Genomic DNA, 57,671 nt, shown 5'->3' on the forward strand with positions numbered 1-57,671 from the left:
AACCGGGAAAGCCGCTCTTCAACATCAAAAAAACCAGGCTGCTTCATATCGCCATTCCCTCAATCAACGCAGAAGAAATAGAATCATACAGAAGACCTCAAAACCAGGGGGTTTTTAGAACCCTCCACCTGTTTCATGTCAGGAAGAATTCCAGTTCCGGAAAATCATATATCGCGAAAAATTTTAGTAATTTGGAAGGGATTTTTCAATCCGTCGCATTATGCAATCATGCTCCGTATCGTGCCAGTCCATGGACGGAAGAATTCCTGCCCACAGGTCCGGGGACTGCCGGGAAATGCGTGGAGTGTTTCCCTGCTTTCGCAATTCCCGTGCGGATGCCCCTTGCTTTGAGGGCGTTGTTCCGATCCATGCTGGTGATAACAGATGCTAGGTAATCTCCATGACCAAGGTTCCCGCACGCCAATCCGAAACGCCCGTAGACCGCCTGATCCTTGATCGCTGGTCGCCTTACGCCTTCACCCCCGCCCCGATCGGGGAGGCGGAACTCCTGTCCTTCCTCGATGCCGGGCGCTGGGCGCCTTCGGCCTATAATTCGCAGCCGTGGCGCTTCATCTATGCCCGGCGCGACACTGCGGAGTGGGAACGCTTCCTGTCATGGCTGATCCCGTTCAACCATTCATGGGCACATAATGCCTCTGCCGTGGTCTATGTCGCCTCCCATACGGTCATGGATATCGGTCAGGCGGAACCTGTCCCCGCCCCCACGCACTCCTTCGATGCTGGTGCCGCAGCCGTGCTGGTGCAGTTGCAGTTGAACCGGGCCGGGTGGGCCGCCCATCCCATCAGCGGCTTTGACCGCGACGTGGCGCGTGCCGGACTTGAACTGCCCGACGATTACGCCCTTGAGGCCGCCATCGTCATCGGACGCCCCGGCGATGTGGATGCCCTGCCTGAAAAACTGCGGGCGCGCAATGTGCCCTCAACGCGCCGTCCCCTGGCCGAAGTGGCGTTTGAGGGGCGGTTTCCGGTTCAGGACGGCGACTGATCGCCGCGAACAGGCATCGCTATGTTTCGCGGCGCTGGTCCCACCATGCCATCCGTTTGAGGATATCACGTTCATATCCCCGTTCGTTGGGGCGGTAGAGTTCTGGCCTGTCGGGGCCGCTCAGCGCATCGGGGAAGAACTGCTGGCCACTGAATGCGTGCGGGAAATCATGGTCGTAGCGGTATCCGTCCTTGAAGCCCTGCGCCTTCATCAGTGCCGTTGGCGCGTTGATGACGTGCTTGGGCGGCATGATCGACCCCTGCGTCTCCGCAAGGTCCATGGCGGCATAAAATGCCTTGTAGATCGCATTCGACTTGATGGCCGTGGCGAGGTAGCCCACGCACTGCGCCAGCGCGGGCAGCCCCTCGGGCTCCCCGATCCGTTCAAAGACCGCGGCGCAGGCGGCGGCCTGTTCGATGGCGCGCGGATCGGCAAGGCCGACTTCCTCCGTCGCCATGACCATCAGGCGGCGCAGGATCGCGCGCGGCGGTTCCCCGCTTTTGAGCAGGCGCGCCAGCCAGTAGAGCGCGGCCTGCACATCCGACCCGCGGATTGATTTCTGGAATGCGGACAGCAGCGCATGGTGGATGTCCGATCCCTTGTCCCCCGCATGCGCCTTGCGCTGCACAAGGGTATGGAGTTGCGCCGACGTGACGGGCGTATCGGTGCCAAGGTCCGACAGCGCCTCCACCATCACCAGCAGGTAGCGCCCGTCCCCGTCCGCCATGTTCAGCAGTTCGGCGCGCGCCTGCGCATCGAGCGGAAGCTGACGGCCCAGATGTGCCTCCGCCCGTTCCAGCAGCACCGACAGGTCGTGCGTGTCAAGCCGTTCCAGCACCATGACCTGCGCCCTGCTGGCAAGGGCGCGGTTCAGTTCAAAGGAAGGATTTTCGGTGGTCGCGCCGATCAGGACGACGGTCCCGTCATCCACATAGGGCAGGAGCGCATCCTGCTGTGCCCTGTTCCAGCGATGGATTTCATCGACGAACAGGACCATCCCCTTCGCCTGCCCCTGCTGCCGGTTTGCCTGCGCCTTGACCAGCGCCTTCTTCAGTTCGGGCAGGCCGGACATGACGGCGGAAATCTGTTCGAATGCCATGCCCGAACTGGCGGCGAGGATCCGCGCCAGCGTGGTTTTCCCGGTGCCCGGCGGCCCCCAGAAAATCATGGAGGACAGGCGTCCCGACGCCACCATGCGGCCAATCGGCCGGTCGGGGGCCAGCAGGTGCTTCTGGCCGATCACATCCTCGATCCGTTCCGGACGCAGGGCTTCGGCAAGCGGGCGGGGCGCCAGGGTCTCGAACAGGGATGTCACGTTTGCTCCATGGTGTTCATGTCTGCGGCAGAGTATGCATTTTCCGGGTGCCTTGCAGAAGGCCACGCCCCTACATTTGTTTCTCCCTCCCGATCCCCTCATGCAAGGACCCGATCATGTCATTTCGCATCCTGGCCCGTACTGGCGCAGCGCTCGCCCTGCTCATGGGGGCGTCATGCTGGTCCATGGCCGCGCAGGCCGCACCGCAACCCGCCTCCCTGCAGGTGCCCGCCGGGTTCCATATCGCAACCTATGCCGATCATGTCCCCGGCGCGCGTGAAATCGCCCTTGGCGACAGGGGGACGGTTTTTGTCGGCTCCATGGGGGCAGGCAGGGTCTATGCGCTCAGTGGCGGGCAGGACGGGCACGCGCCACAGGTGCATGTGGTGGCGCACGGCTTGAACCTGCCTGTCGGCGTGGCCTTTTACCGGGGCGATCTGTATATTTCCGACACGCGGCGGATTGTCGTGCTGCGCGGGATCGAGGACCGTCTGGACCACCCGCCCGCGCTGGAAACGGTTGCGGACAACCTGCCCTATCGCGCGGGGGACCATTCATGGAAATTCATCGCGTTCGGACCGGACGGGAAGCTGTATGTCCCGATCGGCGCGCCCTGTAACATCTGCGATGTCGGGCATGAGTTCGGCCGGCTGATCCGGATGAACCCTGACGGCACGGGGCGCGAGGACGTGGCGTACGGCATCCGCAACACCGTGGGCTTCACATGGCAGCCCGGCACGGGGACGTTGTGGTTTACCGATAATGGCCGTGACCTGATGGGGGATGACATTCCTTCGGATGAACTGAACCGCCTCGACCGGGTCGGGCAGTCGTTCGGCTACCCCTACTGCCATCAGGGGGACATTGCTGATCCCGTCTATGGCAAGGGGCATCCATGCAGCGGGTTCACGCCGCCGGTCGTGAAACTTGGCGCGCATGTCGCTGCCCTCGGGCTGCGGTTCTATGAAGGGACGATGTTCCCCGCGACATATCGTGGCGACCTGCTGGTTGCGGAACACGGGTCATGGAACCGCTCCCGCCTGTCCGGCTACAGGGTGGTCGCGGTCCATATGGGAGCGGATGGCGGTGCAGGCCCGGTATCCACGCTGGTGGACGGGTTCCGGCATGACCAGACCCCGTGGGGGCGTCCGGCCGATGTACAGCCCCTGCCCGATGGCAGCTTGCTGATCAGTGATGACCTTGCCGGGGCGGTTTACCGCCTGACCTATGACGGGCATGCGGGCTGAACGGGAGCGACCACAGGAACAGTAATGGAATAAGGTGCCATAATATCCTGCATCACTGATGCACAGGACTGGCCCCCTGTCCATTCATCAGCGCCAGCCCTTCCGCGACCGAGACGAACTCCCCGCCCATATCGACCCGTTCCGCGCCAAAGCGGCGGGTGAACAGGTCGCGCACCGCAGGCACGAAGGAGGTGCCCCCCGTCAGGAAGACACGGTCGATGGTGCCTGCGGGCAGGTTGGCGCGGTCAAGGGCAACCTGCACCGCGTCATCAAAGCGCTGCAGGTCCGGGGCGATCCAGCCCTCGAATTCAGCGCGCGTGATTTCGCGGCGGATATGCAGATCGCGGTGATCGTACTGCAGGACCGTGCGCTCGGCCCGCGACAGGTCGCGCTTTGCCGCGCCCACGGCGCGATAAAGGGCCTGTCCCTGCTGGTCGTCGATCAGGTTCTTCAGGGCGTGCAGTTTTTCAGGTTCGGAGGCCGTGCGCGCCACGTCCGCGATATCGCGCAGGGTCTGGGGCGTGCGCATCAGGGCCAGCCGGTGCCAGCGGCCAAGGCTTGCATACCATTCCGCCGGCACGGGCAATGGCGCGCCCCCCATGACGCGATAGGTGGCGTGGCGGCCAAGTTCGGGGGCCACGACATTGTCGATGATGCGGTAATCGAACTGGTCACCCGCGATGCCGACACCCGCATATCCCAGGGGCGTCGCCCGCTGCGCGCCATCGGGGTCGAAGCGCAGGATGGAAAAGTCACTGGTGCCGCCGCCGAAATCCCCCACCAGCACGGTGGCCGGCGTGTTCAGGCGGTGGGCGAAGCGCCAGCCTGCGGCTTCGGGTTCCAGGGCGACATCGACATGGTGGAACCCCGCGGCGCGGAAACTGTCGCGCAGGCGCTGTTCGCCAAAGGCGTCGTCTACCCCCTCCCCCGCGAAATGCACGGGACGGCCCACGGTGGCGGTGACATGGGCGGGATCAATTCCGATCGTGCGCATCAGGCAGGACAGGAAACGCGCGATCAGCATCTCCAGCGTCATGACATGGCCCAGCAGGCGCGTCTGGCGGAAGGACGCCTGCGCCAGATAGGATTTCATGGACATGATCAGGCGGCTTTCCGCCGGATCCTCCAGATACGCATCAATGGCCGCAGCTCCGATGGCTTCGTGCAGGCTGGCGCGCCCTGCCCGCATTTCCTCATGCCACAGGCACAGCAGGGAACGGCAGGTTTCCGTGGCTTCGTGATGGGCAAAGGAAAAGCGCGCCGGATGGGGCTGCCCGTTTTCGTCAAGCAGGACCACAACGGTGTTGGTCGTGCCGAAATCTATGCCGAGCCTCACGCTCTGGGGGGATCCGATGGAAGACATGGCGCCTCAATAGGCGTCCGGCCGCCGCATGTCCATCCATCACGACAGGTTCCCATTTGCGACGACGAATACAACAAACAGTTCGTGAAACGCCCCTTGAATCATCAGGATGCTGCAAAGAAACGTCACCTTTTTGAAAAAAGGCGGCACCCGGAAACATTTGTGAATTGGTTTGTTTTCCGGCGTTTTGTCACGCCGGATCGTCACCATTCAGCAACGCCCGCGCCAGATGGTTGTGCCGTTCGGCAAGCTGTCCTGTATCGCAGGTCAGCAGGTGTCCGTCACGCACCACCACCTGTCCGTTGATGATGGACAGTGCGGCAGCGCGCGGGGTGCAGAAAACAAGGGCGGCGACAGGGTCCACCTGCGCCCCGGCATGGTCGATGCCGCGCAGGTCGAAGGCGACGACATCCGCCGCCATGCCCGGTGACAGGTGGCCGATGTCATCGCGTCCCAGCACGGCCGCCCCGCCCCGCGTCGCCAGTTCCAGCGCGGTGCGCGCGCCCATCATGGCCGTATCATCACCGTCGTCGCGCAGGCGCGAGACCAGCATCGCCTGGCGTGCCTCGGCCAGCATATGGCTGCTGTCGTTGGAGGCCGAGCCATCGACCCCCAGCCCGACATTGACGCCGTGCGCCATCATGCGGCGCACAGGTGCGATGCCGGACCCCAGCCGCATGTTGGAGCAGGGGCAATGGGCAATGCCGGTGCCGGTTCGCCCGAAGCGTTCGATACCGGCATGGTCCAGCCGGACACAGTGCGCATGCCATACGTCCGGCCCGAGCCAGCCGGTATCTTCGGCATATTCCGCGGGCGTCATGCCGAAGGCGTCGCGGCTGTATGCGATGTCGCTCGCATTTTCCGCAAGGTGGGTGTGAAGCCGCGTGCCGGTTGCGCGTGCAAGATGCGCCGTTTCACGCATCAGGTCGCGGCTGACGGAAAATGGCGAACAGGGGGCAAGGACAATGCGCTGCATCGCAAGGCGCGAGGGATCATGATACGCCTCCACCACGCGCTGCATGTCATGCAGGATGGCATCCTCGTCTTCAACCAGGCTGTCGGGTGGCAGCCCTCCCTTGCTTTCACCGACGCTCATTGCGCCACGGGCGGCGTGAAAGCGCATGCCCATCGTCGCGGCGGCCTCGATCTGGTCATCAAGGCGGCTGCCGTTGGGGAACAGGTAAAGATGGTCGCTGCTGGTGGTGCAGCCCGAAAGGAGCAGTTCGGCCATGGCGGTGCGCGTGGAGACGCGGATCATTTCCGGCGTCAGCCGCGCCCAGATGGGGTAGAGCGTGCGCAGCCAGCCGAACAGGGAGACATCCTGCGCTGCCGGCACGACACGGGTCAGGGTCTGGTACATATGGTGATGCGTATTGACCAGCCCCGGCATGACCACATGGCCCGACATGTCCATGATTTCGTCCGCCGCGGGCAACGGGTCATCGGGATTGCCGACCTGCTGGACCTGCTGGCCGCGTATCAGGACCCAACCCCCGGCGATCTCGCGTCGTGACGCATCCATCGTAACGAGCATGAGGGCATTCTTGAGCAGTATGGAACGGGACATGATTTCTTCGCTGACGGGGGCAGGACGGGATGGGCCGTGGGCTTGTTGCAGGATACAGCATTGATGCGGGCAATGAAATTTCCGTATGCCGCCTTTCTCCAGAAGCGTCACCGCCCCCATGCGCCAGCGTGTCAGCGCTCCCGCACGGCTTCGGGCATGCCCCGTGGTCCGGTGGCTGGCGACGGCGCGACCGCGTCCTGCCCGGCAGGTGGATGGCCATGCCGGGTCGCCATGGAGGACGTGGCGGCATGACGGGGGGCTGGGGACATGGCGTGATGAGGCCGCATGGATGGCATGTTTTCCATGTCGTCCATGTTTTCCATCCCCTGCATGTCGTGCATCTCCATCGCCGGGTCGGGGGCGGCCCGTGCTCCGGGTGCCAGCATGAGGCAGGCGGCAAGGAAGGCGGGCATGGTGAAGGACCAAAAACCGGTATGGGTCATTTTCTGTTCCTGCAATGGGCAAGGGTTTTCGTGAATGGGGGAGCGGCGCTCAGAACCATGTCCGCAGGCCGAAGGTGAAATTGAGGTCATGCAGGTCGTGTTCGCCCCGTGCCCGCGCCAGTGTCGTGGCCTGGTCGAACGTGCCGCTGTAGGTCACGCCGATATAGGGGGCGAATTTGCGGTGCCATTCATAACGCAGCCGCAATCCCGTATCGATGTTGGACAGGCCGCGTCCATTCGCCCGTGCCGGGTCCGCCTGGGAGTAGAAATTAAGTTCGACCTGCGGCTGAAGGATGAGGCGGTTGGTCAGCAGCAGGTCATAGGACCCCTGCAGGCGACCTGCGGCCCCCCGGTCACTGAAATAGGCCGTTGCCTCCACATCGAAGAAATAGAGGGCCAGTCCCTGTATGCCCACGGCGCCCCATGCGCGGGTCGGGCCATTGTCGATATCCATGCGGACCCCGGTCTGGACATCGAAATAGCGCGAGATCGCGCGGTCATACAGCACCTCATGGTCGCCATCGCCAAACCTGCCGTTCGTGCCGAGCGTGCCTTCGGACTTCAGCCACAGCTTGTTGTAATCGGTCCCGACCCACGCCTGCCCGTCATAGCGGAACTGTCCCCCGTTTGCGTTGTAGCGGGCCTCGAATTCATCCAGCAGCACATGCGCATAGATATTGTGATCCATGACCGGGGGCATGCCGTTGACATAGGTGACCGGGGCGGAAGCCGTTCCACCGCCCGATACGGTGGCGCTCCCCCTGGTCATGGAGGCAGCCATCGGGGCGGCGCCCTGCGCATGGGCGGATGGGAGCGGAACGGCAGGCAGAAGCGCGGCGAGGATGAGCATGCGCCTCATGACACGATGACCGTGCGGAACATGCCCAGTTCCATGTGATAGAGCAGATGGCAGTGATAGGCCCACATCCCCGGTTCATCCACGGTGACAAGGTAGCTCAGCCGCTCCCCCGGCTTGACGATGATCGTGTGCTTGTAGGGCCGGTAATCCCCCTGCCCGTTTTCCAGTTCGCTCCAGAACCCATGCAGGTGGACGGGGTGTTCCATCATCGTGTCGTTGGTCACGATAAAGCGGACCCGCTCGCCAAGCGCGAGGCGGATTGGCTCCGCTTCGGAGAATTTCCTGCCGTCAAACCCCCATATGAAGCGCTCCATGTTGCCCGTCAGGTGCAGCGTGATCTCGCGCGAGGGGGAGCGCGGATCGGCCCCTGCGACAGTCGCGCGCAGGTCGGCATAGGTCAGGACCCGCCGGCCGTTATGTTCCAGCCCGTCGCCGGGTTCGGCCAGGCGGTTGATGGGCATCATGGCGACACTCTGCACCTCCACGCCGGGACGCAGGTGGGTGTGGGCGGCGGGGGATCCATGCCGGTGCGGGGGGGGCATGTGCATATGGGCCATATGCCCCATGTCCATCCCATCCATCCCTGCCATCTTCCCCATCCCCACAGGGTGTGACGGGGTGGGCGCACGCATGTCCATATGGCCCATCCCCATGTCCGTCATGGTGCGCAGCGGGCGCGGGTCCATGGGGGGGACCGGCCCCGAAACCCCGGCCTGTGTTGCCAGCGTCCCGCGGGCATATCCGGTCCGATCCTCCGCCTGTGCGAAAACGGTATAGGGACCAGGGCCTTGGGGCGTGACCAGCACGTCATAGGTTTCCGCCGTGCCGATGCGGAATTCATCGACCCCTACAGGCTCCACGTCATTGCCATCGGCCTGTATGACCGTCATTTCCAGCCCCGGGATGCGGACATCGAACAGCGTCATGGACGAGGCATTGATGAAGCGCAGCCGGATGCGCTCCCCCGGTTGGAACAGGCCCGTCCAGTTGGCCTGTGGTGACTGCCCGTTGAGGAGATAGGTATAGATGATGCCCGACACGTCGAGGATGTCGGTCGGGGCCATGTTCATCGCCCCCCATTGCAGGCGGTCATGCAAGGCCGCGCCCATGCCCTGGCGGCGCATGTCATGGAACAGCGTCCCCACGGTACGTTGCCGGAAATTGTAATAGTCACTGTCGAATTTGAGGTTGGAGACGATGTCCGCCGGGTCCACGTCGGTCCAGTCGGACAGGAGCATGACATATTCCCGGTCGAACGGGTGAGGCTCCCCATGCTTCGGGTCGATGATGATCGCCCCGTACAGCCCCTTCTGTTCCTGAAAGCCGGAGTGGCTGTGATACCAGTACGTGCCGCTCTGGTGCAGGCGGAAGCGGTAGGTGAAGGTCGTTCCCGGGGCAATGCCCGCGAAGCTCAGTCCCGGCACGCCATCCATGGGGGCCGGCAGGCGGATGCCGTGCCAGTGGATGGAACTCTCCTCATGCAGGTGGTTTGTGACATTGAGTTCAACGGTGTCCCCCTGACGCCAGCGCAGGATCGGGGCCGGTGTCGTGCCATTGATGCCCACCGCGCGGACGCGATGTCCGGTGATGTTCGCATGCAGGCGCTCAATGCCAAGGTCAAAGCGGGTGGATGGCGTGGCCGCGGGCTGGCCCGTTGGCCCCGTCATGGGGGACTGCGCACGCGAACTGCGGCCGGGTGCGGTCAGCAGCGCGCCCCACGCGCCGATGCCGGTTACGAAACGCCGGCGCGTCAGCACGCCGCCTTTCGCAGGGTACAAGGATGTCATGGAAGGATATCCGCCAGAAAACAGGGACAGGCACGGCAGCCCGCAGGGCAGCCGGTCCCGCAACGGTCAGGAGAGGATCAGGCCGTTGTTCTGGGCGGTGGAAGTGCCGGGGCAGACGCCACGCCACCATTGGCAAGGGCATAGCGCGTGCCGAATGCAACCGTGACGAAACGCACATGGATCAGGGATGACGCCCCTGATGCCATGGCCCAGCCAGTCATGCAGGCCGCGCCCGACAGGCAGCAGCTTTCACTGCCATGTTCGCAGTCCTGATGGGGGTCGCAAGGTTGCCTGTGATGGCACTGGTGGGCGTGACCATGCACATCCGCCATGGACGCCATGACCGCCATCCCATGCGAAACAGCAGGCGGTGCGGCAAGGGCCTGTATGGGCATGACAGACAGCAGCAGCCCCACCTGGAACACCAGGCAGGCCAGCACATGTCGCCACTTCCTTATGCCGATCCTGTTCACACCCGTTCCCTGTCATCCACAGGAATGCTTCGCCATGCTCCCTCAGGGGCACAGCCTCATAGCATGCCTGCCCCTTCCATTGCCATAGCGCTGATGCATGCGACCTCACCACATGCGCCATGGCGCATTGCGCGTTTCCCACAGATGTTCAAGATGGCGCTTGTCACGCAGGGTATCCATGGAATGCCAGAACCCGTCATGCTTCAGGGCCATCAGTTGCCCGTCATTGGCCAGTCGTTCCAGTGGGCCTCGTTCGAAGACGGTTTCATCATCCTCCAGATACCCGAAGACGGAAGGCGACAGCACGAAGAACCCACCATTGACGTAACCCGGCTCGACCGGTTTTTCGCGGAAGGCGTCCACGCACCCATTGACGATTTCCAGCGTCCCGAAACGCGCCGGGGGCTTGACCGCCGTAACCGTGGCGATACGCCCGTGGCTGTGGTGGTAATCGATGGTCGTGCGGACATCTATTTCCGCGACCCCATCGCCATATGTCATGCAGAACGCCTCGTCCTGCAGGTAGGGCTGCAGGCGGCGCAGGCGTCCGCCCGTCATGGTGTCCAGCCCGGTATCCACCAGCGTCACGCGCCACGGTTCGGCGCTACGCTTCAGGGTGACGATACTGTCACTGCACATGTCCACCGTAATGTCCGAGGACAGGAGATGGTAGTTGGCAAAATACTGCTTGATCATCTCCGCCTTGTAGCCAAGCGGGATCACGAAATCGTTGATCCCCGCGTGGGAATAGATCTTCATGATGTGCCACAGGATCGGTCGTCCCCCGATTTCGACCATCGGCTTTGGCCTGCTGTCGGTTTCCTCCATCAGGCGTGTTCCGTAACCACCGGACAGGATAACGGCTTTCATGACCTCTGTTCTCCATTCAGGATTGTGGCAGGGCTGGATGATCCGTGACGTCGCGCACCCTTCATGGCGGGCGCGGTCATGTCGGCAGGTTCAGCCTGCGGCGCATGGTGACCCCGACACTCGGCAAGGCCCGGCGCAGCCACTGCCCCATGCCGATCTCCCCTCCCTCGCAGCGGAATCTCCAGTTGGAGACCATGTTTTCCATGACCTGCAGGGGGTAGTAATCCTCAAAGAACCGCAATCCATCCGTTGCGGCGAAACATTCGGCAAGGAAGGACCCGCGCGGCGGGGCAAAGCGTTTCCATATGCCGATACGCACCATCTGGTCGTTCCACAGATGCAGCGTATAGGCAGAGGCGCAGAGCCGTTCACATTCCTGCCGGTATTGCGGCAGCAGGAACTTCCACGCCTCGCGCAGGTGGATCGGGAAGAAATACTGCGGTGCGTAGGATTCCTGCATGACCACCTGCTTTCCGAACAGGGACGTCAGCAGGCGTGGGCCGGTCGCCCCCCACACCAGGTCGCGGTCCCGCATGGCCAGCGTTTCCTGGACAAGGGTGTCGAGTTTCGGATTGTCGCGTTCCAGCCGCATGATCGCACCACAGACCGAAACGGGATCTTCCTTGGCCAGCAGCAGATCCCACCGTGGCAGGTTCAGCGGCCGTAGCAGAAGCATGTCCGCGTCAACCCATATGTGGTCCGTCCGGCGGGAAAGTTCGTAACGGAACAGGTCCGAAAAATGGCTGAGGTTCGGTTTCCCCCGGATCAGGAAACGTGCCATGTTGGTGGGATCGGTAATTTCGCGCGCATCACCGTTCACGACACCCGCCGGAAGGTTTTCGATGGCGTCGTAACTGTAGACGGTAAAGATGTATCCCTGCGCCACATACGAATTGATGCAGGCGGCTTCGTATGCCGAAAGTGCGGTTCCCCCCCAGAAAGTGGCGAATGTCGGTTGAAAAGGCGTCATGAATTCCATCCTGCTGCTCTGTGGGAATGAAGAAGGTCAGGGATTTCTGACCCATCGCAGGTCCTGCCCCAGATATCCGGCATCAAGCATGTGTCTGAGTGCATGCAGGCGGATCAGGGAGGAATGGCGAAAATCCGTATCCGAAAAGCCGAGATCACGCAGGCCCGCAATCAGTTCGGCAATGGTTTCGGACAGGCTGACCCGGGGCACGAAATCTGGCGCAAGTGACCGGAACAGCGAGAAATCGACCCTGTAGGACCTGCGGTCCGGCGGGGCGTCCGTATTGATGCTGACGGTGGTGCCGGGAAGATGTTGGGCCACCGCCTCGGCAAGGTCGCGGACGGTGTAGTTCCATGCGTCACTGCCCGCATTGACCACCAGGCGGCGTTCGCCCGCGCGGGTGATGGCCCATTCGATGGCACGCGCCATGTCGCGGACATGAATCAGGGGCCGCCATGGCGTTCCATCGCTCAGGACTGTTATTTTCCCGGACGTCAGGGCGCCTGCGACAAAATCGTTGATGACCAGATCCAGCCTCAGGCGGTCCGAAAATCCACATGCCGTTGCGAAACGCAGGCATGTGACGGTCATTTCACCAAGGTCCATCTGCATCAGGGCACGTTCGGTGTCGATCTTGGACCGTGCATAGGCGGTCAGCGGCTCGACCGGATCGCCTTCCCTGCGCGGCAGGCCGTCGGAGGCACCATATACGCTGCAACTGGATGCGAATGCGAAATGCCTGACACCGGCATCGGCCGCCATCCGCGCCAGGCGCAGGCTGCCGCCACGGTTGATCTGGTCGGTTACTTCCTCAAAGCGCGATCCCATGGGATCATTGGAAATGGCAGCCAGCTGAACGATTGCATCGGTATCGTTCATGACATGGGGCGCAATATCACGCACGTCCCCGAAATACTGTGCGTCCAGCGCAATCTCTGGCAGAGGTCCGGCGGTGGTCAGGCATTGCCCGAACAGGCCGCTGTCATATCCCACCAGCACCGCCGTGGGAAAACGCTTCCGCAGGTGGCGCACGACCACGGGGCCAAGATAGCCCATATTTCCAACGACGAGGATGCGCATATTTCTCTTCTTGGATATCAGGGGTGAAGTTCTAATAAAAATTCATCATATCAGTCGTGTAACCATGAATATTTCATGATCGGAAGGAAATGTCCGGTTTGGTGCTGCGCCATCATCCGATGACGGCCTGACGCGGCTTTCCTTTTCCCGCTTTGCTTTGCTGGGATCAGGAACGTCATTTTTCCTGTCGGGTTTTGTATCGAAGAAAAGAAAATACAAATAATTTACGACAATGTTTCATACTTCCGGAATTTCATGAAATCCGGATGATGCCTGCAGGATTAACGAAACCCTGTCATTTCGGACACGTTTCAGAAGACGGTTGTCCATGCAGTCATGATATCGCGAAGAGAAACCACAGCTCATGATCCAGGAAATGAAGTCCGTGCCCCCTGCCCCCCACCGGCATGGAACGGCGCTGGTAACCGGGGCGGGAAGCGGGATTGGCCGTGCGATTGCCATAGCGCTTTGCAATGCCGGTTATCACGTCATTCTGGCGGGGCGACGGCGTGTTCCCCTGTCTGCTCTGGCATCGCAGTTGGGAGAGGACCGCACGACAGTCTGGCCCGTGGATATTACGCAGCCTGCTGCACTGCCGTCCTTTACGGACGGTCTCTGCTCCCTCGACATCCTCGTTCATTCCGCAGGCATGTTTGACAGCGGAAAACTTGCGGACATCCCGCCAGATAGCAAGGAGTTGCTTTATCGCGTCAATGTCAGCGCGCCGCTTCATCTTTCGGGCCTGCTGTTGCCTGCTCTGCGTAAAGCACGCGGGCAGATCGTATTCATCAATTCGACAGCCTCTCTGGGCGCACGTGTCACGCAGGACGCTTATGCGGCAAGCAAGCATGCACTCCGGCAGGAAGTTGCACATTTCAGGGAACGAAACCGCGGAAGTGGCATCCGTGTGCTGAATGTCTATCCCGGCCGGACAGCAACCCCCATGCAATCCGAGGTCCTGCGGCAGGAAGGACGTCCCGATGCGGATATTTCATTGCTGCAGCCGGAAGATATCGCCACCGTCATCCTGGACAGCATCGCCATGCCACGGCGTGCGGAAGTGACAGATATTGTCATCCGGCCGGCCGAACATGCCGATGATTCCAGGGAAGTGAAGGACCGGCATGAATGGAGGCCGGACGCAGGTTCATGAACAATTTTTCCCCGGACATGAAACCTTCGCCATGGGGCACGCTTAAGCAGGCACCCCGGAGTGTTATCAAGGCCTCCGGTTGATGCCGGAGGTGTGATCGGAGCCAATGCTGTTCAGACAGGCAGAAATATCCGGTGCCCGGACAATTACCCTCCCCCGTCACCATGATGAGCGGGGTTCGTTTGGCCGTATATTTGATCGTGAGCGTTTTGCGGATAATGGAATTTCATGCAATTTCGTGCAGGCAAGTATTTCGCGCACATCATATGCGGGTACGTTGAGGGGACTGCACTTCCAGCGCTTTCCCCACGCTGAAGCCAAGCTTGTCCACTGCCTGCGCGGGGAGATGTACGATGTCATCTGCGACCTGCGTCCTGACTCCCCTACATATCTGAAACATCAGTCTTTTTATCTAAACTGTTCTGACAACGAGATGATTTTCATTCCACCCGGCTGTGCCCACGGTTTCATGACGCTCAGTGATGATGTCGAAGTATTGTATGCGATGTCTGACATATATGCGCCAGACCATGCCATGGGCCTGCGGTTTGACGATCCGGTCCTTGGGATTTCGTGGCCCCGTCCTGTCGCCCACATTTCCACGAGGGATCTGGAATGGCCGAAATACAAAGACAGTAAACATCATGACCGGATAAAATAAATCAACCCCTTCGATACAATGGATCGCCGCCATGGAAAGTCTGACACAGTCTTCGCCGCATGCGCATATGCAGCTACATTCGGCAATACCCTATTCCTCCACGGGATCATGCCGCCTGTGCAATACGCCCCTTCGACGAAGCGTCGTTGACCTGGGGCTTTCCCCACTGGCGAATTCATTTATCAAACCTGAACTGCAAAATGCGATGGAGGCATTCTATCCGCTTCACGCATTCATCTGCGAGAAGTGCTTCCTGGTGCAGTTGTCGGAGTTTGAGTCCCCCCAGTCCATTTTTGGCGATTACATATATTTTTCATCCTATTCCGCCAGTTGGCTCCAGCATGCGAAAACATATGTTTCCAGACAGGTCGAGCGTTTTGCGCTGGATGAAAACTCCCTTGTCGTGGAGGTCGCAAGCAATGACGGATACCTGCTGCAATATGTGCAGGAGGCCGGGATCCGGAGCCTGGGGATAGAGCCGGCCGCGAATGTGGCGGAAATCGCAATCGCAAAGGGGATTCCAACGGAAATCGCCTTCTTCGGCGCGCAGACAGCAACACGCCTGAAAGCGGCCGGATATGCAGCAGACCTGATGGCCGCCAACAATGTGGTTGCACATGTTCCGGATCTGCATGATTTCCTTGAAGGGTTTAAGATCCTCCTTGCCCCCGAAGGGGTCGTGACGTTCGAATTTCCACATCTCCTGCGGCTGATAAAGGAATATCAGTTCGACACCATCTATCATGAACATTTTTCCTATATCTCTTTGCTGGTGATCCGTCGTGCCCTGTCAGACCATGGGTTACGTGTCTTCGATGTCGAGCAGCTTCCCACACATGGCGGTTCCCTGCGGGTCTATGCCACACACACGGAAAATGGCCGGCTGAAGGAAGCCGCCGCTGTCGATGAAATCTGCAGGGAAGAAAGCGACTTCGGCCTTGAAAGGCTCGAAACTTACGAGAAATTTTCAAGGTCTGTCGTCAATATCAAATGCAATCTTCTGCAATTCCTGATCGATGCGCGTCGCAATGGAAAAGTCGTTGCAGGGTACGGCGCCCCCGCCAAGGGAAATACACTCCTGAATTACTGTGGTGTAGGGCCGGAGCTCATCCCCTTCACGGTGGATGCAAGTCCGTACAAGCAGAACATGCTGCTGCCCGGGACGCGGATACCGGTTCTTTCCCCGGAAGCGATCTTTGAAAGAAAGCCGGATTTTGTACTGATACTTCCATGGAACCTGAAAAATGAGATCGTTGGCACCATGGCGGGCATTCGCGAATGGGGGGGACAGTTTGTAGTCCCGATACCCGATATTGAAATATTCTAACCGTCTGAATATCATATTACATATTCAGGCCCTATCAGGAAATCTGACGGTGGTTTGTAAACCTCGATATGCTGTCCTGTTCCGCACCCATGTATGGGACAGTTTTGTTGAACGCCAGTTTTTGAGTCTTCGATCGATGATCGGAAGTGGTGACCTGTTTATTGTTGCAAATAACACGTCCGGGGAATGCCAGATTCCTGCTGGCCTGCCCGGCCTCGTGTTCCATGAGTCGGATTTCCGCAGGCAGGGGCTTGAATTCGGGATCAGCGGGAATCCCATGTGGTATAACGTGGATTACGCATTGTATTTCTTTGCTGATAAATACGATAAATATGATTACTACGTACTGTTCGAATATGATGTATGTGGAAATATTGATTTCGATCGACTGATGGATGATATCCACCGCGATGGGAGTGACCTGGTCGGCCTGACATCAGGCGGCATGTTTGAGAAATGGCATTTCTACCGTTCATGCGTGGATCTTTACAAAGAACCCGACCTGACAAAGACATTCCTGCAGATAGGTATTTTTTCCAGACGGAATGTCTCTCTCCTGCACCGGCGCAGGCTTGCCCTGTCAGAGCAGTTCAGGTCAGGAACACTGAAAAACTGGCCGCATTGCGAGGCATTCATTCCCATAGAAACGAAGCTGGCGGGGCATCGCTTTACCGAACTGTCGAATTACCTGAATGTCCGGCGATACCGTCATGAACCGGCCTATCTTGAAGAAGATATGGAAATTCTGGAGAAAAATGAAGTCGTTCATCCGGTTCTCGACAGGAAACGCTATATCCTGAGCGCAATCCGTTATGAGGGACGACCGGAGAAATTCTTCCTCCCTGGCAGCACCTTTGGAAAACGGCTGCGGCGGTTACCGGCCAGGACCTATATTCTCCCTCTCCTCAAGGCCCTGTGGCGCCGTTCCCAGACGCTGGTGACGGGGCTTCTGGGCAAGGCATCCTTTTTCAGCCTGACAAAAACCAGAGAAGAATTCTGAATATATGTGAAGGATTTTGGAATGCGCCATGCCTTGGGAAATATCATGATGCTGTTCGTGCTCGGAACGTCCGCCATTGCGGAAGGAAGGGCAGCCTCTCCCGCCACGACGGATGTTTCCAGGGACCTGCCCGCTGCACTGAAATCCTGTTACGCCGGACAGGGGACATGTGTTCTGAATCTTGGCGGGCGGACCGTGCACCTTACCCACGGGATCATCATCAACCCCCTGCGCGTAACGCTGCAGGACGGGCGGATAGATGCCTCTGCCCTTCCGGCCGGAGAAGCCGCGATCACGGTCAGCACGGATAGCGAGACGGCACCCGATTATGCAACATTTGTACATTATATCAAAGGGATAAACCTGATCGGGAATGAGAACGCGGATGGTATCGTATTCAACAGTACGCATCATAATAATGTTCTGGCCGCGGCAGTGACATTGGAAAACATGTCGATATCAGGTTTCCGGCGGGGCATTACGTTTTCAAACCATTCCTATGGCTTTGGCCTTTCCCACATACAGATTTTCAACAACAAGGTGGGGATCTATACCACAAGCGGCGCGGAAGATGCTGGCGAACGCATGACGTTTGTCGATGTTGGCGTATTCAACAACCAGCTGGGCATTGATGATGAAGCCGGGTTCGAAATGGACTGGCTGGGTGGCCATTGGGATTATAATGGCAAGACGGCCATCCTGTCCGCACTGGTTGAATTCGATGGGCATATTGAAACAGGCCCCTCTGACCAGCCGATCATCGAATTGCGTGCCCTGCCCAACATGGTGGCGGCCCAACTCTTCATGACACCGGGTTCCTTTGTCATGGTCAATGGATACAATGGAAAACCGACATCCGATGCGTGGATTTCGTCCAACAGTGCGTACAACGTCGTGCAGTTTCCATTCAATACCTGGGGCGTGACGGGAAAAACCGGTGTCATGCAGGGACCGGGCAAGGTGATCGGTCCCGCCAGTGGGGCTTTCACGCCGCATTGACAGTGCGATCCGGCAACATGGGGCACCGGAAAAGGTAGATGACCGATATGGCAACCAGTCCTGATATCCTTTATGGGCATGTCAAGAATATCTATCCGGTTTTCCGAAGCATAACGGGAAAAGGGATACGGCAGACACTTGAATATATATCGGGGAAGGTCAAGGACCTCTCCATTTCCCACGTGGCGTCCGGCACCGAAGTGCTGGACTGGACCGTGCCTGAGGAATGGAATGCCTATGGCGCGACGATCCGACGCACGACAGGCGAGGTGATGATCGACTGGGCGTGGTGCAACCTCCACCTGCTGCAGTACAGTATTCCCGTACATGCCCGCGTATCACGCAGCGAACTTGAAAAACATCTGTACTGGATCGAGGAGCAGCCAGACCTCATCCCCTACCGGACGTCCTACTACAGGAAGGATTGGGGGTTCTGCCTGTCCGCCCATCAACGCTCGTTATTGACGGATGACGAATATGACGTGGACATCAGGACGGAACTTGGCCCTGGCCGCCTCAGTTACGGTGAAATACTGATCCCGGCGACGGCACCGGGGCAGGATACGGGCGAAGTCCTGTTTTCCATACATTGCTGCCATCCTGCGCTGGCCAATGACAATGCGTCTTCCGTCGCGATTGCGATCGAGGTCATCCGGGAATTGCAGGCGCGCACCGACCTTCGCCTGTCGTACCGTTTCATATTCATTCCCGGGACCATCGGTTCGATAACATGGCTGGCGCGCAACCGTGACACGGTAAGGTATATCCGTCATGGACTGGTCCTGAGTTGCCTTGGCGATGCAGGTGCTCCGACCTACAAGCAGTCCCGTCAGGGAAATGCCGCGATAGACCGCTATGCCGCATATCTCGTGCAGGCACGCTGGGGCGGAAAGGTCGTGCCGTTCGAACCCTATGGGTATGATGAGCGGCAATACTGCTCCCCGGGGTTCAACCTGGCTGTCGGTTGCCTGATGCGTTCGCCCAACGGGCAGTTTGCACAGTACCATACCTCTGCCGATAACCTCGATTTTGTCACCCCAGCGGGACTGCATGCGTCATTTGGCTTCATCATGGACCTTGTGGCCATGATGGAAAAGGACTTCCATCCCATCAGCCTCTGTCCCTATGGGGAGCCGCAGTTGGGCCGCCGGGGCCTTTACAGGGCCATCGGCGGCCATGATGGAGACGATCCAGAGTCCGCCTTTGACCAGATGACGCTGCTCTGGGTCCTGAACCTTGCGGATGGCAAACATTCACTGCTTGATATCGCGCAGCGCGCGGGCAAGCCCTTCCCTGCCGTGGCGGCGGCGGCAGAGGCCCTGATGCGGGTGGACCTGCTCGCCCGGCCTGCCTGATGTCAGGGAGCATCTCCCTTTTTTGCCCTTACCAGCCGGAACATCGGTCCGGTCAGGGTCGTGGATGTCACCGCCAGGACCATCAGCGACGCATAGGCGAATTCGGAGATCATTCCCTTGCTGTGCAGGATCGTGGCGGCAACGATTTCCATCAGTCCCTTGCATTGCAGCAAAGTCCCCATTCCCAGGGCCTGGCGACGCGACATGTCGGGTGATGGCGGGTAAAGGACCACGGCACCCATCTTGGTCGTGATGGAAATGACGACCAGCAGGAACGAGGCGATAACCGATGGCCATGTCAGAGCCTCGCCATTGATGTGCATGCCACTATGGCCAAAGAACAGTGGCGCCAGCCAGATCAGGGCGAATGTCCCCACCTGTTCCACCGGCAGGCGCCGGACCCATCCGGGCGGCATCACGGCACCGGCGAAATAGGCCCCGATCAGTTCATGCAGGCCGATCTGCATGCTGGCCCACGCCCCGCCTGCCAGCCATAGGGGCACGGCCCCCCATATGACCCACAGCGGGGGATGCGGCAGGCGGTATGTCGCAGCGCTGCTCAGCAGCGCAAGCGCGGCCAGCAGTGCGATGGCGATGAACTGCGTGATGTGCCACCCGTGGAAGGCGGCTGGCCCTTCGGCGGCGAATTCCAGACAGGCCAGCCCGATCCACAATGCGGCATCATCAACGACCGCCAGCCGTAATGCCAGTTGTCCCATCGGGCGGTCTGCAGGCGCCAGTTCGCGCACGACCCCGATCAGCACCGGCAGCGCGCTGACGGCAAGGCAGAGCCCGATCGACATCGCCCCGATCACCGGGCTGCCGTGCGGGGTTTCCCAGCCATGCAGTGGCAGGAAATAGAAATAGATCAGCAAGGAACCGATGCAGAATGGCACGCCCAGCGCAACCAGCGCACTGCCCAGCAGCCGCCCCATGGAAGGCGAGGTGAAATTCCGGTTCGGGTCCGCCCCGTCGGAAAACTGCCACATATCCAGCCCGGCGGTAAAAGCCAGGACCAGGACGGCAAGCCAGCCAATATCCTCCCCATAACGCGAGGGAATGCCCCATGCGCCCACAGGATATTTCGTGACCGCGATGGCGATCCCCAGCAGGATGGGAATGACGACAATCGGCAGGGTCCTGTACGACAGGCGCCATAATACGGAAGGAATAAGAACGAACAGGAATACGTCCGCAAAAAGATGAAGAAGTTGATCCATACCGTTCTCTTGTTTTTGATTTTGACGAGCGTTATTATATATTGATATATCAGATATGCAAATGAAACATGATTCATGTCTTTGGCAGGAGCCTGTCGCAACAGATCAGCGCGTCGCTTTTCATTTGCCGGTGCATGGACTGGCTGGAAAAACAATCTCTGGTTATGAACACGTTTCATCGACAGGATGTGTATTTTTACACTTCGTTTCCGATATACGTCCCATGTCGGAAGATATATTTATAATTCCATTTATTGTGTGATGCATCGTGGCCGCCATTACTGATGGCGCAAGCTACGCCAACGCGGGATATATGCCCAAAGTTTCTGGTGGGAACAGGCTATCCCCGGTCATTTCCGCACGGCACCGCCCTGTGCGAGGCAGGTCGCCGCCGTGCGCCCGATGCCGTCAAGACAGCCAAGGATCCGCAGCAGCCACATGTCATCCGGCTCCTGCCGCAGCATCCCCACCACCCGCCGCCGCGCCACGGCAACCAGTGCGATCCCGCGCCGACTGACCGGTCGATATCGCGCCAGCGCCCGCATCAGCAGGGTCAGGGTCCGGGATGCCTCGTGATGCCGCTCGCGCTTGAGTTGCCGCAGCAACAGGATATTGAGCCCGACCGCAGACAACAGCAATGTCTGGCGAATATCGCCGGTAGCAGCAGGATCGCCTGCCTGTGCCGCATGCCGTACCAGACGTCCGATCCGGTCCACGCTGGTCCCGATCCACCGTCCGGGGGAAGGTGGCAGGGGCATGATGCACAATCCACGCAATTCGGTGCGGATATGGGCCATGTAACGCCCGCGTTCATTGCGGGCATCAAAGGGAAGCACAAGACGGAAAACCAGCACGCTCAACCCGACGGCCAGCACGGTATGCAAGGCCGTATTCAGAAAGGTCACCTCATCGACGCGCAACTGGTTTCCGGGCATCAAGAGGTTCGGCATCAGCAGTCCATAGGCCGCCGCCGCCCCTGCCGTGCCGGGATTGTATTTGGCCAGTCCGCCGACAAACAGGAAGATGCCAAGGACAAAGGCCAGTTCCTCGTAATCGCTGAGATAAGGCACGATCCACAGGTCGAGACATCCTGCGGCAACGGCGGACCAGATTGCCCCCGACAGGAAGCGCACGGTCCCGACAACCGGTTTTTCGCGGGTGGCGAACAGTCCGCAGACCAGCGTCGTGATCGCAATGAAACCCATGCCCCCTGGCCATGCCGTCATTTCGTAGATCAGGCCGGCGGCCAGAATGGCGATGGCGCCACGCAACCCGTTATGGAAGGCAAGCCGCAGGTCCCGATGTCCGGGCAGGCGAAAGCGGAAACGGTCATGTGGCGGTGGTGCGAAGATGGCCTGGCAATGCCCGATCGCCGTTGCAAGGTCAGTCATCGCGGCGTCAAGCACACCATGCGTGATGCGGCGTGCCTCGTCGGTTTCATGCCGGGCACGGTCCTCAAACACCGCGCGCAGGTGCAGTACATGTCCCAGCAGGGTTTCAAGCATGTCCTGCTGGAGACGGCACGAAACCAGTCGGTCGCATAACTCCAGAAGCCTGCCCCGCGTCTCGATCAGCAGCGGATCGCGGCTCAGTTCCGCGCGTTCCGTGCTTCCCGACAGGCCGACCAGACGTGTGACCATGATCGAGATATCGGCAAACACCGCACGCGCATGGTCCCCCGCATGCGAATGGTGTCCCATCTCGATGGCCGGGAATTCAATCCCATGATGGACGGAGACCATCATGTCTGAAAACTCGCCCGCATGGGCCAGCGTATCGCGGTCATGCAGGATGATTTCCCGCAGCAGGGAGGCAAGCCGGTGCAGGACATCTTCAACACGGGTAAGCATCGTGGCCCGTGCGCGCGATGCCAGGTTGTGCGCGAACAGCAATGCCATGGCCGCTTCGCATACGACGCCCAGCACGATATAGGTCGCCCGCGAAACCGCGATGAAGAACACGTTGTCCGGCTGTGACGCAGCGGCCACCGCGATGATGGAGCAGGTGTATCCCGCCAGGACAAAGGCGTAGGAACGGAAGTTCACGCTGAATGTCGCAAGGAAACTGCACAGCCCGATCCAGGCCGCGACAGCCGGGAAAAACAGCCATGCCTGCTGCGGGAAGGCGGCGATGAACATCACGGCGGCAATCGCACCGACCATGGTGCCGACGATCCGCCACCGTGCCTTCGACATGCTTTCGCCGCGACGGACCTGTGCCACGGACCATACGGTGGCGACCGCCCACTGGGGACTGTCGAGTTCCATCCACAGCGCGGCGGCCAGCGCGATCAGCGATGCCAGTGTATTGCGCGCGGCAAAACCGACCGCCTGCGACGAGGGACAGTACAGCCATCGCAGCATGTCGCGGCATTTCCGCCAGCCAGAACCCGGCCGGATAGCAGTTACGGAATCAGGAGGGGGCATCAGTGGCTATGGGCACCAATGCTGCTGCACCACCATGTCGGGCGGACCGCCGTCAGCAGTCCGCCTTTTCATAAGGGAGGTAGCGCGCGGTCCATATCGCCCGCTCCAGCGCGGCCTCGATGTCTTCCGCTGTGGCCGGGGGGGCGACCCCTTCCGCCTGCCCCTGCCCGATGACGGCCCGCGCCACGGCGATTGCGGCGCGGGGAAGTTCGGAAACCGGCGGCAGCAGGGCCGCGGATGCCATATCCTCCGTCCCCGCCGCCGGGGACAGGTCCGCCAGCGCCCGTGCCGCGGCAAGGAACATGCCGTCGGTCATGCGTGTGATGCCGCCGGCCACCACGGCAAGCCCAACGCCGGGAAAGACATAGGAATTGTTGATCTGGTCCACCGGGCGTTCGCGTCCGTCAAGGACGACTGGCGCGAACGGGCCGCCCGTGCCGATGATGGCGCGTCCGTCAGTCCATGACAGCAGGTCTTCCGGCATCGCTTCGATATTGGCGGTCGGGTTCGACAGGGCAAAAATCACGGGGCGCTGCGGCATCCGCGCCATTGGGGCAATGATCTCACGCGTGAAGGCCCCGCCCTGTCCCGATGTGCCGATCAGCATCGTCGGACGGACATGCGCCATCACCTCGGCCAGGGAAACATGCGCAGGGTCGTGGACATCCCATGTCGCGGCAATGTCGCGTGGCTGGGCAAAGGGTTCCTGACCGCGCGTGATCTCCTCCATCCCATGGCGGACCAGTCCGTGCACGTCGATCATGAAGAACCGGCCGCGCGCCTCCTGCGGGTCCATCCCTTCGGCGACCATCATGCGTGACAGCAGGTCGGCAATGCCGCAGCCCGCGCCACCCGCGCCGAAAATGACGATCCGCTGCTGCCGCAGTGGCGCGGCGCCCGCACGGATCGCGGCAAGAAGCGCGCCTGCGGTCACCCCGGCCGTTCCCTGTATGTCGTCGTTGTAGGTGCACATCCGCCCGCGATACTGGTCGAGGATACGCAGCGCGTCCTCCCCTGCCAGATCTTCCCAATGCAGCGCGATCCGGGGCCAGCGGGCCTGCACCGCCGCGACGAATTCCGCGATGAACGCATCATATTCCGCCCCGCGCACGCGACGATGGCGCCATCCGATGTAATCCGGGTCATGCAGCAGCGCTTCGTTATCGGTGCCGACATCAAGCAGGATCGGCAGCGCGCAGGCCGGGTCCAGCCCGCCACAGGCGGTATAGAGCGCAAGCTTGCCAATCGGGATGCCCATCCCGTTCGCGCCCTGGTCGCCAATTCCCAGGATGCTGCCACCGTCGCTGGCCACGATGACGCGCACATCGTCCCAGCGTGGGTCGGACAGGATGTCCGCGATCCGGCCCCGGTCCCCGTAATTCAGGAACAGGCCGCGCGGGCGGGTCCATATCTGGCTGAACTGCTGGCACGCCCGCCCGATGCACGGGGTGTAGATGATGGGCAGGTAATCTTCGAGCGACTGCGCAACGATGGCATGGAAAAGGGTTTCGTTGCGGTCCTGGATTTCACGCAGCGCAACATGGCGCGAAAAATTGTCCGGCAGGGCCTCAAGCCGGCGCGTGGCGCGGGCGACCTGCTGCGGCAGTGTCGTGACATGTTGCGGCAGCAAGCCATGCAGTCCGAACAGGTCTCGTTCCCGCGCATCGAAGGCATTGTCCTTGTTCAGCACAGGACATTCCAGAAGGTCACGTCCATTCAGGCCGACCTTGCGGGAGGGGATGGGTGACGGTTGCGCGGAAGCGGGCATGGGAACTCGGTATTGTGATCGCGGTGAAACAGTGCGCACAATACCCATCTGCACAATCCCGTGTAGAGCACGTGCATGCACGGTAACCGTACGCCACACGCAATCATGGAGGGCGCGTGCCCGACGAAATCAGTGACCTGAAATTCTTCTGCATCCTCGCCGCCGCCGGCAGCATTGCAGGCTGCGCGCGCGTCATGGGCATGTCCCCCGCCGCGATGAGCCGCAGGCTGAGCGGGTTCGAGGCACGCCTTGGCACGCGACTGGTCACCCGCACGTCGCGCCACTTCGCACTGACGGCCGAAGGGCAGAGGCTGCATGAACGCGCCACGCGCATCATGCATGAAGTCGAGGAAGCCGAGGCCGAGGTCACGGCCAAGGCCGGGATTCCCCATGGCCTGCTGCGTGTGGGGGTTCCATCCGAACTCGGGCGCAAGATGCTGGCGGGCATCGTTGCGGCATTCGTGGAGAAATATCCTGACGTTACCGTCCACCTGACGCTGTCGGACGCGGGACTTGACGTGATTGACGACGGTCTGGACATCGCGATACGCGCAGGCATGCCGCCGGACCAGGATGTCATGACCACCACCCTGATCAGCAGCCGCCGCGTGGTCTGCGCCGCGCCGTCCTATTCCGCGCGCAAGGGCCTGCCCGCCACGCCGCACGACCTGCTCCGGCATGACTGCATCTGCCTGCTGCGCCGGCAGAGGATCTTCAATGAATGGGCCTATTACGACGGCAAGACGCGCAAGGAAATCCACGTCACCCCCCACCTTGCAACCTCCAGCAGCGAGGTCGTCCATGACTGGGCCGTCAGCGGGCAGGGCATTGCGCTGAAGGTGTTGTGGGACATTGCCGACGACCTGAAATGCGGGCGGCTGATCGAATGCCTCAGCGCCTATGCGTGGGAAGAGGTCGTGCTGTGCGCGGTCTATCCCTCGCGCACGCACCTGCCGCCGCGCATGCGCCTTTTCCTCGATTTCGTCAAACGCGCCCTGCGGCAACATGATTTTGGAACCTGACCTGCCGGGAACCGTTGGCTCCTGACAGGGATGCCGACCCATCGGGCACGCTCCGTGTCGGCATCCCCTGCCCTTCGCAGATGGAGAACGACCATGATGACCCGCAATCCTCCTTCTCAGGCCGGTTCCACACAGGCTCCCCCTTCCGCACACGATCAGGCCACGCGACGCAATGGCGGCAGCCTTGCCGGACGGACGATTGCCATCCTCGCGACTGACGGGGTGGAGGAAGTGGAACTGACCGATCCCATGGCCGCCCTGCGTCAGGCGGGCGCGCGGACGCTCCTTGTCTCCCCGGCGAAGGGGGAAATCCAGGCGATGGAAGCAGATGTCCATCCCACCAACCGCTATCACGTCGACATGCAGGCCAGCGCCGCACATGCCGCGGAATTCGACGGACTGCTCCTGCCCGGCGGCACGACCAGTCCCGACCACCTGCGCATGGATCATGACGCCGTGCGGTTCGTGCGGGAATTCGTGCAGGCGGGAAAACCGATCGCCGCCATATGCCACGGGCCATGGACCCTGATTGATGCGCAGGGCGTCAGTGGCCATACCCTGACGTCATGGCCCTCCCTGCGCGCGGACCTGACAAATGCGGGCGGGCACTGGGTGGATCGCCCTGTCGTCACCGATGGCATGCTGGTCACCTCACGCAATCCGGGCGACCTCGGGGTTTTCTGCCCTGCCATCGTGGCGCTGTTTGCCGCCGCCCCTGCCCCGGCGCGGCACGGACATGTCGCATGAGGGACAATCGGACTTTTCTGGGCTATTACGCGCTTGGCACGCTGGCGGCGGCGGGGATCACGCTTGGCGCGGGTGTCGTGGCATGGTGGCGTGGACGCCGGGCGCAGGCCGATGAAACGGGCATGGCCCCTGCCCCCGTCGCGCAGGAAATTCCCCCCGACACGGATGGCACCCGCCATGTCATGCGCAGGGTGCTGCAGTATTTCGTCATCCCGCTATGGCTGGTGTCGGGCCTTACGGACTGGTGGTGCCATCGCAGGACGGATATTGAGCACACGACCGGCCTGAAGGAGACGGGCATCCACCTGCTGATGCTGGGCGAAGCGGCGGTCCCGGTCCTGGCGGGGCTGTTCATGGAAATCGACGTGCCGGTGCTGGCGCTGATGATCGCCTCCTTTTTCGTGCATGAGGCAACCGCGATGTGGGATGTCAGCTACGCCGTGACGCGCCGTGAGGTGCAACCCGTCGAGCAGCATGTACACAGTTTCCTTGAAATGATCCCGCTGCTGGCCGTGGCGATGATTTCCGTCCTGCACTGGCCGCAGCTTCAGGCGCTTCTGGGGCGCAGGGTCGTGCGGCCGTCGCCGCCACGCCTGAAGCGCGATCCGCTTGGCCTGCCCTATGCGCTTGGTGCGCTGGCGGCGATGGCCGTGTTCGAGGTCCTTCCCTATTGCGAGGAAGCCCTGCGCGACTGGAAGGCCAGTCCGGGGCGGCTGGTCCCGCCGGGAGCGGGCGCATAGGGCAGGATGTCTGGCGCACGATACAGCCGGAAGATGCCCGTGCAACATATGGCGGAATGGCGCGTTGTCTGCCCACGTTGCGAACGATCATGGCATGTTCATGAAGAATGCAAATACATGCCGTGCATCGCCTTTCGCGCACAGTCCGGAGTCCTGACATGGAATCTTTGAAAAATCCCGACCGGATTTCACAAAAACCGAAACGGGAGCGCAGTGCTGCGCCCGCGCCCCTGAACCCCGCCGCGCCACGGGATGCCCCCGTGCTCCTGCAGAAAGTATCCGGGCGGGAAAAACAGGCGCCAAGAAAGAGTCTTTTCAGGAAATAGCACCGGCAGGAAAAGGGTTTTCCAACCTTACCCTTGCAGGGGGAGCAGGCCATGGACGCGCATCCGGCATCAACGTCAGCTCCCTCCCCTGCGGCGCCATCCGCGTGGGCAGGTTTCCTGCGGCGCATGTCCCGCCGCGATCCATGGCAGGCATGGCAGGCGGATTCCTTTCCGGTGCGCAGCGAGATCTTCGGCGCCGAACGGCTGGAGGAACATGCGCGAAGCCTGGCGAGGGCACAGGCCATCGCCCCCCTGTCCGCGCGGGTACGCCGATGGGGACCGCAACCCCTGTCCCACCGGCTTGCACGCAACAGCGCCTTCCTGCGTGATGCCGAGCGCAGGATCGCAAGGGCCATCACACAGGCGCAGCAACTGACGCCCGCGGCACAGTGGCTGGCGGACAACTATGCCCTTGTGGACATGCAGATCCGTGAAATCACGCTGGATCTGCCGCCGGGTTATTATGCGCGCCTGCCCAAGCTGGCCAATGGGCCGTTTGCGGGCCTGCCCCGGATATTCGCCGTGGCATGGGCCTATGTCGCCCATACCGACAGCAACCTGCAGCCAGACCTGCTGCGTGGGTACCTGCTCGCCTATCAGGAGGTGGAGGCGCTGACGATCGGCGAATTATGGGCCGTTCCCATCACGCTGCGCATCGTGCTGATCGAAAACCTGCGCCGCGTGGTTGAGGCGATCATGCACAACAATGCAGACCGCCGTGCCGCCGACCTGATGGCCGAACGTCTGGCGCAGGCGCGCAAGGGCGGCCCTCAGGCCCTGTCCGCGCTGCTGGCCTCGATCGATCCCGCCATGGTGACGCCCGCCTTCAGCGCGCAGATGGTCCATCGCCTGCGCGGCCTGGACCCGGAGAAGGACCCCGCCCTTGTCTGGCTGCAGCAGCGCCTGTCCGACGGGGGCGGCACGATCGACGCCTCCGTGCGTGACGACCAGCATGAACAGGGGGCCTTCAACGCCACGATCCGCAACATCATCACCAGCCTGCGCCTGATCGCGGGTTTCGACTGGACCGAGGTGTTCGAGCAGGTCTGCCCGGTGGATCGGGTATTTGCGGAATATGACAGCTTCACGCAGGCCGATTTCGCAACGCGTGACCTGTACCGCAAGGCGATAGAGGGGCTGGCCCGTGGATGCGCCCATACGGAAACCGGCGTGGCGCAGGCTGCGGTATCGCTGGCCCGGACCGCGCGGCAGGACCATCCGCAGGACCCGCGGCACGAAGACCCGGGATATTACCTGCTGATGGATGGTCGTCGGATGCTTGAGCAGGGACTGGGGTTCCGGCCCATGCCGTTCGAGCGGATGGTGCGCGCGGGATGCCGGTGGGGGATCGCGGGATACAGCATCGCGGTCACGTGCCTCGCACTGCTTTTCCTTGCCATTCCGGTGTGGCTTTCATCGTCCATGGGCGCCATGGCGCCGTGGGTCATGATGGTGGCGTGTATCGCGTTCGTGCCGACGACCGATGCCGCCGTGGCCTGCATCAACCGCCTTGCGCTGCAGGCAATCCGGGTGATGGCACTGCCGGGACTGGAACTGCGCGATGGCATTCCGCAGCACCTGCGCACGATGGTCGTCATGCCGGTCATGCTGGTGACGGAGGACAGCATCGCGGAACTGCTTGCCCGGCTGGAGGTGCACTACCTTGCCACCCGCGACGATGCAGTCCATTTCGCCCTGCTGAGCGACTGGCGCGACCATGACAGTGCGCAGGCGCCGGATGATGAGGTGCTGCTTGCGCTTGCGGCGCAGGGGATCGACCGCCTCAACCGGCGCCATGGCCCCGCGCCCGGCGGCCCGCGCTTCCTGCTGCTCCATCGCAGGCGCGTATGGTGCGACAGCGAGCGCATCTGGATGGGGTGGGAGCGCAAGCGCGGCAAGCTGCATGAACTCAACGTGCTGCTGCGGGGCGGACGCAATACCACCTTCCTGCCCGATCCCGCGCGGGTCGTGCCTGATGGCGTGCGTTATGTCATCACCCTTGACGCCGATACCCGCCTGCCGCTCGAGACGGTGCGCAGGCTCGTGGGGAAAATGGCGCATCCGCTGAACCTGCCGCGTTTCGACCCCGTGACCGCCCGTGTCAGCGCGGGATATGCCATCCTGCAGCCACGGGTCACGCCCGCGCTGCCGGTGGGCCACAAAAGCACGATTTTCCAGCGTGCCTTTTCCAGCGCCAGTGGCATCGACGCCTATTCCGCCGCTGTCTCCGACCTGTATCAGGATATGTTTGGCGAAGGTTCCTACGCGGGCAAGGGGATTTACGATATCGATGCGTTCGAGGCCGCGCTGGCCCATCGTGTCCCGGATTCCACCCTGCTGAGCCATGACCTGTTCGAGGGGATTTTCGCGCGCGCGGGCCTTGCCTCCGATATCGAGGTGGTGGAGGAATCCCCGACCGACTACCTCGTCGCGGTGCAGCGGTTGCATCGCTGGACGCGGGGGGACTGGCAGTTGCTGCCGTGGATTTTCTCCGGACTTGGGCGCAGCACGGACCCACGCCGCGGGCTGTCGGGGATCGCGCGGTGGAAGATGGCGGACAACCTGCGGCGCACTTTGGGCGCGCCACTTGTCCTGCTGGCATTTTTCACCTGCTGGTTCCTGCCGCTTCCTGCCGCCGCAATCTGGAGCGTGTTCATCCTGGCGATGATGGCGCTGCCGGTTTTCCTGCCTGTGCTTGCCGATTTCATACCCCGTCGCGAATGGATCACGCTGCGCAGTTATGGCAGCGTCCTGCTGGCCGACAGTCGTGATGCGCTGGTTGTCTTCGTGCTCAACATCACCTTTGCCGCGCATCTTGCCTTCCTGATGGGCGATGCGATCGCGCGGACGCTGGTCCGGGTCTGCGTGACCCGCCGCAACCTGCTGCAATGGGTTCCCGCCGCGCAGACCCTGCCGGCCACGCGGCCGGGCGTTGCGGCATATTACCGCCGCATGGTCCCTGCGCCGCTGCTCAGCCTGTTCATGGTGGACATGGTGGCGCACCATGCGGCATGGAGCCTGTTCGTGGCCATGCCGCTTGCGCTCGTATGGGGGGCGTCACCCATCGTTGCAATGTGGGTCAGCAGGTTTCCTGTCACGGCAGCGCGCTCCCGCCCGTCGCGCACGGATATCCGTTCCCTGCGGATGACCGCGCGGCGGACATGGCGGTTTTTCGAAACCTTCGTGACCCCGGCGGACCATATGCTGCCGCCGGACAATTTCCAGGAAGACCCCGATGCCGTACTGGCGCACCGTACGTCGCCCACCAATATCGGGCTGTACCTGCTGTGCTGCATCAGTGCGCGCGATTTCGGCTGGATGGGCCTTGCGGAGACGCTGGAACGGCTGGAGGCCACGTTCGCCACGCTTGATGCCCTGCCGCGCTATCGCGGGCATTTCTACAACTGGTATGACACTTCAGACCTGACGGTGCTGGAACCGGCCTATGTCTCCACCGTGGACAGCGGCAACATGGCGGGCCATCTGGTGGCATTGGCCAGCGCGTGCCGCCTGTGGCGGCATGGGGACGGCAGGCCCCACGCAGCGTGGCGCGAAGGTGCGGTCGATGCGCTCAACATCGCGATTGCGGACCTGACCTTCCGCGATGGCGTGCGGCTGTCCCTTTCCACCGGGCAGAGGCGCCTGCTGCGCGCGCTCGCGGTCCTGAAGGGCGCGGTCCTGTCCGCCCCGCCAGTCCCCTCCCCATCGCAGCTTTCGGTGCTGCAGGCGCGCGCGCGCGCCGTCAGCGAACAGGCGGCGGCCATCGGGCGCGGTCCTGCCGATACGGCGCATGCCGGCCATTCCGATCCCCGGTTCTGGGCCGATGCGGCGCTGCGTGCCCTTGCAAGCCACATCCGTGACGTGGCGCCGGGCGCGCAGGATGCCATCAGGGACCGCCTCGAGGCCCTTGAACACAAGGCGCGCGCCATGGCGCAGGCCATGGAGTTCGGCTTCCTGTGCAATGAGTCGCGCAAGCTGCTTTCGATCGGTTTCGTGGTGGCGGAGGAGGCGCAGGACAGCAACTGTTACGACCTGCTGGCGTCGGAGGCACGGCTGGCGGTGTTCTTTGCCATCGCCAAGGGGGACATGCCGGCACGCAACTGGTTCCGCCTTGGCCGCGCCATCACGCCTGTCGGCAATGGCGCGGCACTGGTGTCATGGTCGGGCTCGATGTTCGAATACCTCATGCCGTCGCTGGTCATGCGCGCGCCGATCGGAAGCCTGCTGGAGCAGACCAACACGCTGGTGGTGCAGTGCCAGATTGCCTATGGACAGGGGCGCGGCATCCCGTGGGGGATTTCCGAATCCGCCTATAACGTGCGCGACCTTGAATATACCTACCAGTATTCGAATTTCGGCGTCCCCGGCCTGGGGCTGAAACGCGGGCTGGGGAATGACACGGTTGTTGCCCCCTATGCCACGATACTCGCCGCCATGGTTGACCCGCGAAAGGCGGTCGCCAACCTCCTGGCCCTCGACAGGCTGGGGGCGCAGGGACGTTACGGGTTCTATGAATCCCTTGATTACACGCCACAGCGCGTGCCCGACCGTGAACGCATGGCGATCGTGCGCGCCTACATGGCCCATCATCAGGGCATGTCGATCCTGGCGGCCGCGGATACGGTCCTCAATGGCATCATGCGCGCGCGTTTCCATGACGACCCGGCCATTGCCTCGGCCGAGTTATTGCTGCAGGAACGCGCGCCACGCACCGGCGCGGTTGCACGCGCCCTCCCGTCGGAGGAGGCCGCATCTGCGCCCGCCCATGCGCAGGCCACGGCCACAGGACGCTATTACGCCACCGCCGATACGCCACAGCCTGTGACGCACCTGCTGTCAAACGGACGTTACACGGTCATGCTGAGTGCGGCGGGATCGGGATACAGCAGGTGGCACGGGCAGGCCATTACGCGCTGGCGCGAGGACCCGACCCTCGATGATACGGGATCGTATGTCTATCTCAGGAATGTCCGGACCGGGCAGGTCTGGTCGGCGGGCCTGCAACCCTGCGGCGTGCGGGCGGATGAACATGGCGTCGTGTTCCATGAGGACCGGGCGGAATTCGCCCGCCGTGATGGCAGCGTGACCACCATGATGGAGGTCATGGTCTCGGCCGAGGATGATGCGGAAGTCAGGCAGGTTTCCCTGTTCAATGGCGGCAGTGAGACGTTGGAGATCGAAGTCACGTCCTATGCCGAACTCGCCCTCATTGCGCAGGCGGCGGATATTGCCCACCCGGCATTCACCAAGCTGTTCGTGCAGACCGAATACCTGCCCGACGCCCGCGCCCTGCTGGCCACCCGCCGCCGCCGCACGCCGGATGAACCCGAAATCTGGGCCGCGCACCTGGCGGTCTGCACCACGCCGGTGCAGGTGGAAACGGACCGGGGGCACTTTGTCGGGCGCGGGCATGACCTGCGCATGCCGCGCGCGCTTCTGCCCGGGGGCACGATGTCGGGACAGACCGGGACCGTGCTGGACGCCATATTCGCAATCCGCAGCACGCTGGTGATCCGCCCCGGCGCGATGGCGCGGATCACCTTCTGGACACTGCTCGCCCCCTCACGCGCGGAACTTCTGGGCCTGATCGACACGCACCGCGATGCCGTCGCGTTTGAACGGGTGCGCATGCTGGCATGGACGCAGGCACAGGTGCAGTTGCGCCATCTGGACATCACCCCGGCGGACGCCGACCTGTTCCAGCGCCTTGCGGGGCACATCATATTCGCAGGTCCCGCCCTGCGCGCGGATGCGCATGAGATCGCCACCGGCGCGGGCGCGCAGCAGGTACTGTGGGAACAGGGCATTTCGGGGGACCTGCCGATCGTGCTGCTGCGGATATGCGATAACGCCAATACCGACGTGGTGCGCCACCTGCTGCTGGCGCAGGAATATTTCCGGCTCAAGCAACTGGCGGTGGATATCGTGATCCTGAACGAGCACCCGTCTTCCTACCTTCAGGATCTCCAGACATCGCTCGAAGACATGGTGCGCGCGACGGGCAGGCTGGCGGCGGGGGCGGGTTCGGTACGCATATTGCGTGCCGACCTGATTTCCCCTGCCCTGTGTGGCCTGCTGGCATCGGTGGCGCGGGTCGTGCTGTCGGCGCGCCAGACCCTTGCCGAACAGCTTGAGCGCGCACAGCCCCTCCCATCCCTGTCCCCCGGTGCCGCCGGACAGGGCGCGCGCAGGGCCGCGGCATCCGGACCGGACATGACCGCGCGTGGCGGGCCTGCCTTGCCGGAACTTGAATTCTTCAACGGCTTCGGGGGGTTCGCCAGTCACGGGCGGGAATATGTGGTCCTCCTTGCCCCCGGCCGGACGACGCCCGCGCCATGGGTCAATATCATCGCCAATGACGATTTCGGATTCCAGGTCTCCGCCGAGGGGACGGGATATACATGGGCACTCAACAGCCGCGAACACCAGTTGACGCCATGGTCGAACGACCCGCTTGTGGATCGGACCGGGGAAATCTTCTATTTCCACGATCAGGATACGCATGACCTGTGGTGCCCGAACGCCGCGATCCGGCGGGATGCCGGCGCGACCTACGTCACCCGGCACGGGTGGGGCCATACCCGTCAGGAACGCGTGGCGCATGGCATCGCCAGCACGCTGGTGCAGTGCGTGCCGCAGGGCGACCCGGTCAAGATTTCCCGTATCCAGTTGCACAACCTTTCGACCCGGCCGCGCAGCCTGTCCATCACCGCCTATGTGGAATGGGTGCTGGGGGCCGCGCGCGGGAATGCCGCGCCATTCGTCATCACATGGCTTGACCCGCAGACCGGCGCGCTGTTTGCGTGCAACCGGTGGGATGCGACCTATGGCCGGCGCGTCGCCTTCCTTGATATCGGTGGCTACAGCACTGCCGCATGTGGTGACCGGCGCGCCTTTGTCGGGCGCAATGGCACGCTGGACGCGCCAGCGGCATTCGCGCGTGCCGATGGTGTCGCCGGGGCGCTGGGCGCAGGGCTGGACCCGTGCGGGGTGTTGCAGACGCTCGTCACCCTGCCCCCGGATGGCCGGGTGGAAACCGTCTGCCTGCTGGGCGAAGCGCAGGATGAACAGGCCGCGCGCGCTGGTGATGAAATATCGCGCAGCGGACCCCGGCATCATCGGGCAGGAAGTCACGGCCCGGTGGGAAAGGCTGGTCCGTTCGATACAGGTCCGCACGCCGGATCGTGCGATGGACATCATGCTCAACGGCTGGCTGCTCTACCAGACATTGAGCAGCCGTATCCAGGCACGGGCCGGTTTCTACCAGGCCAGCGGGGCATTCGGTTTCCGTGACCAGTTGCAAGATGGTATGGCGCTGGCGCAGGCTGCCCCGGCGCGGGTGCGCGAACACCTGCTGCGCGCGGCATCGCGCCAGTTCGTCGAAGGGGATGTCCAGCACTGGTGGCTGCCGCAGACGGGGGCAGGCGTGCGCACCCATATTTCCGATGACTGCGCATGGCTGGCGTACACCGTCGCCCATTATGTCCGCACCAGCGGGGATCGCGCGGTCCTTGATGCGCAGGTCCCGTTTCTGGAGGCCCCGCCACTGCCGATAACCGAGCATGACCGTTTCATGATACCGGACCACTCCGCCGAGGTCGCGTCACTGTTCGAGCATTGCGCCCGTGCGCTCGAGCACAGCATGCGTGTGGGCGCGCACGGACTGCCCCTGATGGGGACAGGCGACTGGAACGACGGCATGAACCGGGTGGGGGAAAAGGGACGCGGGGAAAGTGTATGGCTGGGATGGTTCCTGCACGCCGCGCTGACGGCCTTCATCCCGCTGGCGCGCGACCATGGGGCAGGCGCGCGCGCGCAGGCATGGCAGGCACATGCGGATATGCTTGCGCGTGCGCTGGAGCAGGCATGGGACGGGGACTGGTACCTGCGTGCCTATTTCGACGACGGCACGCCGCTGGGATCGCATCTTGATACGGAATGCCGGATCGACGCCATTTCACAATCATGGGCCGTGCTGTCCGGGGTTGCCACGCCGGAGCGGGCGGCACATGCCATGCAGTCCGCGCTGCAGCACCTGACGGGACACCCGCAGGGCCTTGTGCTTGTGCTTGCGCCGCCGTTCGAGGGGGCAGGTCCCGATCCGGGCTATATCAGCGGATACCCGCCGGGCATCCGCGAAAATGGCGGACAGTACACCCATGCGGCCCTGTGGACCGTCATGGCGGTGGCGGCCCTGCATGATGGGACGCGCGCCCACGGCCTGTTCCATGACCTGCTGCCCATCACGCATGCCCTGACGATGCGCGATGCCCGGACCTACCTGCTGGAACCTTATGTGGTTGCGGCCGACATCTATTCCCGTCCCCCCCATCAGGGACGCGGTGGATGGTCATGGTACACGGGATCGGCCGGATGGATGCAGCGGGTCGGATGTGAAACCGTCCTCGGCATCCATGTCGAGGGGACGGAGTTGCGGATCGATCCATGCATTCCTGCCGACTGGCCCGCGTTCGAGGTGGAGCTTGCATGGCGCACGGCGCGCTATGTCATCAGGGTCGAAAACCCGAACCACGTCTGCCGTGGGGTCACGCGACTGGTTCTGGATGGACAGTCGATGGCCGCGCCCCATCATGTCACCATGTCGGATGACGCAGGCGTGCATACGGTATCGGTGACGCTTGGATGATCATCGGCCATGCACGGCGCAGAAATATAATGACAAAAGATGTCACGGTATTTGAAATATCTGTGATAAGATAAATGAATATGACAGTGATATCACAATGTATTTACGCTGTCATATCTGGATACCACCTATGTATCCCGACGCCATGACAACGGTCAATATCAGTATATGATGTGTTTCCGTTTTTATGGCACGACGAATACATGGGCAGGGCAATGGCGGAACATCAGGACGGTACGGAAAACAGCGACAGGCACCATCGGCATTTCCATATGCCGCACATGCACCTGCCGCACTTTCACTTGCCCCATGTGCGATTGCCACATATCCACTGGCCGCATTTCCACATCCATTTCCATGACCGTCCCCTGTCGGGGGAACCTCATCCGGAACGGCCGTTCCACTGGCGCCTGTACTGGTGCGAGGCGCTGGCAACGGCGGTCCTGATGGTCGTGGGACTGGTCTGTGTCATCATGCTGACCGCGCCGGGAACTTTCCCTGCCCGCCTGCTCGCCCCCTATCCCAACATCCAGACGGCCCTGTGCGGACTGTGCTTTGGCATGGCGGGAACGGCGGCGGCAATGACACCGTTTGGCAAGATCAGTGGCGCGCACCTCAATCCATCCGTGACGCTTGCCTTCATGCTCTCCAAAAAGATCGTCTGGATCGACGCCCTCGGCTATGCCATTGCCCAGATCCTTGGCGCGCTGGCTGGCACGGCGGCGGTCTATGCCATGGGGCTGGTCTTCGCCCCGTGGCACATGCTGTCGCGTGAGGTGCATTATGGCGCGACCATTCCCTATACCAGCATCTCGGTCTGGTATGCGCTGGGGTCCGAGGCGCTGGTGACCGGCCTGCTGATCATCACGCTCTACTGGCTTGCGGCGCATCCGCGCTACAAGGCCGTCACGCCATGGATCGGGGGGATCTTTTTCCTGGTCATGAACCCGCTGACCGCGTGGCTGTCGGGAAACAGCGTCAATTTTGCCCGCAGCCTTGGCCCCGCGCTGTTTGACGGCACATGGACCAGCCTGTGGATTTATCTGGTCGGGCCGTTTGCCGGCTCGTCACTGGCGGTTCTGGCCATCCGCTTTGACCTGTTTGGCAAGATTCATCTCCTTGAGGCGCGGCTGGTCAATTTCGGGCATCATGGCCGCGTGCCGCATCTGGATGATCCCCATTTCAAGCACGCCGCCCCGGAACATTACGAGGCGTATCGTGCCCATCTGGAAGAACTGGCAAAAGCGAAAGCCAGCGCCACGCAGGCCGGGGAGTAAGGCAGGCCGGGGCCCTGCCCCTGTCAGGAATCCTCGAAGGGTGCCGCCCCGATGGGGAAATGCGGCACCCGGAAACCCCTGACATCCGGGCAGCAGCCCTACCCGATCGCCATCAGGCTGGCATTGCCCCCGGCGGCGGCCGTGTTCGTGCTGCGGCACTGCTCCTCAAGGAGGAATTCGCGTCGCAGGCCCCCGTCCTTCAGCACGAAGGTGGATGCAATGGCCCCCTTCCCTTCGGCAAGGGCGCGCGTGGCCATCCGGAAACCGTCATCATCGCAGGTGCCCAGCACAACGGCATAGTCCTGCTGCCCGATGTCGGTGACGGCGCGGACATGGCGTGCGACATCCGCCGGCAGGCCAGACAGCCATGCCAGGTCCCCTGCCGCGCCGGTCACGAAGACCGTATTGCCACATGACAGCGCCATGGAAACCAGCGTCAACAGGTCTTCGAGCGGGCCGCCACCGACACACAGCACATTGCCGCGTGGCATCAGGCGATAGGTATTTTCCTCCCCCACCGGTCCGGGCAGCACCATTTCCGCGCCACAGGCTGGGGTCTTCATCATTTCGGCCACCTGGCGCGCCACCTGCGAATGACCCTTGCCCATCAGCCAGTCATGCCATGTCTGCATCATGCGTGGCGTCATGCCGCCCTTCATGCCGGGCAACAGGCCCTCCATCGCAGGGCATTGCGCGACAAGGCGGCGCAGGATCAGCGGCCCCCCCGCCTTTGGCCCCGTCCCGGACAGGCCACGCCCACCAAAGGGCTGCACCCCGACAACCGCGCCGATCGTGTTGCGGTTGATATAAAGGTTGCCCACATTCAGGCGTCGCATCACATGCTCGACCGTGGTTTCGATACGGGTATGCAGTCCCCCCGTCAGACCATAGCCCAACGCATTGATGGCATCGATGACCGTATCGAGCGCCTGCCTGCGATAACGCAGGACATGCAGCACGGGGCCGAACACCTCTGCGCCCAGGTCGGAAATGGAATCGATCTCGATCAGGGTTGGCGGCACAAAGCTGCCATGCGCGCACTGTGACGGGACGCCCACGCGGAATACGGGCGCACCCTTCGCGCGCAGGGCGGCGACATGCGCCTCGATCCCTTCTGCCGCATCTGGCGTGATGACCGGGCCGATATCGGTGGACAGCAGGGCGGGATTGCCCAGTTGCAGTTCACGCATCGCCCCGCGCAGCATCGTCAGAACATGATCGGCGCAGTCTTCCTGCACGCACAGGATGCGCAATGCCGAACATCTCTGTCCCGCGCTGTCGAAGGCAGAGGCGACAACATCCGTCACGACCTGTTCGGCCAGGGCGGAGGAATCCACGATCATCGCGTTCTGGCCACCGGTTTCGGCCACCAGCGGCACGGGCTGTCCCGTGCGGCCCCGGCGGGTGAGAAGCTGCCGGTTGATCGACTGCGCCACCGTGGTCGATCCGGTGAACATCACGCCCGCGACCTGCGGGGCCGCAACCAGTGCCGCCCCCACGTCCCCCGCACCGGGCAGCAGTTGCAGCACGTCGGCGGGCACGCCGGCCTGGTGCAGGATGCCCACGGCCTGTGCCGCAATCAGTGGCGTTTCCTCGGCCGGCTTGGCAATGACGCTGTTGCCTGCGGCAAGGGCCGCCGCCACCTGCCCCGTGAAGATCGCCAGCGGGAAGTTCCACGGGCTGATACAGGCCACCGGCCCCAGCGGTATATGGGTGGCGTTGTCGAATTCAGCACGGATCCGCGCGGCGTAGTACCGCAGGAAATCGACGGCCTCGCGTATTTCGGCAATGGCGTTCGGGAACGACTTGCCTGCCTCACGCACGATCAGGCCCAGCAGCGCATCCGTGCGGGTTTCCATGATATCCGCCGCACGTTCAAGGATGTCCGCGCGACTGCCCGCTGGCATGGCCGCCCATGCCGCGCCGCCCCTGGCGGCCTCCTGCACAACGGCCGGGATGATCGCCACATCGGCGGGCGTCCATGTCCCGACCCTGTCACGCCGGTCCGCCGGGTTTTCGACATCCAGCGCCGGACCTGCGGCAACCGGCACGGTGACCATCGGCGCGCAGGTCCACGCGGGCATGTCCGCGGCCAGTCCCCTGCCCAGTGCGGCAAGGGTATTTTCATCATTCAGGTCCAGCCCCGCCGAATTGCGGCGTTCGGGCGCGAACAGGTCGGGTGGCGCCGCAATGGCGGGATTGGGGGACCCGAACGGCACGATGCCACGTGCGATGGTCATCGGGTCCGCCACCAGTGCGGAAACCGGCACCCGTTCATCGCCGATCTGGTTCACGAAGGAAGAATTCGCCCCATTTTCCAGCAGGCGCCGCACGAGATAGGCCAGCAGCGTTTCATGCGTGCCCACGGGGGCGTAGATGCGTGCGGGCCGTCCCAGATTTTTCGGGCCGACGACTTCCTTGTACAGTGGTTCGCCCATGCCGTGCAGGCACTGGAATTCGTAGGAACCAACCTGGAATTCCTTGCCTGCCAGCGTATAGATCGTGGCAAGCGTGCGGGCATTGTGGGTTGCGAACTGCGGGAAGATGACATCACGCGCATCCAGCAGCTTGCGCGCGCAGGCGATGTAGCTGATGTCGGTATGGACCTTGCGCGTATATACGGGGAAATCCTTGACCCCCTCGATCTGCGCCTTCTTGATTTCGCTGTCCCAGTAAGCTCCTTTCACCAGACGCACCATCAGGCGATGGCCGGTGCGCCGTGCAAGATCGATGATGAAGTCCAGCACGAAAGGCGCACGGCGGCCATAGGCCTGCACGACAAAGCCGATGCCATTCCATCCCTGCAGCGCCGGTTCGTGGCACAGCCCTTCCAGCAGGTCGAGGGAGAGTTCCAGCCGTTCGCTTTCTTCCGCGTCGATATTGAGCCCGATGTCATACTGGCGTGCCAGTACCGTCAGTTCGATGACGACCGGCAGCAGTTCGGCCATCACGCGTGCGCGCTGCGCCCTGCTGTAGCGCGGGTGCAAGGCCGAGAGCTTGATCGAGATGCCGGGACGTTCATACACATCCGCCCCCCGCGCCCGCCTGCCGATCGCATGGATGGCGGTGATGTAGTCCTGCCGGTACCGTTCGGCGTCATGCGCCGTCAGCGCGGCTTCGCCCAGCATGTCGTAGGAGTAGCGAAAGCCCGTCGCCTCCAGCTTCTCGCTGTTCTTCAGCGCCGCCTCGATGGTTTCGCCAACGACGAACTGCTCCCCCATCATGCGCATGGCCATGTCGACCGCCTTGCGGATCACGGGGGCGGCGCACCGGCCCACCAGTCCCTTCAGCGCCCGCGCCAGCCCGGCCGGCCCGTCTTCGGTGCCCGCACCCAGCCGGCCCGTCACCAGCAGTCCCCATGCCGCGGCATTGGTGAACAGGGGCCGGTCACGCGAAATATGTGCCATCCAGTCGCCGGACCCGATCTTGTCACGGATCAGCGCATCACGGGTCGCATCGTCGGGAATGCGCAGCAGGGCCTCGGCCAGGCACATGAGGGCCACGCCCTCGGCCGAGGACAGGGAGAATTCCTGCACCAGCGCTTCCACCCCACCCGGCGCACGGTTGTGGCGCAGTCGTTCGGTCAGTTGTGTTGCAAGCGCGGTCGTATGCGCGCCCTGCGCCGGTGTCAGTGTCGCGGCGGGGGCCAGTTCGGCCATGCAGTCAGGTTCGGGACGCCGCAGGGCGTCGGTTATCCGTTGCCGCAGGGATGAAGGCGCATCCACCGGGCCAGCAAAATCTTTGAAAAACACCATGATGAAGATCCCAAGGCAGGACAGCATGTCCGGGGAGCGCCCCCAGAATGATATAATGACGATATTATAATATATGATCTAAAAATTCATAGCATGTTTTTACAACGTTATGACATGCCGCCTGCGCGTGCCGACGCCGCGGTGCGGACAACGGGCACACTGCGCCCTGCCCCACCGATGCGTGGATGGATATCGGGATTGCCGGGATGTAACGCGCGCTCAGCGCTGCGCGCGTTCGCGGATCACCTTGATGGAAATGTTGGCGGCCTCAAGGATATGCTGCCGTGTCAGGCGCGCGACCGCATCGGCATCGCGCCTGCGGCAGGCCTGCATGATCTCGGCATGTTCGCGGTCGGTGACCAGCTTGCGCCCCTCGATCTCGAGATGGCTGCGGATATAGCGGTTGAGCCGGATATGCAGGTCGTCGATCATCTCCAGCAGGCGCGGACGTTGCGCCGCGACATAGATCGCATTGTGAAAGGCGCGGTTCAGGTCACCCGAATCATGCCGGCTTGTCGCATTGGCCGCCCCATCGACAAAGGCTTCATACGCATCCTCGACCCGGGCCAGATCCATGCGCGACATATGGCTGACGGCATGGTGGGCGGCCATTTCCTCCAGCGAGGCGCGTATTTCGGAATATTCGATGATATCCTGTTCGGTCATGCCGGTGACCATCGCGCCGCGATTGGGCATGAAGGTCACCAGCCCTTCGGCCTCCAGCTGTTTCAGTGCTTCGCGCACGGGAATGATGCTGGTGCCAAAACCACCGGCCAGTTCGGATTGCGGCAGTGCCTGTCCCGCCGGCAGCTTGCCCGTCAGGATGGCATTGCGCAGCGCCGTCCCCACCACGATGGATGCCGCCCCGCGTTTCTGGCCGGTTTCCACGTCAAAGATGGAAGATGGCAGCATAGGTATTTTCCCTGGCAAGGAGGCCCTGTCCCCACATGGTCCAGACTGGAAAACAGGGGCGTCCCTGTCTCATGATCCCGGGGCCCCGCTCCTGCCGTGGTACCTGCGGGCACGTTATACGACAGGAAGGTTGGTATACATTATGCGCCAGATTATATGATATGCCCCGCACGGCGTCAAAGGGTTTGCCATCCCCTGCCCGCGCGACATCCCGAAAAGCGCCGCAGGTTTTCAGGCAGGTGCGATGCGGGCGATGCGCGGGCGGATGATCGCAATGCGGCCCTTCAGAGTGAAACCACAGGCTCATTGGCGATGACCGTATCCGGCGTCATTGCCTGCGGGTCGACAGGTGCTGCATCGGGCAGTTGCATGTCGCGATGGGCAACATGTTCCCCCCAGACGAAGATCAGCCCGGCGAAGACCACCACAGCCATGTCGTCCAGGGGATGGGCCATGATCCCGTACCCCTCGAACGTCCCGCAGGCCGAAAGGGCCAGCATGCCGATAAAATAGACCAGCACCCATGCGCTGCTGCGGATGTCCTCGCCCGCGTTGCCCGTCCCGCGCAGCGCGCGGATGGCCAGGAAGAGGACCCCGAACAGCAGTTGCACAGACAGGAGCCATGACAGCGTGTGCCAGCCCGACCAGAAGACGATCAGGCTTGCGATCATGAAGGAAACCGGCCCCATGACCCGGATGCACCGCACGCGGAACGGGCGTTCAAGCCCCGGCGCCGCACGGCGCAGCGCCGCCGCCGCAACCGGGGCGAAGGCGTAGCTCATGATCAGGGCGGAAGACACCACGCCGATCAGCGCCTCCCACGACGGGAAAGGCAGCATCCAGAACACGCCAAGCCCGAATGTCAGGAACGCCGCGCGCCGGGGCACGCCATGGCGTGGGTCCAGATGGCCGAACCATGGCAGGAACGTCCCCGACCGTGACCAGGCGTAAATGATGCGGGCGGTCGATCCCATGTAGATGTTGCCCGTCCCCGTGGGGGACACCACCGCATCGACCACGACGGCAAAGCCGAGCCAGCCCAGCCCCAGCGTCATGGCGATGTCATGGAATGGCAGGGGCAGCAGTCGGTCGATGCCCGCCCATCCGTGCGCGCCAAGCATGCCGGCCGGCACGCTGCCGATGAAGGCGACCTGCAGCAGGACATAGACGAACGCGGCCAGGAAAATGGAAAGCGTCAGGGCGATGGGAATGGTGCGCTGCGGGTTACGCACCTCGCTCGCCACCGCGATGATGGGGGTCAGCCCCAGATAGGCAAAGATGATCCCGCCGACGGATACCGCACCTTCGATGCTCTGCCAGCCAAAGGGCATGAAGCCGTATTTCGTGAAATTGCCGGCATGCAGGAACAGCAGCAGCATGCCGATGACCAGCATGGGCACGATGAACTTGAAAATGGTGATGACGTTGTTGAACAGTGCGAAGGTCTTGACCCCGGAGATGTTGATCCGCAGCATCCCCGACAGGACCGCCACCTGCACCCCCCACCCCAGCAGGGTCGGGTCGCCGCCGCTGTTGGCCGTAAGCCCCGGGATCCATGACCCGGCATACTGGCGGGCCGCAATGATCTCGATCGAAATCAGGCTGGAATAGGCAATGACGGTAATGAAGCCCAGCAAGGCCCCCAGCAGCGGCCCATGCGCATAGGCGGGATAGCGGATCATGCCCCCGGCCTCTGGCAGGGCGGCGGCGAGTTCGCAATAGATCAGCCCCAGGAACAGGACCGCGATCCCCCCGGCAATCCATGAAAGGATGCTGGCGGGACCGACGATGGCTGCGACATGCGACGCGGAAAATAGCCAGCCCGACCCGAAGACGGCCCCGAATCCCAGCAGGGTCAGGTCCAGAAGGGACAGCGAACGATTGAATGCCGGTGATGGCGGGGCCATGGTGCGCCTCCTTGCTTGGCAGATGCATGGCGGCGCACGGCCCCGGCGGTGGGAACCGCGCGCCGGTGCGGGATAGGGTCAGGCGGGCGGTTGCATCGTCCCGTTGACCTGCCGCGTCAGTCCCAGCGGGTTGGCGCGCGCCAGTTCGGGGGGCAGGAGGATATCAGGCAGGTCCTGGTAGCAGACCGGGCGCAGGAACCGTTCGATCGCCGCCGTTCCCACCGATGTGGTGCGGGTGTCCGTCGTTGCGGGGAACGGGCCGCCATGCACCATGGCGTGGCAGACCTCCACCCCCGTCGGCCACGCATTGACCAGGATACGCCCCGCCTTGCGCTCGAAAACCGGCAGCAGCGTGCGCGCAAGGTCCATATCCGCGTCATCCATCTGCAGGGTGATGGTCAACTGCCCCTCCAGACTTTCGGTCAGGACACGCAGGGTGGCGGTATCGGGACAGGAGACAAGGATTGAAACCGGACCGAAGACCTCATGGCGCATGGTCCGTTCGCGCATGAAATCCTCTGCGGTCGTACGGAACAGCATCGGGCGTCCCCGGTTGGGCGCGCCATCATCGGATCCCTGCCCGACTTCCCGGATGCCCGCGCACTGCGCCAGTCGGGCCACGCCCGTGTCATAGGCCGCGTGGATTCCCGGCGTCAGCATCGTCGCGGCCTGCCGTGTGGCGATGGTCTCCGCCGCGATGCGGACGAATGACTCGAACGCGTCGCCTTCAGGCGCAATGACAATGCCCGGATTGGTACAGAACTGCCCCACCCCCATCGTCAGGGAGTCGACAAACCCGCGTGCAAGCGATTCCGTCCGGGCCGCAAGGGCCTGTGGGCAGAGATAGACCGGATTGATGCTGCCCATCTCGGCGAATACGGGAATGGGCACTTCCCTCTGCGCGGCCAGCGCCGCGATGGCCGTCCCCCCGGCGTACGAACCGGTAAAGCCGACCGACATGATGGCTGGATGCTTCACCAGCCATTCCCCGACCTCATGCCCCGCCCCGCCCAGCAGCGAAAACACCCCTTCGGGCATGCCGCAGGTGCTGGCGGCCTGACGGATTGCGCGTCCCACCAGTTCGCTGGTCCCCGGATGGGCGGGATGGGCACGGCAGACCACCGGGCATCCCGCCGCCAGCGCGGACACCGTATCCCCGCCCGCGACCGAGAAGGCCAGCGGGAAATTGCTGGCCCCGAACACCGCAACCGGTCCCACGCCGATCCGGCGCTGGCGCAGGTCTGCGCGGGGCATGGGCGTGCGGTCGGGCAATGCGGGATCAATGCGCGGCAGGCTCCACTCGCCTTGGCGGACCAGCGTGGCAAACAGGCGCAACTGCCCCATCGTGCGCCCCATCTCCCCGCGCAGGCGACCTTCGGGCAATGCGGTTTCGGCACCGGCGCGCGCAATGATGGCGTCCGCATTTTCGCCCAGGCAGACCGCAATCTGTTCAAGGAAGGCCGCGCGCCGTTCAAACGACAGGGCGCGATAGGGATCGAAGGCGTCTGCCGCCAGGCGGCATGCGGCCTCTACATCCGCATGCGTGGCGCAGGCAAAGGCAGGTTCCAGCCGTGCATCCGTTGCCGGGTTGACGGCATGGAAATGCGTCGTGCCCCCGACATCGCGTTGCCCGATCAGCAGGGATCCGCTCAGTGTCATGCTCTCTTTCCTCTCATGTTTCTTCATGCTGCCTGTGTCCGCCCGAAACGGTCGGGGCGGAAGGGATGCAGATCCAGCGGTGTTTTTTCACGGGTTGCGAGGGCCGCGACCAGTTCCGCCGTGAACGGGGCAAGCGTCAGGCCCAGATGCTGGTGCCCGCATGCGGCAATGACGCCCGGCAGGCCCGTGACACGCCCGATGGCGGGCAGGTAATCCGGCAGGGTCGGACGGCAGCCGACCCAGCGGGAAAAGCCGGAGCGGACCGGTAGGCCGCTGTTTTGTACCACCCGTTCCAGACGCTCCCACTTGCGCGGATCCGGCGGGGCGTCCGCACGCGTGAACTCGACAAATGTCGAGGCACGCATCCTCTGGCCAAAGCGCGAGACGATGACCGAGTGATCCGCGAAGATCATTGGCGGCGCAACCGGTGCGTCCCCATGGTCCCATTCGATATGATAGCCACGCTCCGCAATCAGTGGCGGCGTCCAGCCCTGCACGATGTCGCGCGTCCCCACGCCGGCGGCCATGACAACGATATCCGGCGACAGCGATGCGCCATCCGCCAGGAATACGCGCGGCCCCTGCGGGCCTGATGTAACCCGGACAACGCGCTGCTGGCGCAGTTCGCATCGCGGATCGGCGTCCAGACGGTCGCGCAGGGCCGCCAGCACCAGGGCGGGGGCACGCACCTGTGCCGTTCCGTCAAACACCAGTCCACCGCGCGGAACATGGCCCAGCAACGGCACCAGTTCCGCACGTTCCTGATACGACATCGGGCGCACCGTTGCCGTCCCATGGTCCGATGACATCACCGCGCGCATCGCCAGAAGCGGGTCATGCGCCCCGTTCCACAGCATCAGGTGCCCGTTTTCGATCAGCAGTCCGGGGGCATCAAGGTCGGATGCCATGCGCCGCCATGCCGGCAGCGCGTGCGACAGCAGTCCGCGCAGGGCCACATGTCCCTGCCGCGCCGTCGCCGCGCCACATGCACGGATATAGCGCATGCACCATGGCAGCCATGTGCCGACATATCGCCAGCCGATATCCAGCGCCCCACCCGTCAGGCCAAACAGGCGTCCCGGCGCGGAGAGGAGGAGTCGGGGGGACGCCAGGGGCATCACCTGCTCGACCGCGACATGCCCCGCGTTGCCCCATGATGCCGCGTCCTGCGGTGCGCCCACATTCATGACGGTGACCTGCAGGCCCCGCGCCCTGAGGCGCAGCGCGCACGAAAGTCCCACAACCCCGCCCCCGACCACGACAGCGGATGCAACGCGACCGGTATTTTCGGGCATGGATGTTTTCTTCCTTTCCAAATCAATACGTATACGATAGACGAAACGTTATCGAAATCAAGTGGAGAGTTCCCATGCAGTGGACGGGTGTTTTTCCTGCGGCGACCACACAGTTCGCCCCGGATCTGTCGATCGATTTTGCCGCGACGCAGAAGGTTCTGGACAACCTGATCGGCGATGGCGTCCATGGCCTGACGATCATGGGCACCTGTGGCGAGAACAATTCGCTCGAACCGGATGAAAAGCTGAAGGTCCTTGCCGCCGCATGCGAAACGGCAAAGGGGCGCGTGCCCGTCATCGTCGGTGTGTCGGAACTGACGACGCCGCGCGCGGTGAAATTCGCGGCCGACGCCGCACGGATCGGCGCGGATGCGCTGATGGTGCTGCCCGCGATGGTCTATGTGCCCAAGGAAGCCGAACTTGTCGCCCACCTGAAGGCCGTGGCAGCGGCGTCCGACCTGCCGATCATGCTGTACAACAACCCCACCGCCTATCGCGTGAACATCAGCATGGATGTGCTGCGTGAACTGACGGACGTGAAGACGATCGTTGCGGTCAAGGAAAGTTCGGCCAATACCCGCCGCTATACCGATGTGGTCAACGCATTCGGGGACCGGTATATCATGATGGCCGGACTGGACGATGTGGCGTTCGAGGGGCTGACGCTGGGGGCGGCGGGCTGGATCTCCGGCCTGACAAGCGCCTTCCCCCAGGAATCGGTCGAACTGGTGGAGGCGTTGCAGAAGGGCAACATGGCGCGGGCGCTGGAAATCTATCGCTGGTTCATGCCCCTGCTACATCTGGATGCGGAACATGACCTGGTGCAGTCGATCAAGCTGGCGGAACAGATCATGGGGCGTGGCAACGAACGCGTGCGCATGCCGCGCATGCCCCTGACGGGCGCCCGTCGCGCCGAAGTCACGGCAATGGTGGAAAAAGCCGCCGCCACGCGTCCTTCCGCACGATAGGGCATGCGCCCGCGACGGCCGTATTTCAGATCAGGGACATGACAATGCGACATACGTTTTTCTGTGTTGACGGTCATACGGCGGGAAATCCCGTCCGGCTTGTCGCGGGCGGTGCGCCCCTGCTGCGCGGGGAGAGCATGAGCGAACGGCGTCAGGATTTCCTCACGCGGTTCGACTGGATCCGCACCGGGCTGTGCTTTGAACCCCGGGGCCATGACATGATGTCTGGCGGCTTCCTCTATCCCCCCACCCGTCCCGACACGGATGGGGGCATCCTGTTCATCGAGACCAGTGGCTGCCTGCCGATGTGCGGGCATGGGACGATCGGCCTGGTGACGTTCGGGCTGGAACATGGCCTGCTGCAGCCACGCACGCAGGGCCAGCTTCGGCTGGAGGTGCCGGCCGGCATCATCGACATCACCTATACCCACACCCACAACCGGGTGACGTCCGTGACCATCCGCAATGTCCCCGCATGGGTGGCCAGGATCGGGATCTCCATCGATGTGCCGGGGTTCGGCCCGCTGACGGTCGATGTGGCCTATGGCGGGAATTTCTACGCCATCGTCGAACCGCAGGGTCCCTACCGCACCCTTGACGAACTTGGGGCGCGGCGCATCCTTGAACTCAGCCCCGTGATCCGCGACCTGGTCCGTCGCGCCTATACCCCCGTCCACCCCCTTGATCCCACCATTTCAGGCGTCAGCCACGTTCTGTGGGCCGAACCGGGGGAACATCCGGCACAACAGGGCCGCAACGCCGTGTTCTATGGCGACAAGGCCATCGACCGCAGCCCCTGCGGCACCGGCACCTCGGCCCGGCTGGCGCATCTGTGGCACAAGGGCATCCTTGGCATGGACCAGCCGTTCATCCATGAAAGCTATATCCGCAGCCGTTTCACAGGGCGTATCGACAGCGAGACAAAAGTAGGCGACCATCGTGCGATCGTCCCGCTGATTACGGGAAGTGCCATTTCAACCGGGTTCAATACGATCTGGATTGATAAGGAAGATGTTTTCAGCAACGGTTTCCAGGTGGTCTGAACGCGACCACCCGGAGTGACCCTGACCCTTCTTGCATAAAGGCCCCCGTGCATGGGCATCGTACACCACTCCACATCACTGCAGGTACGCACCATCGCGGATCAACTCTATTACCTGATCCGCAAACGTATCCTGCAAGGTGAACTGGCAGAAGGCGAACCCATCCGCCAGGATACGATCGCAGCCGAACTGGGCATCAGCAAGATCCCGCTGCGTGAGGCGCTGGCCCGGCTGGAGCAGGACGGGCTGGTCAGGTCGCACGCCAATCGCGGGTTTACCGTCAATATGCTGAGCGCGGAGGAAGCCGACGAGGTCTTTGCGCTCAGGCTGCAGCTTGAACCCACGGCCACCGTTGCGGGAAGCCGGCACGCCACCGCCGCCGACCATGCAAGGGCACGCGCAACCCTGGCGGCGGTCGGAAATGCCGTGGTGCAGGATGACGTTGACTGGGGCGAATGCAACCGCGCCTTTCACATGTCCCTCATCGCCCCCGGTGCGGGTACGCTGACCTACACCATGATCGAACGCCTGAATGTCATCGCGGACCGGTATGTACGCTTCCATCTGGGGCCAATGGGACGGCCGGAGCAGGCGAACATCCAGCATGGCAAGATACTGGAGGCGTGGGTCAGCGGGGATGAAAAGACCCTGCTGAGGCTGTCACGCAACCATATCCGCAACACGCATGACGACCTGCGCAAGGAGCTGCCGCGCAACGGGCCGCGGCAGTAGGCTTTTGCCGCGGCATCGCCGGGATGTCGGCATGCCGGATGGCACTGAGTGAATAAAATCAGGGCATATGCCTTAATTATGCGCCAATACTGCCCGTTTTCACGACATAAACCACGGTTTGTATATAAATTACCCCATCATATAATATATGATGTTGCATATGCGTACCGATGGTGCCATGCTGCCCCTGTCGTCGAACAGGACGCAAAAGCAGACTCATAATAAATTCAGAGTATAATCAAGAACACGTTTCGATCTGTATTTTCATGCGGTGAGAATCATGTGAAATCCAGAGAAACAGACATATCCAGAAACGACCTCAGGAAAGACAGTGCCCTTTCCATGGGAGTATTTGGGTATCCGCAAGAGTTTCCCTGTTTTTTTCATAAATCAAACTAAGACTGCGCAATGTACACTTTGCCATGGAACATGTGTTGAATATGCAACGCCATGGGGACGAAACCTCTTTTTTGTCGCGGAATAATGCGAAAACGTATTGATCATATATTATATTTCATGCACGGTATACGATATATTCGATACCAATAAGAGGATTGAAAGAAACAAAAATAACACAACGCCTTGTAAATGTGCAGTTTCCAAGGGAATCCCATGTGCGGTTACGTGCATGCCAACCCAAGACTGGCATACCAATCATCCCAATGTATCGCCCTTCGGGAAATGCGGGATGATTGTGGCGCAAAAGCCACTTCAGGTTGTGCAGGAATCATTTTGGAAATACTTGCACGTTCATTTGCAATGTCCGTTTTTGTTCTTGAAATTCAATAATATATGCAGAGGGGTCAGGAATGATGCTGTATGAAGACAATCCGTTCTACCATCTGGCGACCTGCCGCGACACGGCGTCACGACCGCCGGCCCGAACCCTGGCCATGGGACATCTTCTTTCGGCGCGTGTCCTGACCCTCCCCTGTCCAACCGCCCGGTAGGAACACAGACGAATGAGCAATCGTAATCTCTTTTCAGGCCTGCTTCTGATGACAACGGTCCTGTCGGGCATGTCGTCTCATCAGGTCCACGCCGCCACCACGGGTACGGCCACTTCCCCGCACGGCCATGTCGCGGCCCGTGGCACGACGCAAGCCGCGGGCGTGCACGCGACCCATGGCACGACCGCAGCGCATGCCGCCGGCCCGGTACATTCACATGCCGCCCCAGAGGCGCTGTCGGTTTCGGCGCATCGCACGGTGCATGGCGCGCACATGGTTGTCGGCAAGAAGCTGCTGGAATCCGCACCGCCCGGCATGAACCCGATGGCAGCGCTGAACACCATGCCCGGCGTGGACTTCCAGTCCGCCGATGCGCAGGGCGTCAGCACCTGGAGCACCCAGATCTTCATGCACGGTTTCCAGCAGCAGGAAATCGGCATGACGCTTGATGGCATTCCCCTCGGTGAAATGACATACCGTAACTATAACGGCATGAACCCCGTGCTGGCGGTTTCGTCCGAAAACGTGCAGGGCATTGACGTGTCGCAGTCCGCAGGTGCGGAAGACGTGGCGGCGACCAACAATCTCGGCGGGTCTCTGGCCTATTCCTCCAGCGACCCGAAACACAAGCTGGGCGGCACGGTCAACCAGGGTTTCGGCAGCTTTGACACATTCCACACCTTTGCGCGTGTCGATAGTGGTGACCTGAACAGCACCGGCACCCGTTTTTACGCATCGTACATGCGTAACGACCAGCAGAAGTGGAAAGGCTACGGGGAGCAGTTCTATCAGCAGGTCAACGCCAAGCTGGTGCAGCCGATCGGCAACAACAGCTCCCTCTCCGCCTATTTCGACTGGAGCGACCTGCACGAACTCGTCTATCAGGACATGTCGCCTGATATTCTCGACCATCTCGGCCCCAATGCCGACAACTACTATAACGGCAGGGCGAGTGGCTATATCCGCGCCTATGACGCGGCCCTTGCGGCGCAGAACAAGGGGGGCGGCTATCCCGCCGGGTATGGCAACCTGAGCGATGCTTCGGATGCGTCCTATTACGAAGGCGCCACCAATGAAAGTGATATCATCGGGTACCTCAAGGCCGACCTGGCCCTGACGGACAAGGTGCGCTGGACCACCACCGCCTATGGCCATGGGGAATCCCAGCAGACCACATGGACGACGCCCTATGCCGGTTCGCCCAATGGCTCCCCCCTGAGCGAACTGGTCAAGCAGCCATCCATCCGCCGCTTTGGCGTGCTGTCGCAGGTGACCTATGATGTGGCCCACAACCACATCAGCGGCGGCGTCTGGTATGAAAACAATGATTACCAGTCCCCGATGTACCAGTATGCGGAACCGAATGTCGTCAACGGCGTCGTGCAGGGCAACCTTGTCAATCCGCTGGGGCATTTCAAGGACCCGTTTGCCGAGGTCTTCAACCAGAATTACAACACCAATACCTTCACCGCCTTCGTGCAGGATACCTATCGCCCGATCCGCAACCTGGCCCTGCATTTCGGATTCAAGTCACTGCTGAACACCACGCGCGTGGGTGATGGCTACCTGAACCAGGATTATTACGGCAACATCGGCAACATCACCAGCGGTGTCAGCCAGACGATCGCAAAGCCCTTCCTGCCGCATATCGGCGTGGACTGGACATTCCTGAAACGTCATGAACTGTTCATCGACATTTCGGAAAACGTCCATACCTATGCGGAATCGGGGTTCAAGCTGTCGAACTCCCCGTTCGCCGTGACGCAGACGGCCTATAACGATGCGCGCAACACCCTGCGGCCGGAGACGGCGTGGACCTACGCCATCGGGTACCGCTACCATGACCGCCTGCTCGGGGCGTCGGTCTATGCCTATCGCACGAACTTCAACAACCGCCTGCAGCAGATCACGTCCGGTCCTTCGGTCAACCCGATTTCCACCGTCGCCAATGTCGGCGGCGTGACCATGAACGGCGTGGATGCCGCCCTGACGGTGACGCCGCTGCGCAACCTCGCGATCACCAACAGCATCAGCTACAACCACGCCGTCTATGACGACAACATCACGGATTCCAACGGCACGCATGCCACGAAGGGGCAGCAGGTCGTGAATTATCCGCGGTTCATGTACAAGGCGCGGCTGTCCTATGACTGGCGTTCGCTCAGCTTCTATATCGATGGCAATTACGTCGGGCAGCGCAATTACGATTACGAGGGGGAATACCGCATCCCCGGTTACTGGCTGTCGAACCTTGGCCTGCAGTGGCACGTCAAGAAAACAAGCGATACCGGCCCGCGCCTGGGTGGGTTCCTGCGTGGCCTGACCCTGTCGTTCAACCTGACCAACCTGACCAACACCCGCTACATCGCCACCATGGGGGAAAACGGCAACCCGATGAACGCCGCATCCGCCTACACCGACCAGTCGATGCTGCTGGGCACGCCGCGCATGGCCTTTGGCGCCATCAAGGCCGATTTCTGATCGCGCGGCATGGACACCCGCCCTGCCCCTCCTCCACCGGATCCATGCTGGTGGAGGGGGCGGCGCGGGGCATCCCCTGCTCCCGCGCGGTCTGACGCTTTTTTTAAAAATTCACCCTGAATCTCGCTGGCATTTCCGGGGCATGCCCCCTGTGGGACAGGGCGCCGCATGACAGGGTGAAATGCGGAAACACAAATCCTGACAAGGGAATTTACGTTACGGTTTTGGACAGATGTCATGAAAGATGATAGCGTTCCCGCCCACAGGGAACTGGCATGACACCGTCCCCTTCCCGATGCCGGGGGACGTCCTGGCGGACTGCTGGCAGTCCGTGACCCATGAAGGATATTTGATGACACAGGATGCCGCTTCCGGCCGCACGCTGAAAAATCGCCATATCGCCATGATTGCCCTCGGCGGTGTCATCGGGGCGGGCCTGTTCGTGGGGAGCAGCTCCGCCATTGCCGTGGCAGGGCCGGCGGTCCTGCTGGCATACGCCCTGTGTGGCGGGCTGGTTGTGGTCGTCATGCGCATGCTGGGCGAAATGGTGATGCAGCAGCCCGGCCTTGGTTCATTCGTTGAATATATCCGGCAGGGATACGGCAGCCGGGCGGGCTTTGTCGCAGGCTGGATGTACTGGTTTTTCTGGGTGGTGGCCATAGGAAGCGAGGCCATTGCCGGTGGCCTGCTGCTGCAGGACTGGATCAGCCTGCCCGCCTGGCTGCTGGCGGTGGGCATCATCCTGGTGCTGATGGCGATCAACCTGAGGTCGGTGGATGTGTTCGGGGAGTGCGAATTCTGGCTCTCCCTGCTGAAGGTCGCAAGCATTATCCTGTTCGTGGTGATGGGTGTCCTGTTCGTGGGCCACATGTTCGGGCCGGGCATCTCCGTCCGGGACAACTATCTTGCGCATGGAGGCTTTGCCCCCCATGGGGTCACGGCCCTGCTGGCGGTCATCCCGACCATCATGTTCAGCATGATCGGGTCCGAGGTCGCGACCGTGGCAGCGGCGGAATCCGCCAACCCGCGCATGGGCGTGGCCCGCGTGACACGCAGCATCGGGGTCAGGATCACCGTTTTCTACCTGACGTCGATCATGCTGCTGCTTGCCATCGTGCCATGGACCGATGTCACGGCGGGCAAATCCCCGTTTGTCGTGGCCATGACGATCATGGGCGTGCCCGGTGCCGCGACCATCATGCGCATCGTGGTGTTCAGTGCGATCCTGTCATGCCTGAATTCCGGGCTTTACATCACATCACGCATCCTTGCGGAACTTGCCCGCTCCGGGAACGCCCCTGCCCTGATGGCACGGCATTCGGCGCAGGGCGCGCCCCATTCGGCCCTGATCGCCAGCACGATTGCGGGACTGGCCGTGGCGTTCTGTTCCATCGTATCGCCCAACGTGATCTTTTCTTTCCTGCTCAACTGCAGCGGCGGCGTCATCCTGCTCGTCTACCTGCTGATCGCGGTCAGCTTCCTCGTCATGAAACGGCGGCAGGATACGGCAGGCGGGCGCTGGCAGGCCTATGTGAGCATCGGCGGCATCTGCGTGGTGTTCGTGGCGATGCTGCTTGACCCGACGGAGCGCATGACCGCAATCGCCAGCCTCCTGAACGGGGTATTCTTCGTTGGCCTGTATGATGGATGGCAGGTTCTGGCGCGCCGCCGTGACCGCGCCAGCGCCGCACGCACCGGACAGGGATACCTGTAATCGGGCATGCCCCTATGGTGTGCCCGGCCCCTCGGGCGGGGGCAGATGGGCGCGGATGGCGTCGGAATAATCCGGCCCCAATACCGCGCCGGGCGGCCGGACAATGTGGCTTGCGGCATGCAGGGCCGCAAAATCCGCAAAGCGGGCGGGATCATAAGGCCCCAGCAGGTTCATGTCATAGGCCATCGCCGCCGTATGCCCGCTGAGGATCACGCGCCAGTCCAGACGATACCGCAACCGTGCCCCCGCGCGCGCCAGAATACCCGTGGTGCAGTTGTCCGTCAGGGTGTTGTACCATTGCGGGTGGCTGAGCAGGTCATGGATCGCGCCGACATAACTCATGAACAGGTGCTGGCGGACTTCGGGCGACAGGTTCAGGTGATAGAGATAGACCCGCTCCCGCCGTATGTCGGTCCGGACGCCGATCAGGTCACGTTCGTCCGCCGTGACATAGAACAGTTCGTAATGATGGAAAAAACCGGCAATCGTGGAATAGGCAAAGCGTGCCTGCCGCCGTGTCTCGATGGAGATGGCAAGGTGCCGCCCATCCGCAAAGCCGAAGCTGAGGAAGACATGGGCAATGGCTTCCCCGGCCCAGTAGGAGGTGACAAGGTCAACGCTGCTCAACCCGTCCAGAGGGTATGTGGCGTCGTACCATGCGGGGATATAGTCAGTTGGCGTGCGATACCGGAAATTGCGGACGTGGCGGACATGTATGTCGTTGCCCTCCCGCCACGCATCGGCGGGCACGGCATATTCCTGCGCCCACTGCCGGTCATTGCGTGGCGGGTCCGTGACATACCAGACGCCCAGGCCACCGATCAGCGCCACGCGCACGGCAAGTCGCACGCGCGCGGCACGCACCCATATGGAGCCTGCCAGCAGGAGCAGGAATGCCACGCCTGCCCCCACCCGCAGCACATCCGGCTGCACGGTGGAATAATATATGGCCCCCGCCCCAGAAACAGCGCACAGCAGCAGGAGCGCATGGCCACCCCACCTGCGCAACACCATCTGCCGACTGCTCATCGTATTGCGGCCTGAACCGGCATGGCGCGTGCCGCCGTCGCCGGGTTGCGTGCCAGTTGCAGCAGCAGGATACGCTGCACCTCGGCAATGGTGAACGGGTTGGATTGCGTGGAATGTTCGGAATGGCGGACCACCAGTTCCGATTCCACGCCGGGGATATGCGCGCTTTCATACGACACGACGCCATCATCCGCATGCGACAGCGGGTCCCCCGCGCCACAGACCGGGATGATGGAATGTGTGTGCACGTCGGGCATGATCGGGATCGTGGGCAGCGTGCGCATGAAGGGGCTGCGTGGTGACATGGCATAGACACTGCCCAGCCGTGGCATGCGGTTGTCCGGATGCGTGCTGTCCCCTGCCCCGGTCACGATCTCACGCGCGGTTTCGGTAACCCGCCACGGCAGGCTGGTCATCCTCCCGACAAGCTGTGCCAGCGACATCCCGGCAAGGTAGCTGCCATGCTGGGGGGTGGCGATGAAGACCACCCGCTCGATTTCGGGCATCGGGGTCGGGAACATCGTATCAACGATCAACTGCCGGGTGCGGGGATTGAGGCGAAAGGTCGAAAGCGGACGCCCCGCCGTGCCGTTCCACAGCCTGTCGCCCGGGTTGATGACCAGCATGCGCGCCAGCAACCCGCCCTGGCTGTGTCCCACCAGCGTGATGTGCCCAAGGGCGGGATCGGCCTGTGTCCCGCCAAGGCTGTCGACGGCCTGCGTGATGGCGCGTCGCAACTGCCATGCGGAATACGGGATCGGATTGCTGGTGGCGTAGGAAAAGAACCAGAAATCGAAATGGTCGCGGATGTTGCGATCCTCGAGCAGGTCATTGACCATGCCCGCCCAGCGATAGGGGCTTGATGCCGTGCCGTGGATGAACACCACCGGCATGTTGCCCGGCCGGTGTGGCGTCATGGCGACCAGTCGCGGCTGCGTGCCGTCATAGGTGGTGCCATCGAAAAAGCCGCGATATTCCTTTGTCCACAGCGCCGTTTCCTGAAGGCTGATGGCGCGGGCGGCTGTCTGGTCATAGGCTGGCGGGACGGGCGTGTCGCGGCTCTCGTCCATGACATGCACCACAAGACGCCCATGCAGATGTCCACCCAGCACCTGTGAGCGCGGGTCATCAAGGTCGAGCATCATGTTCGCAGGGATGCGCAGGCGACTGGTGACCTCGAAGAGCTTTCCGTCGTGCGCCGTATCCTGTGCCTGCGCCGTGGCAGGTGCGCTGTCTTCCGGGCGTCCCAGCGCGGTCAGCGCCTCGCCCAGGCCGGGGGTGTGATAGACATTGGGCATGCCGCTGACCGCCAGCGTTGCGGTCGGGCGGAAACCCTCCAGCATGCGCCTGTGCCAGTGCAGTTGCGCGGGATCGGCGGCAAGTTCGATATCACCGAACGGCAGGGCGCGGCGTTGGGCCACGATGGCGACCGGCGCGGGAAACGCCGCCGTCAGGCCAAGGTTGTAGAAATCCGCCGCCTGCCGGAAACGCGGGTCATAGGGGTCTGGTCCCCCTGCCTGTCCCGGTTGCAGGAACGCATAGGCATAGATCGCGGCGGCCAGGAAATCCTCCGCCCGA

At 62.3% G+C, this 57,671-nt stretch carries 40 protein-coding genes (1 of these 40 running past the window's edge); 20 read left to right on the top strand and 20 right to left on the bottom strand.

Annotated elements, in window-relative coordinates; translation table 11 throughout:
* Both KMAL_RS17435 and KMAL_RS07300 read left to right on the top strand, forming a co-directional pair.
* Positions 1-395: hypothetical protein (locus KMAL_RS17435; RefSeq protein WP_219811423.1), on the top strand; the 395-nt coding region annotated here is incomplete at its 5' end.
* A gap of 5 nt (positions 396-400) precedes the next feature.
* Positions 401-1,006, top strand: a complete 606-nt coding sequence (locus KMAL_RS07300) for a nitroreductase family protein (RefSeq protein WP_110095088.1) — start codon at positions 401-403, stop codon at positions 1,004-1,006.
* Between the two features lie 19 nt (positions 1,007-1,025).
* Here KMAL_RS07300 and KMAL_RS07305 read toward each other — a convergent pair whose 3' ends face one another.
* Positions 1,026-2,321: a replication-associated recombination protein A gene (locus tag KMAL_RS07305; protein ID WP_110095089.1), complete on the bottom strand. Its 1,296-nt coding sequence runs from the start codon at positions 2,319-2,321 to the stop codon at positions 1,026-1,028.
* A 164-nt stretch (positions 2,322-2,485) separates the two neighbouring features.
* Between KMAL_RS07305 and KMAL_RS07310 the strand changes: the two genes are divergently transcribed.
* The gene (locus tag KMAL_RS07310) at positions 2,486-3,568 is read left to right on the top strand and encodes a PQQ-dependent sugar dehydrogenase (RefSeq protein WP_408887903.1); all 1,083 of its coding nucleotides are present in this window, start codon (positions 2,486-2,488) and stop codon (positions 3,566-3,568) included.
* A gap of 52 nt (positions 3,569-3,620) precedes the next feature.
* On the opposite strand, the gene KMAL_RS07315 is transcribed toward KMAL_RS07310, so the two are convergent.
* The 9 genes from KMAL_RS07315 to KMAL_RS07355 all read right to left on the bottom strand — a co-directional run bounded on the left by KMAL_RS07315 (position 3,621) and on the right by KMAL_RS07355 (position 12,980).
* A complete protein-coding gene (locus KMAL_RS07315) occupies positions 3,621-4,931 on the bottom strand; it encodes an Hsp70 family protein (RefSeq protein ID WP_110095091.1) in 1,311 nt (436 codons plus the stop codon).
* 190 nt (positions 4,932-5,121) lie between these two features.
* Positions 5,122-6,498: an 8-oxoguanine deaminase gene (locus KMAL_RS07320; protein ID WP_110095092.1), complete on the bottom strand. Its 1,377-nt coding sequence runs from the start codon at positions 6,496-6,498 to the stop codon at positions 5,122-5,124.
* A gap of 131 nt (positions 6,499-6,629) precedes the next feature.
* Positions 6,630-6,941: a hypothetical protein gene (locus tag KMAL_RS07325; RefSeq protein ID WP_110095093.1), complete on the bottom strand. Its 312-nt coding sequence runs from the start codon at positions 6,939-6,941 to the stop codon at positions 6,630-6,632.
* A 49-nt stretch (positions 6,942-6,990) separates the two neighbouring features.
* Positions 6,991-7,800, bottom strand: coding sequence for a copper resistance protein B (locus KMAL_RS07330; protein WP_408887902.1), 810 nt, complete (start codon positions 7,798-7,800; stop codon positions 6,991-6,993).
* Positions 7,797-9,587, bottom strand: coding sequence for a copper resistance system multicopper oxidase (locus KMAL_RS07335; RefSeq protein ID WP_110095126.1), 1,791 nt, complete (start codon positions 9,585-9,587; stop codon positions 7,797-7,799). The genes KMAL_RS07330 and KMAL_RS07335 overlap by 4 nt, the downstream gene beginning before the upstream one ends.
* 77 nt (positions 9,588-9,664) lie before the next feature.
* The gene (locus KMAL_RS07340) at positions 9,665-10,027 is read right to left on the bottom strand and encodes a hypothetical protein (protein WP_110095094.1); all 363 of its coding nucleotides are present in this window, start codon (positions 10,025-10,027) and stop codon (positions 9,665-9,667) included.
* 138 nt (positions 10,028-10,165) lie between these two features.
* A complete protein-coding gene (gene rfbF / locus KMAL_RS07345) occupies positions 10,166-10,930 on the bottom strand; it encodes a glucose-1-phosphate cytidylyltransferase (RefSeq protein WP_110095095.1) in 765 nt (254 codons plus the stop codon).
* 76 nt (positions 10,931-11,006) lie between these two features.
* Entirely contained in the window at positions 11,007-11,900 is an 894-nt protein-coding gene (locus KMAL_RS07350) for a hypothetical protein (RefSeq protein WP_167400120.1), read from the bottom strand.
* A 36-nt stretch (positions 11,901-11,936) separates the two neighbouring features.
* Entirely contained in the window at positions 11,937-12,980 is a 1,044-nt protein-coding gene (locus tag KMAL_RS07355; RefSeq protein ID WP_110095097.1) for an NAD-dependent epimerase/dehydratase family protein, read from the bottom strand.
* 385 nt (positions 12,981-13,365) lie between these two features.
* Between KMAL_RS07355 and KMAL_RS07360 the strand changes: the two genes are divergently transcribed.
* The 6 genes from KMAL_RS07360 (at position 13,366) to KMAL_RS07385 (ending at position 19,475) form a co-directional block, all read left to right on the top strand.
* On the top strand, positions 13,366-14,133 hold the full coding sequence (locus KMAL_RS07360; RefSeq protein ID WP_167400121.1) for an SDR family NAD(P)-dependent oxidoreductase: 768 nt from the start codon (positions 13,366-13,368) through the stop codon (positions 14,131-14,133).
* A 106-nt stretch (positions 14,134-14,239) separates the two neighbouring features.
* The gene (locus KMAL_RS07365; protein WP_110095099.1) at positions 14,240-14,794 is read left to right on the top strand and encodes a dTDP-4-dehydrorhamnose 3,5-epimerase family protein; all 555 of its coding nucleotides are present in this window, start codon (positions 14,240-14,242) and stop codon (positions 14,792-14,794) included.
* Between the two features lie 31 nt (positions 14,795-14,825).
* Positions 14,826-16,121, top strand: a complete 1,296-nt coding sequence (locus KMAL_RS07370; RefSeq protein WP_208624774.1) for a class I SAM-dependent methyltransferase — start codon at positions 14,826-14,828, stop codon at positions 16,119-16,121.
* 49 nt (positions 16,122-16,170) lie between these two features.
* Positions 16,171-17,121 (top strand): hypothetical protein, encoded by a 951-nt coding sequence (locus KMAL_RS07375; RefSeq protein WP_146044174.1) that lies wholly within the window; start codon positions 16,171-16,173, stop codon positions 17,119-17,121.
* Between the two features lie 450 nt (positions 17,122-17,571).
* Positions 17,572-18,120, top strand: a complete 549-nt coding sequence (locus KMAL_RS16905) for a hypothetical protein (protein ID WP_146044175.1) — start codon at positions 17,572-17,574, stop codon at positions 18,118-18,120.
* A 38-nt stretch (positions 18,121-18,158) separates the two neighbouring features.
* Positions 18,159-19,475 (top strand): DUF4910 domain-containing protein, encoded by a 1,317-nt coding sequence (locus tag KMAL_RS07385; protein ID WP_167400123.1) that lies wholly within the window; start codon positions 18,159-18,161, stop codon positions 19,473-19,475.
* Positions 19,476-19,477: 2 nt separating this feature from the next.
* Here KMAL_RS07385 and KMAL_RS07390 read toward each other — a convergent pair whose 3' ends face one another.
* From KMAL_RS07390 to KMAL_RS07400, 3 genes are all read right to left on the bottom strand, one after another.
* On the bottom strand, positions 19,478-20,695 hold the full coding sequence (locus KMAL_RS07390) for a cation:proton antiporter (RefSeq protein ID WP_110095102.1): 1,218 nt from the start codon (positions 20,693-20,695) through the stop codon (positions 19,478-19,480).
* Between the two features lie 350 nt (positions 20,696-21,045).
* Positions 21,046-23,058 (bottom strand): FUSC family protein, encoded by a 2,013-nt coding sequence (locus KMAL_RS07395; RefSeq protein ID WP_239020011.1) that lies wholly within the window; start codon positions 23,056-23,058, stop codon positions 21,046-21,048.
* A 115-nt stretch (positions 23,059-23,173) separates the two neighbouring features.
* Positions 23,174-24,889 (bottom strand): NAD-dependent malic enzyme, encoded by a 1,716-nt coding sequence (locus KMAL_RS07400; protein ID WP_110095104.1) that lies wholly within the window; start codon positions 24,887-24,889, stop codon positions 23,174-23,176.
* A 116-nt stretch (positions 24,890-25,005) separates the two neighbouring features.
* On the opposite strand from KMAL_RS07400, the gene KMAL_RS07405 reads away from it, so the two are divergent.
* The 6 genes from KMAL_RS07405 (at position 25,006) to KMAL_RS07425 (ending at position 37,648) form a co-directional block, all read left to right on the top strand.
* A complete protein-coding gene (locus KMAL_RS07405; protein WP_110095105.1) occupies positions 25,006-25,911 on the top strand; it encodes a LysR family transcriptional regulator in 906 nt (301 codons plus the stop codon).
* Between the two features lie 93 nt (positions 25,912-26,004).
* Positions 26,005-26,658, top strand: coding sequence for a type 1 glutamine amidotransferase domain-containing protein (locus tag KMAL_RS07410; protein ID WP_110095106.1), 654 nt, complete (start codon positions 26,005-26,007; stop codon positions 26,656-26,658).
* The gene (locus KMAL_RS07415) at positions 26,655-27,398 is read left to right on the top strand and encodes a hypothetical protein (protein ID WP_110095107.1); all 744 of its coding nucleotides are present in this window, start codon (positions 26,655-26,657) and stop codon (positions 27,396-27,398) included. Before KMAL_RS07410 ends, KMAL_RS07415 begins: the two co-directional genes overlap by 4 nt.
* Before the next feature lie 452 nt (positions 27,399-27,850).
* Positions 27,851-35,017 carry a glucoamylase family protein gene (locus KMAL_RS07420; RefSeq protein ID WP_338043485.1) on the top strand — a complete coding sequence of 2,389 codons (7,167 nt, stop codon included), beginning with the start codon at positions 27,851-27,853 and terminating at the stop codon, positions 35,015-35,017.
* A complete protein-coding gene (locus tag KMAL_RS17860) occupies positions 34,923-36,371 on the top strand; it encodes a GH36-type glycosyl hydrolase domain-containing protein (RefSeq protein ID WP_338043486.1) in 1,449 nt (482 codons plus the stop codon). The genes KMAL_RS07420 and KMAL_RS17860 overlap by 95 nt, the downstream gene beginning before the upstream one ends.
* Before the next feature lie 311 nt (positions 36,372-36,682).
* Complete coding sequence (locus tag KMAL_RS07425) at positions 36,683-37,648, top strand: MIP/aquaporin family protein (RefSeq protein ID WP_239020013.1); 966 nt, start codon at positions 36,683-36,685, stop codon at positions 37,646-37,648.
* A gap of 98 nt (positions 37,649-37,746) precedes the next feature.
* Here the strand turns inward: KMAL_RS07425 and putA are convergent, their stop codons facing one another.
* The 5 genes from putA to KMAL_RS07450 form a co-directional block, all read right to left on the bottom strand.
* Positions 37,747-41,403: a bifunctional proline dehydrogenase/L-glutamate gamma-semialdehyde dehydrogenase PutA gene (gene putA, locus KMAL_RS07430; RefSeq protein ID WP_110095131.1), complete on the bottom strand. Its 3,657-nt coding sequence runs from the start codon at positions 41,401-41,403 to the stop codon at positions 37,747-37,749.
* Between the two features lie 219 nt (positions 41,404-41,622).
* Positions 41,623-42,315: a GntR family transcriptional regulator gene (locus tag KMAL_RS07435; protein ID WP_110095108.1), complete on the bottom strand. Its 693-nt coding sequence runs from the start codon at positions 42,313-42,315 to the stop codon at positions 41,623-41,625.
* A gap of 284 nt (positions 42,316-42,599) precedes the next feature.
* On the bottom strand, positions 42,600-44,222 hold the full coding sequence (locus tag KMAL_RS07440; RefSeq protein ID WP_110095109.1) for an APC family permease: 1,623 nt from the start codon (positions 44,220-44,222) through the stop codon (positions 42,600-42,602).
* Positions 44,223-44,300: 78 nt separating this feature from the next.
* Positions 44,301-45,881 carry an aldehyde dehydrogenase (NADP(+)) gene (locus KMAL_RS07445; RefSeq protein WP_110095110.1) on the bottom strand — a complete coding sequence of 527 codons (1,581 nt, stop codon included), beginning with the start codon at positions 45,879-45,881 and terminating at the stop codon, positions 44,301-44,303.
* Between the two features lie 23 nt (positions 45,882-45,904).
* Complete coding sequence (locus KMAL_RS07450; RefSeq protein ID WP_110095111.1) at positions 45,905-47,176, bottom strand: NAD(P)/FAD-dependent oxidoreductase; 1,272 nt, start codon at positions 47,174-47,176, stop codon at positions 45,905-45,907.
* Positions 47,177-47,250: 74 nt separating this feature from the next.
* Between KMAL_RS07450 and KMAL_RS07455 the strand changes: the two genes are divergently transcribed.
* From KMAL_RS07455 to KMAL_RS07475, 5 genes are all read left to right on the top strand, one after another.
* Positions 47,251-48,144, top strand: a complete 894-nt coding sequence (locus KMAL_RS07455; protein WP_110095112.1) for a dihydrodipicolinate synthase family protein — start codon at positions 47,251-47,253, stop codon at positions 48,142-48,144.
* Positions 48,145-48,188: 44 nt separating this feature from the next.
* Positions 48,189-49,187, top strand: coding sequence for a 4-hydroxyproline epimerase (locus tag KMAL_RS07460; protein WP_110095113.1), 999 nt, complete (start codon positions 48,189-48,191; stop codon positions 49,185-49,187).
* 51 nt (positions 49,188-49,238) lie between these two features.
* A complete protein-coding gene (locus tag KMAL_RS07465; protein WP_110095114.1) occupies positions 49,239-49,919 on the top strand; it encodes a GntR family transcriptional regulator in 681 nt (226 codons plus the stop codon).
* Positions 49,920-50,881: 962 nt separating this feature from the next.
* Entirely contained in the window at positions 50,882-53,350 is a 2,469-nt protein-coding gene (locus KMAL_RS07470) for a TonB-dependent receptor (protein WP_110095115.1), read from the top strand.
* A gap of 352 nt (positions 53,351-53,702) precedes the next feature.
* Entirely contained in the window at positions 53,703-55,064 is a 1,362-nt protein-coding gene (locus KMAL_RS07475; RefSeq protein ID WP_110095132.1) for an amino acid permease, read from the top strand.
* A 12-nt stretch (positions 55,065-55,076) separates the two neighbouring features.
* Here the strand turns inward: KMAL_RS07475 and KMAL_RS07480 are convergent, their stop codons facing one another.
* Both KMAL_RS07480 and KMAL_RS07485 read right to left on the bottom strand, forming a co-directional pair.
* The gene (locus KMAL_RS07480; RefSeq protein WP_110095116.1) at positions 55,077-56,093 is read right to left on the bottom strand and encodes an Lnb N-terminal periplasmic domain-containing protein; all 1,017 of its coding nucleotides are present in this window, start codon (positions 56,091-56,093) and stop codon (positions 55,077-55,079) included.
* Positions 56,090-57,671, bottom strand: partial view of an esterase/lipase family protein gene (locus KMAL_RS07485; protein ID WP_239020012.1) — the 3' portion only. Its footprint extends 359 nt past the window's final position; the window shows 1,582 of its 1,941 coding nt (coding positions 360-1,941); its start codon lies beyond the right edge, outside the window; it ends in the stop codon at positions 56,090-56,092. Before KMAL_RS07485 ends, KMAL_RS07480 begins: the two co-directional genes overlap by 4 nt.

Source organism: Novacetimonas maltaceti (assembly GCF_002906255.1).
In the GTDB taxonomy this organism is placed as follows: Bacteria; Pseudomonadota; Alphaproteobacteria; order Acetobacterales; family Acetobacteraceae; genus Novacetimonas; species Novacetimonas maltaceti.

Excerpts from the sequence above, each read along its gene's own strand:
- KMAL_RS07475 (WP_110095132.1), top strand. The coding sequence starts at position 53,703 with ATGACACAGGATGCCGCTTCCGGCCGCACGCTGAAAAATCGCCATATC.
- KMAL_RS07415 (WP_110095107.1), top strand. The coding sequence starts at position 26,655 with ATGAGGGACAATCGGACTTTTCTGGGCTATTACGCGCTTGGCACGCTG.
- KMAL_RS17860 (WP_338043486.1), top strand. The coding sequence starts at position 34,923 with ATGCTCAACGGCTGGCTGCTCTACCAGACATTGAGCAGCCGTATCCAG.
- KMAL_RS07390 (WP_110095102.1), bottom strand. The coding sequence starts at position 20,695 with ATGGATCAACTTCTTCATCTTTTTGCGGACGTATTCCTGTTCGTTCTT.
- KMAL_RS07460 (WP_110095113.1), top strand. The coding sequence starts at position 48,189 with ATGCGACATACGTTTTTCTGTGTTGACGGTCATACGGCGGGAAATCCC.
- KMAL_RS07445 (WP_110095110.1), bottom strand. The coding sequence starts at position 45,881 with ATGACACTGAGCGGATCCCTGCTGATCGGGCAACGCGATGTCGGGGGC.
- KMAL_RS07420 (WP_338043485.1), top strand. The coding sequence starts at position 27,851 with ATGTCCCGCCGCGATCCATGGCAGGCATGGCAGGCGGATTCCTTTCCG.
- KMAL_RS07395 (WP_239020011.1), bottom strand. The coding sequence starts at position 23,058 with ATGCTGCGATGGCTGTACTGTCCCTCGTCGCAGGCGGTCGGTTTTGCC.
- KMAL_RS07300 (WP_110095088.1), top strand. The coding sequence starts at position 401 with ATGACCAAGGTTCCCGCACGCCAATCCGAAACGCCCGTAGACCGCCTG.
- KMAL_RS07410 (WP_110095106.1), top strand. The coding sequence starts at position 26,005 with ATGATGACCCGCAATCCTCCTTCTCAGGCCGGTTCCACACAGGCTCCC.
- KMAL_RS07325 (WP_110095093.1), bottom strand. The coding sequence starts at position 6,941 with ATGACCCATACCGGTTTTTGGTCCTTCACCATGCCCGCCTTCCTTGCC.
- KMAL_RS07330 (WP_408887902.1), bottom strand. The coding sequence starts at position 7,800 with ATGAGGCGCATGCTCATCCTCGCCGCGCTTCTGCCTGCCGTTCCGCTC.
- KMAL_RS07385 (WP_167400123.1), top strand. The coding sequence starts at position 18,159 with ATGACCGATATGGCAACCAGTCCTGATATCCTTTATGGGCATGTCAAG.
- KMAL_RS07310 (WP_408887903.1), top strand. The coding sequence starts at position 2,486 with ATGGGGGCGTCATGCTGGTCCATGGCCGCGCAGGCCGCACCGCAACCC.
- KMAL_RS07440 (WP_110095109.1), bottom strand. The coding sequence starts at position 44,222 with ATGGCCCCGCCATCACCGGCATTCAATCGTTCGCTGTCCCTTCTGGAC.
- KMAL_RS07400 (WP_110095104.1), bottom strand. The coding sequence starts at position 24,889 with ATGCCCGCTTCCGCGCAACCGTCACCCATCCCCTCCCGCAAGGTCGGC.
- KMAL_RS07465 (WP_110095114.1), top strand. The coding sequence starts at position 49,239 with ATGGGCATCGTACACCACTCCACATCACTGCAGGTACGCACCATCGCG.
- KMAL_RS07355 (WP_110095097.1), bottom strand. The coding sequence starts at position 12,980 with ATGCGCATCCTCGTCGTTGGAAATATGGGCTATCTTGGCCCCGTGGTC.
- KMAL_RS07350 (WP_167400120.1), bottom strand. The coding sequence starts at position 11,900 with ATGACGCCTTTTCAACCGACATTCGCCACTTTCTGGGGGGGAACCGCA.
- KMAL_RS07335 (WP_110095126.1), bottom strand. The coding sequence starts at position 9,587 with ATGACATCCTTGTACCCTGCGAAAGGCGGCGTGCTGACGCGCCGGCGT.
- KMAL_RS16905 (WP_146044175.1), top strand. The coding sequence starts at position 17,572 with ATGTCGATATCAGGTTTCCGGCGGGGCATTACGTTTTCAAACCATTCC.
- KMAL_RS07450 (WP_110095111.1), bottom strand. The coding sequence starts at position 47,176 with ATGCCCGAAAATACCGGTCGCGTTGCATCCGCTGTCGTGGTCGGGGGC.
- KMAL_RS07365 (WP_110095099.1), top strand. The coding sequence starts at position 14,240 with ATGCTGTTCAGACAGGCAGAAATATCCGGTGCCCGGACAATTACCCTC.
- rfbF (WP_110095095.1), bottom strand. The coding sequence starts at position 10,930 with ATGAAAGCCGTTATCCTGTCCGGTGGTTACGGAACACGCCTGATGGAG.
- KMAL_RS07470 (WP_110095115.1), top strand. The coding sequence starts at position 50,882 with ATGAGCAATCGTAATCTCTTTTCAGGCCTGCTTCTGATGACAACGGTC.
- putA (WP_110095131.1), bottom strand. The coding sequence starts at position 41,403 with ATGGTGTTTTTCAAAGATTTTGCTGGCCCGGTGGATGCGCCTTCATCC.
- KMAL_RS07435 (WP_110095108.1), bottom strand. The coding sequence starts at position 42,315 with ATGCTGCCATCTTCCATCTTTGACGTGGAAACCGGCCAGAAACGCGGG.
- KMAL_RS07480 (WP_110095116.1), bottom strand. The coding sequence starts at position 56,093 with ATGAGCAGTCGGCAGATGGTGTTGCGCAGGTGGGGTGGCCATGCGCTC.
- KMAL_RS07320 (WP_110095092.1), bottom strand. The coding sequence starts at position 6,498 with ATGTCCCGTTCCATACTGCTCAAGAATGCCCTCATGCTCGTTACGATG.
- KMAL_RS07315 (WP_110095091.1), bottom strand. The coding sequence starts at position 4,931 with ATGTCTTCCATCGGATCCCCCCAGAGCGTGAGGCTCGGCATAGATTTC.
- KMAL_RS07455 (WP_110095112.1), top strand. The coding sequence starts at position 47,251 with ATGCAGTGGACGGGTGTTTTTCCTGCGGCGACCACACAGTTCGCCCCG.
- KMAL_RS07370 (WP_208624774.1), top strand. The coding sequence starts at position 14,826 with ATGGAAAGTCTGACACAGTCTTCGCCGCATGCGCATATGCAGCTACAT.